Source organism: Actinomadura oligospora ATCC 43269 (assembly GCF_000518265.1).
Lineage (GTDB): Bacteria > Actinomycetota > Actinomycetes > Streptosporangiales > Streptosporangiaceae > Spirillospora > Spirillospora oligospora.
In genome coordinates, this window is sequence record NZ_JADG01000018.1 from 110615 (window position 1) to 168285 (window position 57671).

46 protein-coding genes (2 of these 46 running past the window's edge) are annotated in these 57671 nt (G+C 72.0%); 17 read left to right on the forward strand and 29 right to left on the reverse strand.

What is annotated here, in order from left to right; all coding sequences use genetic code 11:
• Positions 1-210, forward strand: partial view of a hypothetical protein gene (locus tag P696_RS0126675; protein WP_026414721.1) — the final stretch only. The gene continues 585 nt to the left of window position 1, outside the view; only the last 210 of its 795 coding nucleotides appear in the window; the start codon falls outside the window, past its left edge; it ends in the stop codon at positions 208-210.
• A 60-nt stretch (positions 211-270) separates the two neighbouring features.
• Here P696_RS0126675 and ilvC read toward each other — a convergent pair whose 3' ends face one another.
• The 4 genes from ilvC to P696_RS0126695 form a co-directional block, all read right to left on the reverse strand.
• Positions 271-1254, reverse strand: coding sequence for a ketol-acid reductoisomerase (gene ilvC, locus P696_RS0126680; protein ID WP_026414722.1), 984 nt, complete (start codon positions 1252-1254; stop codon positions 271-273).
• Between the two features lie 94 nt (positions 1255-1348).
• Entirely contained in the window at positions 1349-1873 is a 525-nt protein-coding gene (gene ilvN / locus P696_RS0126685; protein WP_026414723.1) for an acetolactate synthase small subunit, read from the reverse strand.
• A 4-nt stretch (positions 1874-1877) separates the two neighbouring features.
• Positions 1878-3632 carry an acetolactate synthase large subunit gene (locus P696_RS0126690; RefSeq protein ID WP_281174991.1) on the reverse strand — a complete coding sequence of 585 codons (1755 nt, stop codon included), beginning with the start codon at positions 3630-3632 and terminating at the stop codon, positions 1878-1880.
• A gap of 329 nt (positions 3633-3961) precedes the next feature.
• Entirely contained in the window at positions 3962-6997 is a 3036-nt protein-coding gene (locus tag P696_RS0126695; RefSeq protein WP_026414725.1) for a putative bifunctional diguanylate cyclase/phosphodiesterase, read from the reverse strand.
• Positions 6998-7430: 433 nt separating this feature from the next.
• On the opposite strand from P696_RS0126695, the gene P696_RS0126700 reads away from it, so the two are divergent.
• Positions 7431-8549, forward strand: a complete 1119-nt coding sequence (locus P696_RS0126700) for a PQQ-dependent sugar dehydrogenase (protein WP_034487031.1) — start codon at positions 7431-7433, stop codon at positions 8547-8549.
• Between the two features lie 16 nt (positions 8550-8565).
• Here P696_RS0126700 and P696_RS0126705 read toward each other — a convergent pair whose 3' ends face one another.
• The 7 genes from P696_RS0126705 to P696_RS0126735 form a co-directional block, all read right to left on the reverse strand.
• Positions 8566-9189 carry a Uma2 family endonuclease gene (locus P696_RS0126705; protein ID WP_026414727.1) on the reverse strand — a complete coding sequence of 208 codons (624 nt, stop codon included), beginning with the start codon at positions 9187-9189 and terminating at the stop codon, positions 8566-8568.
• Between the two features lie 261 nt (positions 9190-9450).
• Positions 9451-10935, reverse strand: a complete 1485-nt coding sequence (gene gatB / locus P696_RS0126710; protein WP_026414728.1) for an Asp-tRNA(Asn)/Glu-tRNA(Gln) amidotransferase subunit GatB — start codon at positions 10933-10935, stop codon at positions 9451-9453.
• Positions 10936-10964: 29 nt separating this feature from the next.
• Complete coding sequence (gatA, locus tag P696_RS0126715) at positions 10965-12476, reverse strand: Asp-tRNA(Asn)/Glu-tRNA(Gln) amidotransferase subunit GatA (protein WP_425394166.1); 1512 nt, start codon at positions 12474-12476, stop codon at positions 10965-10967.
• On the reverse strand, positions 12473-12772 hold the full coding sequence (gatC, locus tag P696_RS0126720) for an Asp-tRNA(Asn)/Glu-tRNA(Gln) amidotransferase subunit GatC (RefSeq protein ID WP_026414730.1): 300 nt from the start codon (positions 12770-12772) through the stop codon (positions 12473-12475). Before gatC ends, gatA begins: the two co-directional genes overlap by 4 nt.
• 123 nt (positions 12773-12895) lie before the next feature.
• Positions 12896-15076 (reverse strand): putative bifunctional diguanylate cyclase/phosphodiesterase, encoded by a 2181-nt coding sequence (locus P696_RS48285; RefSeq protein ID WP_084338177.1) that lies wholly within the window; start codon positions 15074-15076, stop codon positions 12896-12898.
• A gap of 243 nt (positions 15077-15319) precedes the next feature.
• Positions 15320-17554 carry an NAD-dependent DNA ligase LigA gene (ligA, locus tag P696_RS48290; RefSeq protein ID WP_084338179.1) on the reverse strand — a complete coding sequence of 745 codons (2235 nt, stop codon included), beginning with the start codon at positions 17552-17554 and terminating at the stop codon, positions 15320-15322.
• A gap of 72 nt (positions 17555-17626) precedes the next feature.
• The gene (locus tag P696_RS0126735; RefSeq protein ID WP_034487034.1) at positions 17627-18613 is read right to left on the reverse strand and encodes a methionine synthase; all 987 of its coding nucleotides are present in this window, start codon (positions 18611-18613) and stop codon (positions 17627-17629) included.
• 142 nt (positions 18614-18755) lie between these two features.
• Here P696_RS0126735 and P696_RS48295 point away from each other — a divergent pair, with 142 nt between their 5' ends.
• A complete protein-coding gene (locus P696_RS48295; protein WP_170026586.1) occupies positions 18756-20843 on the forward strand; it encodes a right-handed parallel beta-helix repeat-containing protein in 2088 nt (695 codons plus the stop codon).
• A 59-nt stretch (positions 20844-20902) separates the two neighbouring features.
• Here P696_RS48295 and P696_RS0126745 read toward each other — a convergent pair whose 3' ends face one another.
• The 5 genes from P696_RS0126745 to P696_RS48310 all read right to left on the reverse strand — a co-directional run bounded on the left by P696_RS0126745 (position 20903) and on the right by P696_RS48310 (position 25994).
• Positions 20903-21721, reverse strand: a complete 819-nt coding sequence (locus P696_RS0126745) for an LLM class F420-dependent oxidoreductase (protein WP_026414732.1) — start codon at positions 21719-21721, stop codon at positions 20903-20905.
• Between the two features lie 182 nt (positions 21722-21903).
• Complete coding sequence (mnmA, locus tag P696_RS0126750; protein WP_026414733.1) at positions 21904-22980, reverse strand: tRNA 2-thiouridine(34) synthase MnmA; 1077 nt, start codon at positions 22978-22980, stop codon at positions 21904-21906.
• Positions 22981-23042: 62 nt separating this feature from the next.
• Complete coding sequence (locus tag P696_RS48300; protein ID WP_245627817.1) at positions 23043-23822, reverse strand: DUF3152 domain-containing protein; 780 nt, start codon at positions 23820-23822, stop codon at positions 23043-23045.
• 184 nt (positions 23823-24006) lie between these two features.
• Positions 24007-25575, reverse strand: coding sequence for a multicopper oxidase family protein (locus P696_RS0126760; protein ID WP_026414734.1), 1569 nt, complete (start codon positions 25573-25575; stop codon positions 24007-24009).
• On the reverse strand, positions 25575-25994 hold the full coding sequence (locus P696_RS48310; RefSeq protein ID WP_157429930.1) for a hypothetical protein: 420 nt from the start codon (positions 25992-25994) through the stop codon (positions 25575-25577). Before P696_RS48310 ends, P696_RS0126760 begins: the two co-directional genes overlap by 1 nt.
• 85 nt (positions 25995-26079) lie before the next feature.
• On the opposite strand from P696_RS48310, the gene P696_RS48315 reads away from it, so the two are divergent.
• Positions 26080-26508: a MarR family winged helix-turn-helix transcriptional regulator gene (locus P696_RS48315; RefSeq protein WP_157429931.1), complete on the forward strand. Its 429-nt coding sequence runs from the start codon at positions 26080-26082 to the stop codon at positions 26506-26508.
• 45 nt (positions 26509-26553) lie between these two features.
• Here the strand turns inward: P696_RS48315 and P696_RS0126775 are convergent, their stop codons facing one another.
• On the reverse strand, positions 26554-27507 hold the full coding sequence (locus P696_RS0126775; RefSeq protein WP_026414735.1) for a hypothetical protein: 954 nt from the start codon (positions 27505-27507) through the stop codon (positions 26554-26556).
• Between the two features lie 252 nt (positions 27508-27759).
• Between P696_RS0126775 and P696_RS48320 the strand changes: the two genes are divergently transcribed.
• The 3 genes from P696_RS48320 (at position 27760) to P696_RS48325 (ending at position 30319) form a co-directional block, all read left to right on the forward strand.
• Positions 27760-28749, forward strand: coding sequence for a hypothetical protein (locus P696_RS48320; RefSeq protein ID WP_051468212.1), 990 nt, complete (start codon positions 27760-27762; stop codon positions 28747-28749).
• Complete coding sequence (locus tag P696_RS0126785) at positions 28746-28958, forward strand: hypothetical protein (protein ID WP_026414736.1); 213 nt, start codon at positions 28746-28748, stop codon at positions 28956-28958. Before P696_RS48320 ends, P696_RS0126785 begins: the two co-directional genes overlap by 4 nt.
• Positions 28959-29281: 323 nt before the next feature.
• Positions 29282-30319 carry a hypothetical protein gene (locus P696_RS48325; RefSeq protein WP_051468213.1) on the forward strand — a complete coding sequence of 346 codons (1038 nt, stop codon included), beginning with the start codon at positions 29282-29284 and terminating at the stop codon, positions 30317-30319.
• 6 nt (positions 30320-30325) lie between these two features.
• Here the strand turns inward: P696_RS48325 and P696_RS48330 are convergent, their stop codons facing one another.
• The gene (locus P696_RS48330; protein WP_051468214.1) at positions 30326-30847 is read right to left on the reverse strand and encodes a hypothetical protein; all 522 of its coding nucleotides are present in this window, start codon (positions 30845-30847) and stop codon (positions 30326-30328) included.
• 340 nt (positions 30848-31187) lie between these two features.
• Between P696_RS48330 and P696_RS0126800 the strand changes: the two genes are divergently transcribed.
• Both P696_RS0126800 and P696_RS0126805 read left to right on the forward strand, forming a co-directional pair.
• Entirely contained in the window at positions 31188-32297 is a 1110-nt protein-coding gene (locus tag P696_RS0126800; protein WP_026414737.1) for a DUF695 domain-containing protein, read from the forward strand.
• A gap of 285 nt (positions 32298-32582) precedes the next feature.
• Positions 32583-33389, forward strand: coding sequence for an acetoacetate decarboxylase (locus tag P696_RS0126805; protein WP_026414738.1), 807 nt, complete (start codon positions 32583-32585; stop codon positions 33387-33389).
• A gap of 309 nt (positions 33390-33698) precedes the next feature.
• On the opposite strand, the gene P696_RS0126810 is transcribed toward P696_RS0126805, so the two are convergent.
• Positions 33699-34874: a cysteine desulfurase family protein gene (locus tag P696_RS0126810; RefSeq protein ID WP_026414739.1), complete on the reverse strand. Its 1176-nt coding sequence runs from the start codon at positions 34872-34874 to the stop codon at positions 33699-33701.
• Positions 34875-35079: 205 nt separating this feature from the next.
• On the opposite strand from P696_RS0126810, the gene P696_RS0126815 reads away from it, so the two are divergent.
• From P696_RS0126815 to P696_RS48340, 3 genes are all read left to right on the forward strand, one after another.
• On the forward strand, positions 35080-35601 hold the full coding sequence (locus P696_RS0126815; RefSeq protein WP_026414740.1) for a TetR/AcrR family transcriptional regulator: 522 nt from the start codon (positions 35080-35082) through the stop codon (positions 35599-35601).
• Between the two features lie 219 nt (positions 35602-35820).
• A complete protein-coding gene (locus P696_RS48335; RefSeq protein WP_084338183.1) occupies positions 35821-37089 on the forward strand; it encodes an MFS transporter in 1269 nt (422 codons plus the stop codon).
• A gap of 93 nt (positions 37090-37182) precedes the next feature.
• Entirely contained in the window at positions 37183-38943 is a 1761-nt protein-coding gene (locus P696_RS48340) for a serine/threonine-protein kinase (RefSeq protein ID WP_051468215.1), read from the forward strand.
• Between the two features lie 63 nt (positions 38944-39006).
• Here the strand turns inward: P696_RS48340 and P696_RS0126830 are convergent, their stop codons facing one another.
• The 7 genes from P696_RS0126830 to P696_RS0126860 all read right to left on the reverse strand — a co-directional run bounded on the left by P696_RS0126830 (position 39007) and on the right by P696_RS0126860 (position 47717).
• On the reverse strand, positions 39007-39957 hold the full coding sequence (locus P696_RS0126830; RefSeq protein WP_026414741.1) for an electron transfer flavoprotein subunit alpha/FixB family protein: 951 nt from the start codon (positions 39955-39957) through the stop codon (positions 39007-39009).
• Positions 39958-39979: 22 nt separating this feature from the next.
• On the reverse strand, positions 39980-40759 hold the full coding sequence (locus P696_RS0126835; RefSeq protein ID WP_026414742.1) for an electron transfer flavoprotein subunit beta/FixA family protein: 780 nt from the start codon (positions 40757-40759) through the stop codon (positions 39980-39982).
• A gap of 301 nt (positions 40760-41060) precedes the next feature.
• Positions 41061-42524 carry a protein kinase family protein gene (locus P696_RS0126840; RefSeq protein WP_026414743.1) on the reverse strand — a complete coding sequence of 488 codons (1464 nt, stop codon included), beginning with the start codon at positions 42522-42524 and terminating at the stop codon, positions 41061-41063.
• A gap of 162 nt (positions 42525-42686) precedes the next feature.
• Positions 42687-44633 (reverse strand): serine/threonine-protein kinase, encoded by a 1947-nt coding sequence (locus P696_RS52995; protein WP_051468216.1) that lies wholly within the window; start codon positions 44631-44633, stop codon positions 42687-42689.
• Positions 44634-44733: 100 nt separating this feature from the next.
• A complete protein-coding gene (locus tag P696_RS48350) occupies positions 44734-45594 on the reverse strand; it encodes a serine/threonine-protein kinase (RefSeq protein WP_051468217.1) in 861 nt (286 codons plus the stop codon).
• Between the two features lie 147 nt (positions 45595-45741).
• The gene (locus P696_RS0126855; protein WP_026414744.1) at positions 45742-46692 is read right to left on the reverse strand and encodes an acyl-ACP desaturase; all 951 of its coding nucleotides are present in this window, start codon (positions 46690-46692) and stop codon (positions 45742-45744) included.
• A gap of 257 nt (positions 46693-46949) precedes the next feature.
• Positions 46950-47717: an SDR family NAD(P)-dependent oxidoreductase gene (locus tag P696_RS0126860; RefSeq protein ID WP_026414745.1), complete on the reverse strand. Its 768-nt coding sequence runs from the start codon at positions 47715-47717 to the stop codon at positions 46950-46952.
• A gap of 186 nt (positions 47718-47903) precedes the next feature.
• Here P696_RS0126860 and P696_RS53000 point away from each other — a divergent pair, with 186 nt between their 5' ends.
• Entirely contained in the window at positions 47904-49406 is a 1503-nt protein-coding gene (locus P696_RS53000) for a serine/threonine-protein kinase (protein ID WP_157429932.1), read from the forward strand.
• A 57-nt stretch (positions 49407-49463) separates the two neighbouring features.
• Here P696_RS53000 and P696_RS0126870 read toward each other — a convergent pair whose 3' ends face one another.
• Complete coding sequence (locus tag P696_RS0126870) at positions 49464-50246, reverse strand: enoyl-CoA hydratase/isomerase family protein (protein WP_026414746.1); 783 nt, start codon at positions 50244-50246, stop codon at positions 49464-49466.
• 147 nt (positions 50247-50393) lie between these two features.
• Here P696_RS0126870 and P696_RS0126875 point away from each other — a divergent pair, with 147 nt between their 5' ends.
• Both P696_RS0126875 and P696_RS0126880 read left to right on the forward strand, forming a co-directional pair.
• Positions 50394-53501, forward strand: a complete 3108-nt coding sequence (locus tag P696_RS0126875; protein WP_034487046.1) for a DEAD/DEAH box helicase — start codon at positions 50394-50396, stop codon at positions 53499-53501.
• The gene (locus tag P696_RS0126880) at positions 53501-54313 is read left to right on the forward strand and encodes an SWIM zinc finger family protein (RefSeq protein WP_026414748.1); all 813 of its coding nucleotides are present in this window, start codon (positions 53501-53503) and stop codon (positions 54311-54313) included. Before P696_RS0126875 ends, P696_RS0126880 begins: the two co-directional genes overlap by 1 nt.
• Before the next feature lie 84 nt (positions 54314-54397).
• Here P696_RS0126880 and P696_RS0126885 read toward each other — a convergent pair whose 3' ends face one another.
• Positions 54398-55240 carry a M55 family metallopeptidase gene (locus tag P696_RS0126885; RefSeq protein WP_034487050.1) on the reverse strand — a complete coding sequence of 281 codons (843 nt, stop codon included), beginning with the start codon at positions 55238-55240 and terminating at the stop codon, positions 54398-54400.
• Between the two features lie 181 nt (positions 55241-55421).
• On the opposite strand from P696_RS0126885, the gene P696_RS0126890 reads away from it, so the two are divergent.
• Positions 55422-55682: a helix-turn-helix transcriptional regulator gene (locus tag P696_RS0126890; RefSeq protein ID WP_034487054.1), complete on the forward strand. Its 261-nt coding sequence runs from the start codon at positions 55422-55424 to the stop codon at positions 55680-55682.
• A gap of 11 nt (positions 55683-55693) precedes the next feature.
• Entirely contained in the window at positions 55694-56224 is a 531-nt protein-coding gene (locus P696_RS0126895; protein WP_026414751.1) for a hypothetical protein, read from the forward strand.
• 60 nt (positions 56225-56284) lie between these two features.
• On the opposite strand, the gene glgP is transcribed toward P696_RS0126895, so the two are convergent.
• On the reverse strand, positions 56285-57671 hold the 3' portion of the coding sequence (glgP, locus tag P696_RS0126900) for an alpha-glucan family phosphorylase (RefSeq protein WP_026414752.1). 1211 nt of this gene lie beyond the right edge of the window; 1387 of the gene's 2598 nt are visible here — the last part of the coding sequence; its start codon lies off the right edge, out of view — the gene reads right to left on this strand; it ends in the stop codon at positions 56285-56287.

Here is a 57671-nt window from a genome sequence, read left to right on the forward strand (position 1 = left end):
GCGACCGCGCACGGCGTCACCCGGCAGGCCCGGTTCGGCCGCGTCCGCGAGCCGGGCCTCAAGCTGGACGAGACGTTCCGCGGCGTCCCGGGCCGGGACACCGAGGCGGGCCTGTACCTGACCGAGGGCGGTCACCTCGCGCTGCTGGTCAGGACGGCCCGGAAATCCGCACCGCTGCGCGCGAAACTCATCCGCCGCTTCACCCGCTGACCTGGGGAAACGCGAAGAGGCGGGCGCCGAAGCACCCGCCTCCTCACGACAGTGACGACGTCAGTCGTTCAGCCAGCTCATCATCGGACGGAGCTTGGCGCCGGTCTCCTCGATCGGATGCGCGGCGGTCCGCTCGCGGTACTCGGCGAACTTCGCCTGGCCCGACTCGAACTCGTTGATCAGTTCCTTGGCGTACGCGCCGGACTGGATCTCGCCGAGGATCTTCTCCATGGCCTTCTTGGTCTCCGGCGTGATGACGCGCGGGCCGCGGGTGAGGCCGCCGTACTCGGCGTTGTCCGACACCGACCAGTACATCTTGGAGATGCCGCCCTCGTACATGAGGTCGACGATCAGCTTGAGCTCGTGCAGCACCTCGAAGTAGGCGACCTCGGGCTGGTAGCCCGCCTCGGTCAGCACCTCGAAACCGGTCTTGACCAGCTCGGACGCGCCGCCGCACAGGACGGCCTGCTCGCCGAACAGGTCGGTCTCGGTCTCCTCGGTGAAGGTGGTCCGGATGCCGCCCGCGCGCAGGCCGCCGATGCCCTTGGCGTAGGCGAGCGCGAGGTCCCACGCCTTGCCGGACGCGTCCTTCTCGACCGCGACGATCACCGGGACGCCGCGTCCCTCGGTGAACTGGCGGCGGACCAGGTGGCCCGGGCCCTTCGGCGCGACCATGGCGACGTCCACGCCCTCCGGCGGCTCGACCAGGCCGTAGCGGATGGAGAAGCCGTGGCCGAAGAACAGCGCGTCGCCCTCGACCAGCGCGGGCCTGATGTCGTTCTCGAAGATCTCGCTGTGGTGGTGGTCCGGCGCGAGCAGCATGATCAGGTCGGCCTCCTCGGCCGCCTCGCGCGGGGTGAGCACGCGCAGGCCCTCGGCCTCGGCCTTCTCCCGGCTGGCCGAGCCCTCACGCAGGCCGACGCGGACGTCGACGCCGGAGTCGCGCAGCGACAGCGCGTGCGCGTGCCCCTGGCTGCCGTACCCGATGATGGCGACGTGCCGGTTCTGGAGAACGCTCAGGTCGGCGGCGTCGTCGTAGAACATCTCAGCCACTTCTATGTGCCTTTCGTTGCGGATTCAGGGACGCGGATTCAGGACGCGAAGATCAGGGACGCGTTCGTGGAACGCGTTCTCAGGGCTACGCGGAGCGGTCGATGGAGCGCAGCGAGCGGTCGGTGATGGAGCGCGCGCCCCGTCCGATCGCGACCATGCCGGACTGGACGAGCTCCTTGATGCCGAACGGCTCCAGGACGCGGATGAACGCGTCCAGCTTGTCGCGGTTGCCGGTGGCCTCGATGGTGACCGCGTCGGGCGCGACGTCCACCACCTTGGCGCGGAACAGCGACACCGTCTCCAGCACCTGCGAGCGGGTCTCGGCGTCGGCGCGGACCTTCACCAGGACCAGCTCGCGCTGGACGGACTGGGAGGTGTCCAGCTCGACGATCTTGAGCACGTTGATCAGCTTGTTCAGCTGCTTGGTGACCTGCTCGAGCGGCAGGCTCTCGACGTTCACCACGATCGTCATGCGGGAGATGTCGGGGTGCTCGGTCGTGCCGACCGCGAGCGACTCGATGTTGAAGCCGCGCCGCGAGAACAGGGCCGCGACCCGCGCCAGGATGCCCGGCGTGTTCTCCACCAGCACCGAGAGGGTGTGTTGGGTCATCGGGTCACTCTCCGTTTTCCCAGTCGGGAGCCATGTCCCGGGCGATCTTGATGTCGTCGTTGGTGGTCCCGGCGGCGACCATCGGCCAGACCATGGCGTCCTGGTGGACGACGAAGTCGATGATGACCGGGACGTCGTTGATCTCCATGGCCTTGGCGATCACCGCGTCCACGTCCTCGGGACGCTCGCAGCGCAGGCCGATGCAGCCGTAGGCCTCGGCCAGCTTCACGAAGTCGGGGATCCGCTTGGAGTGCAGGTTGGTGTTGGAGTAACGCCCGTCGTAGAAGAGCGTCTGCCACTGCCGGACCATGCCGAGGTTGCCGTTGTTGATGACCGCGACCTTGATCGGGATGCCCTCGATCGCGCAGGTCGCGAGCTCCTGGTTGGTCATCTGGAAGCAGCCGTCGCCGTCGATGGACCAGACGGCCGAGTCGGGCTTGCCGACCTTCGCGCCCATCGCCGCCGGGACGGAGTAGCCCATCGTCCCGGCGCCGCCCGAGTTCAGGAACGCGCCCGGACGCTCGTACTTGATGAACTGCGCGGCCCACATCTGGTGCTGGCCGACGCCCGCGACGTAGTAGGCGTCCGGCCCGGCCATCCGCCCGATCCGCTCGATGACGAACTGCGGCGACAGGCCGCCGTCCTCGGGCAGGTCGTAGCCGAGCGGGTAGGTGCTGCGCCACGCCTCCAGCTGCTTCCACCATTCGGCGTAGTCGCCGCGCCTGCCGGCGTCGTGCTCGGCCTGGACCGCGACGACCAGGTCCGCGATCACCTCGCGGGCGTCGCCGACGATCGGGACGTCCGCGTGCCGGTTCTTGGAGATCTCGGCCGGGTCGATGTCGGCGTGGACGACCTTGGCGTTCGGGGCGAAGCCGTCCAGCTTGCCGGTGACCCGGTCGTCGAACCGGGCGCCCAGCGCGACGAGCAGGTCGGCCCGCTGGAGCGCGCCGACCGCGCCGACGCTGCCGTGCATGCCCGGCATGCCCATGTGCAACCGGTGGCTGTCGGGCAGCGCGCCCTTCGCCATCAGGGTGGTGACGACCGGCGCGCCGGTCAGCTCGGCGAGCACCTTCAGCTCGGCCGCCGCGTTCGCCTTCAGGACGCCGCCGCCGACGTACAGGACGGGCCGCTCGGCCTCGACGATCAGCTTCGCCGCCTCGCGGACCTGCTTGGAGTGCGGCCGGGTGACCGGCCGGTACCCCGGCAGCCGCATCTGGACGGGCCACTCGAAGTCGAAGGTGGACTGGAGCGCGTCCTTGGCGATGTCGACCAGGACCGGGCCGGGCCGTCCGGTGGAGGCGATGTGGAACGCCTCGACGATCGTCCGGCCGATGTCCTCGGGCTGGGTGACCAGGAAGTTGTGCTTGGTGATCGGCATCGTGATGCCGGAGATGTCGGCCTCCTGGAAGCCGTCGGTCCCGATCAGCGAGGTGGCCACCTGACCGGTGATCGCCACCATCGGGGTCGAGTCCATGTAGGCGTCGGAGATCGGGGTCACCAGGTTGGTGGCGCCGGGGCCGCTGGTGGCCATGCACACCCCGACCTTCCCCGTCACCTGCGCGTATCCCTGCGCGGCGTGTCCCGCGCCCTGCTCGTGCCGGACCAGGATGTGGCGGATCCGGCGGGAGTCGAACAGCGGGTCGTAGGCCGGGAGGATCGCCCCGCCCGGGATGCCGAACACGGTGTCGACGCCGACGTTCTCCAGGGCGCGGACCAGCGCCTGGGCTCCCGTCATCTGTTCGGTCGTCATGGTTCTGATTCCTTGGGGAGAGGCCCGCGTCCAGATGGCCGCGGGTGTGCTTCGGGTCACTCGGCCAACAAAAAACCCCCGCCCGCCCGAGGGGCGGTCGAGGGAAGCGCGCAGGTCTCAGTGCTCGATCAGCCTGCGCGCCGACCAAGTACTACGAGAATGGTGTGGAAGCTCTGCACGTTGACCACTTAAGCCGACGTTCCGGCCCGCGGTCAAATCCTTGGACACTTTGTCTCACTATGTGAGATCCGGGTGAGTCGCCAGGTGGTCGGCCGCTTTGACCGGACGACGGCGTGCGCCGACGACCCGCCCGCGCACGGCAGCGCGGGACGACGGCGTCAGGGGGTCAGCGCGGAGCCTTCCAGCGGCAGGTCGATCTGGCCCGGAGTGCCGCGCAGGTTGGTCCGGACGAGCGACTCGACCCGTCCTGCGGCCATCGGACGCGCGACCAGGAAGCCCTGCCCGCGCGGGCAGTCCATCTCGCGGAGCAGCTCCAGCTGCTCGGGCCGCTCGATGCCCTCCGCCACCACGGTGAGACCGAGGTCACGGCCGAGCCGGACGATCGTCCGGGTGAGCAGGGTGAGCGTCTCGTCCCGGCCGAGCCCGGCCACGAAGGACGGGTCGATCTTGATGATGTCCACCGGCAGCTGGCCCAGGTAGGCGAGCGAGGCGTAGCCGGTGCCGAAGTCGTCGATCGCGAGCCGGACGCCCAGGTCGCGCAGCCTCGACAGCCGCTCCACGTTCTGCCCGGCGTCCTCGACGAGCACCTCCTCGCGGACCTCCAGGGTCAGCGCGTGCGGCGGCAGCCCGGTCTGCTCCAGCGCCGCCGCGACCGACTCCACGAACCTCGGCGCGGCGATCTGCCGGGCGGTGAAGTTCACCGAGAGGCCGATGTCCCAGGAGTCCGCGCGCCAGCGCGCCACCTCCCGGCACGCCTCGTGCAGCACCCAGTCGCCCAGCGGGATCATCAGGCCGGACTCCTCGGCCGGGCCGATGAACTCCTCCGGCGGCACCGGCTCGCTCCCCCGCCACCAGCGGACGAGCGCCTCCACCCCGGTCACCCGGGACGTGCCCAGCTCCACGACCGGCTGGAACTCGACGGCGAACTCCTCCTCGGCGAGCGCACGCTGCAGGTCGCTGCCGAGTTCGAGGCGGCGTACGACGTCGACGTGCATGTGCGGCGCGAACACCTCGACGCGTCCGCCGCCGATCTCCTTCGCGCGCGCCATCGCCAGATCGCCGTTGCGGATCAGGTCGGCGGCGCTGCGCCGGAGCGCCGCGCTGCCGCCCGGCTCGGCGTCCCTGCGGGGGGCCGCCGGATCCTCCAGGGGGTCGGAGTCGCCGGTGAAGGCGATGCCGACGCTCGCGGTGAGCGCGATGTTCTTGCTGCCGACCCGGTACGGCTCGGTCGACAGGACGCGCAGCAGCCGCTCGGCCAGCTCGACCGCGGCCTGCGAGTCGCTGCCCGGGAGCTGGAGCATGACGGCGAACTCGTCGCCGCCCCAGCGCGCGACCGTGTCGTCCGCCTGGACGGTGCCGCGCAGCCGCCGCGCCGCCTGCGCGAGGACCTGGTCGCCCGCCGCGTGCCCGGCCGAGTCGTTGATGTCGGTGAAGCCGTCCAGGTCGACGAAGACGACCGCGACCGTGCCCTTGTCACCGGGCTCGCCCTCGTCGCCGTGCCGCCCCGAGCCGTGCCGTCCGGCGGGGTGCTCGAGGCGGGACAGCACCTCGCGGGTGCGCTCCTCGAAGTACGCGCGGTTCGGCAGGCCGGTCAGGCCGTCGTGGAAAGTGAGGTGCGCCACCTGGCGCTGGAGCGCGGCCTGCTCGGACAGGTCGCGGGTGGTGACCAGCAGCCGTCCGGGCGAGCCGCCCGCGCCGCTGTACCGGGACACCGTCGACTCGGTCGGCAACCACGTGCCGTCCGCGGCCCGGACCCGGCACGCGACGCGCAGCGAACGGCCGGGGACGCGGCCGGTGAGGATCGGCGGGGGCCCGTCGGAGAGGTCGTCGTCGAAGCCCGCGCCCAGGTCGGCGGACGCGTCGGGCAGAAGGTCGGACGCGGGGTCGGGCAGAGCCGCCGCCGCGGCGCCGTCGTCCCCGTTGAGGAACGCGGCGAACACCTCGCGGACGCGCGGCAGGTCTTCGGGATGGATGATGTCGCCGAGCCTGCGGCCCAGCAGCTCCCCCGCGTCGTACCGGTAGGTGCGCAGCGCGCCCGCGCTCGCGTACTGGACGACCGCGTCCATGTCGCAGATCAGCACCGCGTCGTTGATGCTCTCCGACAGGGCGCGGAAATGGTCTTCGCCGGTCTCGACCGCGCGGCGGAGCGCGTCGTTCTCGCGCAGCAGCTCGGCGAGGCGCGCGAGGAGGACGAGCGTGGCCGTTCCGGCGACGATCGGCACCACCGGGTCGATTCCGGACCGTCCGGTCAGGGAGTGGCCCGTGACGAACAGGGCGGCGAGCGCTGCCACGGCGGCGGTGGCGAGGCCGGGGCCGATCATCCGGCCGCGCCGGAGCCCGGCGACCGGAGCGGCCCCCGCGTCCCCGGGAAGCCACGGCACGAGGACGAGCAGCAGCAGCCCCGCGAGCCGCAGTATGTCGGCCGGGTCGTCGGCCACCGCGCCACCGCGCAGCCGGACGACCGTGGTCACGACGTCCGCTCCCGCGAACGCGGTCAGCGCGCCGTAGGCCAGCCACGCCGGACGCCGGTCGCCGCGTCCGGCGCCGAGGACGAAGGGCAGCGACCCGCATACCAGGGCCGTGCCGACCAGCGGATACAGCAGTTCGAGGAGGAACTCGGCGGGTGACTCGCCGGACCGGTGGAACAGCGTCCCGAACAGCGCCACCCAGCCGAGGACGAACAGCCCGGCGACGCAGACGTAGGTGTCGGCGGCGTACCGCGCCCACAGACGCGGCGAACGCGGCAGCCTGATCGGCACGACCAGGCCCGTGACCAGCGCGAACATCGCCACCAGGTAGAACGGGTCGGTGACCGAGAGGGCGAGCGTTCCGCCGCCGTGCAGCATCCCCGACAGCGTCCGGCTGAGCGCGCCGATCCCCCACGACGCCGCGGCGACCCCGAACCAGCGCCAGGGCGCCCGGCGGAGGGCCCGGTCGTCGGGGGGCTCGTCGTCGTCGGTCAGGTCGAGCTCGGGATCGAGGTGCGGGGCGGGCGCGGGGCGGCGGGCGCGGCTCAGCGCCGCGGGCAGCAGGCAGAGCGCGGCGGCGGCAGCGGCGGCCGTCTCGGCCCAGCCGAGGTAGGCCGGGCCGCCCCAGCCGAGCAGCGATCCCAGGGCGTAGAGCACGCCGATGATCGCGACCATGCCGACCGGGACCGCCCAGGGCGGCAGCCGTCTGGCCCTCTCGCCGCTCATCGCGCCGTGTCCCCTCCTGCCCGTCGGGACCTCGCGGTCCCCGGCGCGCATGGCGCGCACCCGATGCGTTCGTCGTCACCCCGTCACCCGCCGGTCGTCGCAGGGTCAACGCCCGAAGCCGGTCGGATCGTGCCCCACGCGCGGTCGGCCGTGGGGAGGCGGCGGCGAGCGTTCGGCTACGCCGGCGGTGGGACAGCGACGTTGCTGCTTGGCGGGATCACCGTGATGCTCAATGTACGTTCCGTAGGTCACGGAGCGATTGAGGCTGGGCGTCCTCCCGGCGACAAACCGGGGCCTGACCGCCGGTCCCGCAGTGTGTCCCCAAGATCACTCGGTTTTCGCGCGACACGCCGGACATGACGCTGAGTAGCCGTCGGCAAGGTCATCGGCCGGAGTGGTTGGACCTCCGCCCGGCCGGGGATTGAATGAACCTATGCGCACCAAAGGCACGTCCGGGAGCCAGCGGCTGCTCGCCGCCGCCGTCGGGGCCGTCCTGCTGGGCGGGTGCGGAGCCGCCGTCACGACCCGCACCGCGCAGACCCCTCCCCCCGCCTCCCCCACGCCCGACTCGCCGCCGCCCGGCTCCGCCGTCCCGGGCGCGCCCCACGACCTGGTCACCGGCCTGTCCGTCCCGTGGGCCATCGCGTTCCTGCCGAACCGCGACGGCCTGGTGACCGAACGGGACACCGCCCACCTGCTCCGCGTCACGCCGGACGGCAGGCGGACCGATCTCGGCGAGGTCCCCGGGGTCGACGGGTCCGGTGAGGGCGGCCTGCTCGGGGTCGCGGTCTCGCCGTCCTTCGACCGCGACCACTTCGTCTACCTGTACTTCACGTCCGCCACCGACAATCGCCTGGTGCGTCTCACGCTGAACGGTGACACGCTCGGCGCGCCGCAACCGCTGCTGACCGGTGCCCCGAAGGGCATGAACCACAACGGCGGACGCATCGCCTTCGGCCCCGACGGCATGCTCTACATCGGTACCGGTGAGACGTACCGCACCGAGCTCGCGCAGGACCGGAACTCGCTCGGTGGCAAGATCCTCCGCGTCACGCCCGAGGGCAGGCCCGCGCCCGGCAACCCGTTCGGCTCGCCCGTCTGGACGTGGGGCCACCGCAACGTCCAGGGCCTGGCCTGGGACGACGCGAACCGGCTCTACGCCACCGAGTTCGGCCAGGACCGCTTCGACGAGATCAACCTCGTCCAGAAGGGCCAGAACTACGGATGGCCGAAGGTCGAGGGCTTCGGCAAGGACCCGCGCTACACCAACCCCCTGCTCACCTGGCCGACCTCCGAGGCGTCCCCGTCCGGCCTGGCGTTCGCCAAGGGCTCCCTCTGGGCCGCCGCCCTCCGGGGCACCCGCCTGTGGCAGATCCCCCTGAAGAACGGCAAGGTCAGCACCCCGATCTCCTACTTCAACGGCGCCTACGGCCGCCTGCGCGCCGTCGTCCGCGCACCCGACGGGAACCTCTGGGTCAGCACCAGCAACCACGACGGCCGGGGCGACCCGAAGGACGGCGACGACCGCATCATCGTCGTCCCCCTGCGCTGATCAGGCGGGCAGAGCCTCAGTACTCCAGCTCGGACCACGTGAGCGTGACCGGAAGCGGCTCGCTCACCTTCGGCTCGCCACCCGCCTCCTTCATGAAGGTGCCCACGTGCTTGTAGAGCCCGGCGGCCCGGTCGAGCTGGTAGCGCTCGATCACGGAAACGCCCGTGCCTCCCGTGCGCACGATCCAGTAGTGCGGGATTCCCGCCTTCGCGTACTCCCCGAGCTTGTCGACGGTGTCCTGGGTCTCCGACCCCGGCGAGACGACCTCACAGACGAGCAGGACATGGCCGGGACGCAGCCCCTCACGGCTTCCCCGGTCGAGGCACTCGTAGAGGACGACATCCGGCCGCCGGTTCAGGAACGGCACGTCGCGGAGCCTGAGGTCGATGTCGAAGTCCACTTCCACGCACGGGTGGCCCCGGTCCATCGCCTCACGCGCATACCGCTCGACGAGCGTGGTCAGACGCCGCACGACCCGCTGGTGCTCGGGCGTGGGCGCCGCGCAGAAGACCACATAGCCGTCCACGACCTCGATCGTCCGCGCGATCTCCTCCGGGAGCGTCTCGTACTCCTCGGCGCTCACCCGCTTCGGCTGCGGCCGCAGGCTTCGTAGCCAATGGTCGTCCGGCATCGCCGTCATGCGGCCCCCCGTCGTCGCAGTGGTCGCTACCACGGCACAGCATAAGCGCCTCGCACCCTCGAGGTGATCGGTCCCACCGGAACCGCCGGACTCGACGTCCCCGCAGGTAGTGGCGGTCGTCGAGGTCGAGACCGCCCTGGTCGGGGCCGTCCGGGCGCAACGCGCGGTACTCACCGGCGATGGCGCGGAGCTGGGCGGGGCCGACAGAACGGCGACGGCCGCCGTCCCCGGAGGGGCGGCGGCCGTCGGTGGGCCGGGGTGTCAGGCCTGGTCGAGCTTCTTGAGGAGCAGCTCGCGGGCGCTCGCGGCGTCGGCCTGGCCGCGGCTGGCCTTCATGACCGCCCCGACGAGCGCGCCGACGGCGGCGACCTTGCCGGAGCGGACCTTGTCGGCCGCGTCGGCGTTGTCGGCGATCACCTGGTCGATGATCGCCTCCAGGGCGCCGGTGTCGGACACGACCTTCAGGCCGCGCGCGGCGACGACCTCGTCCGGGCCGCCCTCACCGGCGAGGACGCCCTCGAAGACCTTGCGGGCGAGCTTGTCGTTGAGCTCCTTGGCGTCCACCATCGCCTGGACGCGGGCGACCTGCCCGGGCGTGATCGGCAGGTCGGCGAGCTCGACGGACTGCTCGGTCGCGCGGCGGGACAGCTCGTTCATCCACCACTTGCGGGCGGCGCCGGCGTCCGCGCCGGCCTTGATCGTGTCCTCGATCAGGTCGAGCGCGCCCGCGTTGACGACGTCGCGGAGCTCCAGGTCGGTGAGGCCCCACTCGCCCTGGACGCGGCGGCGGCGCGCGGCGGGCAGCTCGGGCAGCGTCGCGCGCAGCTCCTCCACCCACTCGCGGGGCGGCGCCATCGGGATGAGGTCGGGCTCCGGGAAGTACCGGTAGTCCTGCGCCTCCTCCTTGGACCGGCCGCTGGTGGTGGTGCCGGTCGCCTCCTGGAAGTGCCGGGTCTCCTGGGTGATCCGGCCGCCGGCGGCGAGCACGCCCGCCTGCCGCTCGATCTCGGACCGGACGGACCGCTCGACCGAGCGCAGCGAGTTGACGTTCTTGGTCTCGGTGCGGGTGCCCCACTGGTCCGCGCCGCGCGGCATGAGGGACACGTTGACGTCGCAGCGCATCGAGCCCTGCTCCATCCGGACGTCCGAGACGCCGAGCGAGCGGACCAGGTCGCGCAGCTCGGCGGCGTAGGCGCGGGCCACCAGGGGCGCCTTCTCGCCGGTCGCGGTGATCGGCTTGGTGACGATCTCGACCAGCGGGATGCCCGCCCGGTTGTAGTCGACCAGGGAGTAGTCGGCGCCGTGGATGCGCCCGGTCTCGCCGCCGACGTGCAGCGACTTGCCGGTGTCCTCCTCCATGTGGACGCGCTCGATCTCGATCCGGTACGTCTCGCCGTCGACCTCGACGTCCAGGTGGCCGTCGACGCACAGCGGCTCGTCGTACTGGGAGATCTGATAGTTCTTCGGCATGTCCGGATAGAAGTAGTTCTTCCGGGCGAACCGGCACCACTCGACGATGTCGCAGTTCAGCGCCAGGCCGATCTTGATGATGCCCTCGATCGCGGCCCGGTTGGTCACCGGAAGCGACCCCGGCAGGCCGAGGCAGACCGGGCAGACCTGGGTGTTCGGCTCCGCGCCGAACACGGTCCTGCAGCCGCAGAACATCTTGGACACGGTGCCCAGCTCGATGTGGGTCTCGATGCCCAGCACCGGCTCGAAGCGCGCGAGCGCCTCTGCGTACCTCATGGGCTCGTACTTCATCGGCGTCTCCACGCTCACTCGCCCGCCTCCAGCTTCGGGGCCTTCGCCAGCAGCGGCCCGCCCCAGCGGTCCTCGAGGGCCTTCTCCAGGGCCGCGCCCACCCGGTAGACGCGGTCGTCGGCCAGCACCGGCGCCATGATCTGGACGCCGACCGGCAGGCCGTCCTCGTCGGCGAGGCCGCACGGGACGGAGATCGCCGGGTTGCCCGACAGGTTGGCCGGGATGGTGCACAGGTCGGCCAGGTACATCGCCATCGGGTCGTCGGCGCGCTCGCCGATCGGGAAGGCGGTGGTCGGGGTGGTCGGCGAGATCAGCACGTCCACCTGCTCGAACGCGGCCTCGAAGTCGCGCATGATCAGGGTCCGGACCTGCTGGGACTTGCCGTAGTAGGCGTCGTAGTAGCCCGACGACAGGGCGTAGGTGCCGAGCATGATGCGCCGCTTGACCTCGGGGCCGAAGCCCTCGGCGCGGGTGAGCGCCATGATCTCCTCGGCGCTGCGGGTGCCGTCGTCGCCGACGCGCAGGCCGAACCGCATGGCGTCGAAGCGGGCCAGGTTGGACGAGCACTCCGACGGCGCGATCAGGTAGTACGCGGGCATCGCGTAGGTGAAGTGCGGGCACGACACCTCGACGACCTTCGCGCCCAGCGACTCCAGCAGCTCGACGGTCTCGTTGAACCGGTTGAGCACGCCCGGCTGGTAGCCCTCGCCGGCGAACTCCTTGACGACGCCGACGCGCAGGCCGTTGACGTCGGCGCGGCGGGCGGCCTCCACGACCGGCGGGACGGGCGCGTCGATCGAGGTGGAGTCCATCGGGTCGTGGCCGGAGAACGCGGCCTGCATGAGCGCGGCGTCCAGCACGTTGCGGGCGAACGGGCCCGGCGTGTCCAGCGACGACGCGAACGCGATCATGCCGTACCGGGACGCGCCGCCGTAGGTCGGCTTCATGCCGACCAGGCCGGTGACGGCGGCGGGCTGGCGGATCGAGCCGCCGGTGTCGGTGCCGGTGCCCAGCGGGGCCTCGTAGGCGGCGACCGCCGCCGACGACCCGCCGGACGACCCGCCGGGGATGCGGGTGAGGTCCCACGGGTTGCGGGACGGCCCGAACGCGCTGTTCTCGGTGGACGACCCCATGGCGAACTCGTCCATGTTGGTCTTGCCGAGGATGACCATCCCGGCGGCGCGCAGTCGCGCGGTCACGGTCGCGTCGTAGGGCGGACGCCAGCCTTCGAGGATCTTGGACCCGGCCGTGGTCGGCATGTCCTTGGTGGTGAAGACGTCCTTGTGGGCGACGGGCACGCCCGCCAGCGGGCCGAGCTCCTCGCCCGCGGCGCGGCGCTCGTCGATGCCCCGCGCCTGCGCGAGGACGCCCTCGCGGTCGACGTGCAGGAACGCGTGCACCTCGGCGTCCACCGCGTGGATGCGGTCGAGGTGCGCGGCGGCGACCTCCTCGGCGGAGGTCTCGCCCGAGGCGATCAGCTCCCCGAGCTCGGCGGCGCCCTTCCCGATCAGCTCGCTCACGGTCAGGCCTCCTCGTCCAGGATCCGCGGTACCCGGAAGCGCTGCTGCTCGGCCGCCGGGGCGGCGGCGAGGGCCTGCTCCGGCGTCAGGCTGGGCCGGTTCTCGTCGGCCCGGTAGACGTTGGTCAGCGGCAGGGCGTGCGAGGTCGGCGGGATGTCCTCCGCCGCGACCTCCTGGACCCGCGCGACCGCGGAGATGATCTGGTCGAGCTGGGCGGCGAGATGGTCGAGCTCGTCCTCGCCGAGCGCCAGCCGGGACAGCCGGGCGAGGTGCGCGACCTCGGCACGGGTGATCGCGGACATGTGCGGACTCGTTCCTACGGGTTGACTGGATTCCCCCTCATCCTAGAGGTCACCACTTCCTGCCCCGACTCGTTTACGCAGCATGATCGCCCACACTCGCGCGGTGGGCGGCCGGAGGGGTGGTCACTGGCGGCCGACGGAGGCGGGACGGTCGTCCAGGGGCGTGTCGCCGTCGCCGGGGAGGCGGCCGGCCGTGCCGCCGGCGCGCATGCCCTGGCGAAGGTAGGCGGTGGCGCGGGCGGCGTCCATCGGGCGGGCGAAGTGCCAGCCCTGGGCGGCGTCGCAGCCCATCTCGCGGAGCAGCGCGGCGGTCTGGCCGTCCTCGACGCCCTCGGCGACCGAGCGCAGGCCGAGGGTGGCGACCAGCTCGACCACCGAGCGGACGATGACCGCGTCGTCCGGGGAGGCGGTGAGCCGCCGGACGAACGAGGAGTCGATCTTGACCTCCTCGATCGGCAGCCGCTTCAGCCGGACCAGCGAGGAGTACCCGGTGCCGAAGTCGTCCAGGCTGAGCGCGACCCCGAGGTCGGTGAGCGCGGCGACGGTGCCGGACCCGGACGCGGGCTCGCCGGTCAGCACCCGCTCGGTGATCTCCAGCTGGAGCGCGGCGGCGGGCAGGTCGCGGGCGACCAGGCCCTCGGCGATGGTCTCGGCGAGGTTGGCGTCCAGCAGGTCGCGGCCGGACACGTTCACCGAGACCTGGACGGTCAGGCCCTCCCTCCACCACGCCTCGGCCTGCGCGAGCACCATGTCGACGACCTCGTGCGTGATCGCGCGCATGAGGTAGGTCTGCGCGGCGACCGGCAGGAACTCCTCGGGGCCGAGGACGCCGCGCTCGGGGTGGCGCCAGCGCAGCAGCGCCTCCATGCCGACGAGGCGTCCGTCCCGCAGCGCGATCTTGGGCTGGTAGCGCAGCTCCAGCTCGCCCCGGTCGAGCGCGCGGCGCAGGTCGCCGAGCAGGCCGAGCCGGGCGGGCGAGTTGCGGTCGCGGTCGGGCGAGTAGACCTCGACGCCGGTGCGGCTGCCCTTGGCGTGGTACATCGCGACGTCCGCGCGCTGGAGCAGCAGCTCGAAGTCGGGCGCGTGGTCGGGGTACAGCGCGATGCCGACGCTGCCCTCCAGGTCGAACGACACGCCGTCCAGCCGGACCGGCTCGCTCAGCGCGGCGCGCAGCCGGGCGGCGACCTCGCGCGCGGCGGCCTCGTCCCGGACGGTCGGCAGCAGCACCGCGAACTCGTCCCCGCCGAGCCGGGCGACCAGGTCGCCGGGGCGGACGCTGTGCGTCAGGCGGTGCGCGACCAGCTGCAGGAGCCGGTCGCCGGTCGGGTGCCCGAGGGTGTCGTTGACCTCCTTGAACCGGTCGAGGTCGAGCAGGAACAGGCCGACCCGCTGGGCGGTTTCGTCGCCGCCGCCGCGGCGCAGCAGGCTTCCGCCGGACGGCGGCGGCGCGGGACGTCCGAGAGGTCGCGCGGCGGGGCGTCCGAGGTGGGCGATCGCCTCCTCGGTGCGGGTGATCAGCAGCTTGCGGTTCGGCAGGCCGGTGAGGCCGTCGTGCAGGGCCTGGTGCTCGCGCCGCACCGAGACCGACGCGTTCAGGTAGACCGCGATGAACGGCAGCACGATCAGCGGGACGAACGCCGCGGACCGGTCCATGGCGATGACCATCAGCGGGGCGAGGCCGAGCAGCGCGAGGTGGACGAGGATCTGGTACGGCAGGTCCCAGCGCAGGGCCCGGACGAGGGTGATCCGCTCGTGCAGCGCGATGGCCGACCCGACGAGCGTGACGTTGGTGACGAAGTAGGCGACCCCGACGAGCGCGATGAGCGGCAGGTCGCGGCCACCCGGCACCCAGGGGGCGGCGGGCGAGGGATGGATCCCGAACACCTTCAGGACCAGCGCGGACGCGCCGAGGCTGAGGATGTACTGCGCGGCGTTGAACGCGATCCGGTGCGGGCTGCGACCGCGGAAGACGCCGCACGTGACGGCGGCGGCGGCCTGCAGCGTGGCGGCGACCGGCAGGCCCGCGTAGAGCAGGGCCGCGATGGAGAACGTGGTGGAGGTCGTCGCGCCGCTGGTCTCGGTGAGGCCGGGCGCGATGATGGGACGCATCTCGCCGACCACGATGAAGGCGCCGAGGATCCAGAAGACCGGGTTGCCGAACAGGGCGTCCAGGTCGGCGCGGGCCACCCCGGTGAGCGCCATGGCGCCCGCGGCGGCGCCGAGCCCGATGCTGGCGGCGAAGAAGATCCACAGCGGAGAGCCCCGGCGCGGTGACGTGTTCCGCGTGTTGTTCGGGTCCTTCATCACTTCCTCGGGGGGTCCGGGAGGTCATCCCCTGGCGGCAAGCGGCGGAAGGGACCCGGGAGCCGGAGGACCGGCCCCGGAGTCCGCCGTGATAGGTGGGAGGGTACGGCTTTCGGTCAACTTCGCGGAACCGGTTGGGTACGTACCGTTATGCCCTTCCCGCAGGCACATGCTACCAGTAGGTAGTCGAAAAGTACCCTTAAGTAACTACCCGCTGGTCACCACTTCCACTGTCACCGCAGGTCAGTCCTCCGCGCTTTCGGTTACGGCCTTGGCCGCATCCGGCCCGTCGGCGAGCAGGACGCCGAATCCGTCCTCGTCCAGCACCGGAACGCCCAGTTTGACGGCCTTGTCGTACTTGGACCCCGGGCTGTCCCCGACCACGACGAACCCGGTCTTCTTCGACACCGACCCGGAGACCTTGCCGCCGAGCCGTTCGACCGCCTCCTTCGCCGAGTCGCGGCTGTACCTCTCCAGCGACCCGGTGATGACGACGGTCACGCCGTCCAGCGGACGCGGGCCCTCGTCGGCGCCCTCGTCGGCCATCCGCACCCCGGCCCGGCGCCACTTGTCGACGATCTCCAGGTGCCAGTCGACGGCGAACCAGTCCTTGATGGAGGTGGCGATCGTCGGGCCGATGCCGTCCACCTCGGCGAGCTCCTCCTCGGTGGCGCTGGCGATGGCGTCCATCGAGCGGAGGGCGCGGGCGAGATCCTGCGCGGCGCGGGGGCCGACGTGCCGGATCGACAGCGCGACCAGCACCCGCCACAGCGGCTGCGACTTCGCCTTCTCCAGCGACTCGAAGAGCAGCTCGACCGTCTTCTTCGGCTCGCCCTCGAGGTTGGCGAAGAACGTGACGATCTTGTCCTCGCCGGTCTTGGGGTCGACCTTCGGGGTGCCGGTCTCCTGGTCGAGCACCATGCTGCGGATCGGCAGGAGCTGCTCGACGGTCAGGTGGAACAGGTCGCCCTCGTTGGTGACCGGCGGATCCTTCGGCTCCAGGGGCTGGGTGAGCGCGGTCGCCGCGACGTAGCCGAGCGCGTCGATGTCGAGCGCCTTGCGGCTGGCCAGGTAGTAGACGCGCTCGCGCAGCTGCGCCGGGCAGTACCGCGCGTTCGGGCAGCGGATGTCGGCGTCGCCCTCCTTCTCGTACGCCAGCTCGGTGCCGCAGTCGGGGCAGTGCGTCGGCATCTCGAACTCGCGCTCCGAGCCGTCCCGCAGGCCGGTGACCGGCGCGACGATCTCGGGGATCACGTCGCCCGCCTTGCGCAGCACGACGGTGTCGCCGATCAGCACGCCCTTGCGCTTGACCTCGCTCGCGTTGTGCAGCGTGGCGCGCTCGACCGTGGACCCGGCGACCTTCACCGGCTCCATCACGCCGTAGGGGGTGACGCGCCCGGTGCGGCCGACGCCGACCTTGATGTCGAGCAGCTTGGTGTTGACCTCCTGCGGCGGGTACTTCCACGCGATCGCCCAGCGCGGGGCCCGCGAGGTCGAGCCGAGCCGCCGTTGCAGGACGAACTGGTCGACCTTCACCACCACGCCGTCGATCTCGTACTCGGGGTCGTGCCGGTGCTCGCCGTAGTGGTCGATGTACGCGCGGACCTCGTCGAGCGTCTCGACGACCCGGAAGCGGTCGCTGGTCGGCAGGCCCCACGACTTCATCGTCGCGTACGTCCCGGCCTGGGACGTCGGGCGCTCGCCGCCCTCCCACGCGCCGAACCCGTGCACGAGCATGCTCAGCGGGCGGGACGCGGTGACGCGCGGGTCCTTCTGGCGGAGCGATCCGGCGGCGGCGTTGCGCGGGTTGGCGAACGGCTCCTTGCCCTGCTCGACCTGGACCTCGTTGACCTTCTCGAAGCCCTCCACGGGCAGGAAGACCTCGCCGCGGACCTCCAGCACCTCGGGCCAGCCCTCGCCCGACAGCCGGTCGGGGATGGCCTCGATGGTGCGGACGTTGAGCGTGATGTCCTCACCGGTGCGGCCGTCGCCGCGGGTGGCGGCCCGCTCCAGGACGCCGTTCCGGTAGGTCAGCGCGACGGCCAGGCCGTCGATCTTGAGCTCGCACAGGTAGGACGCCCGGCCCTCGCCGACCTCCTTGACGACCCGGTCGTTCCACTCGAGCAGCTCGTCCGCGTTCATCGCGTTGTCGAGGCTCTGCATGGGCTCCAGGTGCGCCACCGTCGCGAACTCGGTGACGAACGGGCTGCCGACCCGCTGGGTCGGCGAGTCGGGCGTGACGAGCTCGGGATGGTCGGCCTCCAGGGCCTGGAGCTCACGCATGGCCGCGTCGTACCGCGCGTCGGTCAGCGTCGGCTGGTCGAGCACGTAGTACCGGTAGTTGGCGTCGTCGATCTCCTGGCTCAGCGCGGCGTGCCGGTGCCGCGCGTCCGCAGGAACCCCGCTCGCCGAAGCGCCGTTCCCGGGGCCCCCGCCCGTCGAAGCACCGCCTGCCGAAACACCGTCGCTCAAGGTCATGCCCCCATTCTCGCGCCCCACCGACATTTCCGGGCCCTCCGGCGGGGTGTCGCGCCCGGGGGCGCGACCCGTCTACTCGTCGGTTTCGTGGAGCATACGCGCCGTTTCGTGGCAGCGTTCCAGGGCCGCGCGCACGTATCGGGGCGAGGCTCCCGCGAGGCCGCACGCGGGCGTCACGACGACCTGGTCGCCGAGCGTCGCGGCCGGGAACCCGAGCCTGCGCCACAGCTCCCGGACGGGTTCGGCGGTCTTGGCGAGGGGCGGGAGCGGCGCGTCCGTGCCGGGGACGACGCCGAGGAACATCGCCATGCCCGCGTCGATGGCCTCGCCGACGGCGTCGTCGTCCTTCACCGGGACGCGCTTCATGTCGACCGAGACGCCCTTGGCCCCGGCTCCGCGGATGAGGCCGTAGGGGACGTCCGAGGCACAGCAGTGGACGAGCGGGAAGACGTCGCCCGCCGCCTCGATGACCTCGCGGAGGCCCTCTTCGGCCACCGGAGCCTCGACCTCGCGCAGGCGCGTGAGGCCGCTCGCGGTCGGGACGCGTCCGGCGAGGACGGCGGGCAGGCCCGGCTCGTCCAGCTGGAGCAGGATCGTGGCGTCCGGGACGGCGCGGCGGACGTCGGCGACGTGCCGGGCGACGCCCTCGGCCAGGGAGGCGGTCAGGTCGCGGACGGCGCCCGCGTCGCGCAGGACGCGCTGGCCGTTCGGCATCTCGATCGCGGCGGCCAGCGTCCACGGCCCGCAGACCTGGATCTTCAGCGGCCCGTCGTGCCCGTGGACCAGCTCCTCCAGGACGTCCAGGTCGTGCCGGAGGTGGTCGGCGGCGCGCCGGTTGTCACGGCCGGGCCGGTCGCCGAGCCGCCAGCCGGACGGCTCGACCCGGACCGGCATGTCGATCAGCATCCCGGCGGTCCGGCCGATCATGTCGGCGCCGGGACCGCGGGCGGGCAGCTCGGGCAGGTGCGGCAGCTGCGGCACCTCGCCGTAGATGATCCGCAGGGCCTCGGACGGGTCGTCGCCCGGGTGGGAGCCGATGCCGGTCGCAGTTCCGGACATCCATGGAAACGCCATGTCACGGCAGCTTAACGGGCTTTCCGATCGCTTGACCGCACCCCACGGACGTGAAACCGTCTCACCAATTTCGATCACCCCTTTCGCCGCATTCGGGCCCCCCGCCGCAGCACGAAGGGAACCCTCGGTGAGCAGACCCACCCCCCGGCGTCTCCTGACGGCCTCATTGGTCACCGGCCTGGTGCTCCTGGGGCTGACCGCCCCGGCCCAGGCCCACATCGAACGCCCCTCCTACTGGCCCGATCCCAAGCCGGACTGCTCGGTCAGCCCCTGCGCGGGCGGGAAGGTGCCGACGGCCCGGACGCTGGCGTCCGCCCTGCAGACGGGCGGCCACACGAAAGTGGTGTGCCAGGCCGACTCGCTGACCCGCCTACGCGCGTCCATCGACAAGGCCCTGCGTAAGGGCTACGACATCCGGCCGCACGACCACAGGACGTTCAGCAAGGCCGAAGCGGACGCCTTGTGGAAAACCAACAAGGCGTTGTTCGCACGATGCTCGTTCCATGAGATCCAGCCTGCGGTGACGGCGTCCGGGAACAACGACCGAGTGGTCGTCCTACCGGGGATCTACACGGAACCGACGTCCCGCAAGGCGCTCTCGCACGACCCGGCCTGCAAGCAGTACGAGCTGCTGTCCGGGGCGTACTCCTACCTGGGCGAGTACAAGTGCCAGAACGACACCAACCTCATCGCCGTCATGGGCCGGACACCAGGATCCGCCAAGGATCCGGATCCGCCGCTCCTGGATAGGCACGGCATTCCCAACCTCGGCTCGTGCGTGCGCTGCAACCTGCAGATGGAGGGCTCTGGCGTCAGCGCCGACGACGTCGTCGTGGAAGCCGGGAGCGCCGCCTCCGGCAACGGCGGCCCGCGTGTCTCCGCCAAGGACGTCGGCATACGCGTCGACCGCGCGGACGGGTTCGTCCTGCGGAACATGAACGTCCGCCATGCGAACGAGCACGGGATCTACGTCCTGGAGACGGACGGCTATCTGCTCGACCGTTTCAAGGCGTTCTACTCGGGCGAGTACGGCGTCCTGACGTTCGTCGAGGACCACGGGCTCGTCCAGAACTGCGAAGCCGCCGGAAGCGGCGACTCCGGCCTCTACCCGGGCGCGGGCGCGAAGACCTCCGCCGGACGTGACACCAAGTGGTATCCGACGTTCCGCTACAGCCAGCAGATCCGCTACTGCGACTCCCACCACAACACGAGCGGCTACTCGGGGACGAACGGCTCGGCCACCCACGTCGACCACAACAACTTCTACGACAACGCGCTCGGCTTCACGACGGACGTCTTCACCGCCGCGGGTCACCCCGGCTTCCCGCAGCAGGGCGACCTGATCGAGGCCAACAACTTCTACTCCAACAACTTCAACCCGTACCTGCCCGGCTCGGACGTCTCCCCGAGCGTCCCCGTGCCGGTGGGAACGGGCCTGTGGATCGCGGGCGGCAACGACAACGTCGTCCGGCAGAACCACTTCTACGACAACTGGCGACGCGGGCCGATGCTGTTCTCGTCCCCGGACGCGGCGGTGTGCGGCGACCGGAACGACATCCCGGGCTGCAACCCGCTGACGGTCTCCACGTCCTACCGCAACAGGTTCCACGGCAACGTCATGGGCGTCTCACCCACGGGGAAGGTCGCCCCGAACGGTGTGGACTTCTGGTGGGACGCATTCCCCGGCAACACGGAGAACTGCTGGTGGAACAACATCGCGGCACCGGGCAAGAAGGTCACGTCGTCCCCGGCGGGGCTTCCCGACTGCCTCAGCGGACGCGCGCCCTGGCTCAGTTTCGGGTTCGGCAACGTGGGCAACGAACTCGAACTCCTCACCTGCATCACCCAGGACACGCGCGCGCCAGGTGGCCCCTGCCCCTGGTACACGACTCCGGCCAAGCCCGGGACCAGCACGACGTCCGCTCCCGGGAAGACCGCCGCGGCCAACGAGAACGAGGAGGACGGCAGCCTCTCGCACGTGGACTGCCTGTGGTGGAAGACCGTCTCCCCCGCGCAGCGCCAGCACATGCTGGACGTCATGCGCCAGGTGTTCGGCGCGCGCATCGGGTCGAGTGACCACGCCGCCGCCGGAGCGACGTTGACCGACGCGCAGGCCACGACCGTCTTCGGCAACGCGTGCACGCCCGCGTACGCGACGGCCTTCAAGTTGTACAAGCTCTACAACCACGCAGCCGCCTTCATGGCCAAGCGATAGCCGAGACGCCGGGGAGCCCAAGCCGAGCGGGCTCCCCGGCGCTCTTCGGCCGGTGCGTGTCAGAACAGCTTGGCCAGGCCGTCCAGGGTGCGCAGGGTCTCGTCCTCGGACGCGGTGGGGAGGTCGAACAGGATCTCGTCCACCCCCGCCGCCGTGAGCTCGGCGATGACCTCGGCCTTCGGCGGGGCGGCGAACACCGTCACCGGCAGCCGGCGTCCGGCGCGTTCCCGCAGGTCGGCGATCTGGTTCGGCAGGTCGTCGGTGCCGCGGCCGTAGATCGGCATCCAGCCGTCGCCGAACTCCACGACCCGGTCGAACGTGGTCGGGCCGGACCCGCCCAGCAGGACGGGCGGGTGCGGGTCCTGGACGGGCTTCGGGTAGGAGAACACCGGGTCGAAGTCCACGAACTCGCCGTGGAACTCCGCCTCGTCCTTCGTCCACAGCTCCTTCACCGCGAGGACGCGTTCGCGGAGCAGCCTCATGCGCGTGCGCGGGTCGGTGCCGTGGTTGCGCATCTCCTCGCGGTTCCAGCCCGCGCCGACGCCCAGGACGGCCCGTCCGTTGGAGACGTGGTCGAGCGACGCGACCTCCTTCGCCAGGATGATCGGGTCGCGCTGGACGATCAGGGCGATGCCGGTCGCGACCGTCAGGCGCTCGGTGACGGCCGCCGCCGCGGTCAGCGCCACGAACGGGTCGTACGTCCGGTAGTAGCGGCGCGGCAGCTCCGGCCCGCCCGGCCACGGCGACTCGCGGCTGACCGGGATGTGCGTGTGCTCGGCCAGGAACAGCGAGCCGAAGCCGCGCTCCTCCAGGGCCCGTCCGAGCGGGGCGGGGCCGATGCCGTCGTCGGTCACGAAGGTCGAGACGCCGAACTTCACAGGCAGGTCCTCTCACGTGGGGCGATGCCCACGGGAGCATACGGACTCGGCCCGCCCCTGCCCAGGTCCCAGACAATCCTGAATCGCGTGCGGTCCCGAACCCGGAAAGTTCCGAATCGGGGCGGTCCCGAAATCGCGGGCGGTCCGGAATCGCGGATGGTCCGGGATCGCGGCGGCATCGCTCAGGCGGGGGCGCGGACCGCCTCGGAGATCGTCGCCGAGCCCAGCACCCGGTCGCCCACGTAGAGGACGGCGGCCTGACCGGCGGCGACGCCGCGCGCCGGACGGTCCAGGCGGATGCGGACGCCGTCATCGAACGGCTCGGCCGTGCAGTCGTGGACCTCGCCGTGCGCGCGCAACTGCACCTGGCAGCCGACCGGCCCGGCCGGGGCCTCGCCCAGCCACACCGGACGCTCCGCCGTGATCTCGTGGACGTCCAGGGCCTCGCGCGGCCCGACCGTCACGGTGTTGGTCACCGGGGAGATGTCCAGGACGTAGCGGGGCTTGCCGTCCGGGGCCGGACGGCCCAGCCGCAGCCCCTTGCGCTGCCCGATCGTGTACGCGTAGGCGCCCTCGTGCTCGCCGAGCTCCTCGCCGTCGACGTCCACGATGGGGCCGGGCGCGGCGCCGAGCCGGTCGGCCAGGAACGCCTTGGTGTCGCCGTCGGCGATGAAGCAGATGTCGTGGCTGTCGGGCTTCTTGGCGATCTGGATGCCCCGCCGCTCGGCCTCGGCCCGGATGTCGGCCTTGGTGGTGTCGCCCAGCGGGAAGATCGCGCGCGACAGCTGCTCGGGCGTGCAGACGGCCAGGACGTAGGACTGGTCCTTGCCCGTGTCGACCGCGCGGCGCAGGACCGCGCCGTCCCAGCGGGCGTAGTGGCCGGTGCAGACCGCGTCGAAGCCGAGGGCGACGGCCCGGTCCAGCAGCGCCTGGAACTTGATCTTCTCGTTGCAGCGCAGGCACGGGTTGGGCGTGCGGCCCGCCGCGTACTCGCTGACGAAGTCGTCGATCACGTCGTTCTGGAAGCGTTCGGCCAGGTCCCAGACGTAGAAGGGGATGCCGATCGCGTCGGCGGCGCGGCGCGCGTCCCGCGAGTCCTCCAGGGTGCAGCAGCCGCGCGCGCCCGTCCGGTAGGACTGGGGATTGCTGGACAGGGCCATGTGGACGCCGGTGACGTCGTGTCCCATCTCGGCGGCCCGGGCGGCGGCCACGGCGGAGTCGACGCCGCCGGACATGGCGGCCAGTACGCGCAGAGTCATAACCACTCCAGCGTAAAGGCCGTCCGCCACTCCTTTATTCGGACGGAACGGTCATGCGGCGGTCATTCGGACGGGAACGGCCACGGGTTCGGGCGGCACCCGTACAGCGACTTGGTCTGCTGCACCATCGCGGGCGCGCGGCGTCCGGGGCCGGGGCACTGCTCGTGGCCGTGGCCGAGCGCGTGCCCGACCTCGTGGTTGATCACGTACTCCCGGTAGGCGGCCAGGTCGCCCTGGTACCAAGGGACACCGGTCCCCCAGCGGCGCGCGTTGATCACCGAGCGGACCCCCTGCCGGCAGGACAGTTCCCCGCCGGTGACCAGGGGCGCGCACAGCCGGTCGGTCAGGGTGGGGCTGGACAGCGCGACCCGGAACGAGACCGGGCCGTGGTCGACGCGGACGAACCGCATCCGGCCGCCGTGGCCCCAGCTCCGCGGGTCGTTCAGCACCCGGTGCACGCTCTTGGCGAAGTCGGTGAGCTCGAACGGCAGGCCGCGCTCCATCTCCACGACGTACCGGACGGTCGTGCCCCGCGCGCCCGCCGGGGCCTGGGCCGTCCCCTTGGCGACGGCGTACCGGCCGCTTCCGGACTCCGGGACGCGGACGGTCGGCGGCTGGGCCCGTCCGTTCACCATGCGGAGCCGTTTGTTGCCCGGACTCCTCGACGGTGCCGGAGCGCCGTCCGGGGCCGCCGACTTCGACGGCCCGGACAGGCCGGACGGCCCTGACGGGCGGGCCGAGGACCCGGGCGAGCCCCGGTGCGTCTCCACGGTCCACCCGGCCGCCACCACGGCCGTCAGCGTGGCGACGGCCCCCGCCGTCGCCAGTACGCGCTTCCGCACGCGTTCCCCCGAACGTGATCTCGTTTGATGATCACCGGACCTGATCTCTCCCCGATGATCGCCGCTCAGGGTAACGCCAAAGAAAATTGGCCGGACACTTACTCCTTCGTGAAGCCGGTGACCCGCTCGTGAGCAGGGTCACTCCCTGATGGAAGGGGCGCTCCCCACGGAGTCGGCTACCCGGCTACTCGGTCGTGAAGTCGGCCATCATGGCCATGTCCTCGTGCTCGAGGTTGTGGCAGTGGAAGACGAACCCGCCCGGGTAGTCGGTGAACCGCACCGCGACCTCGGCGAGCTCGGCCGGACGCAGGTCCATCGTGTCCTTCCAGCCGTGGTCGTACGGGCCGAGACCGCGCGTGCCGCGCCCGACGACCTGGAAGGCGTCCAGGTGCAGGTGGATCGGGTGGTGGAGGTCGGTCACGAACCGCCACCGCTCCAGCTGCCCGAGCCTCGGCCGCGCCAGCGGCCTGCCGGGCTCGTAGTCGCGGCCGTTGATCTGCCAGCTGTTCCCCTTCTTCTGCAGCGTGAACGTCCTGGTCACCACCGCCTTCGCCGGGTCGAGCCGGGGGATCTTCGACAGGTGGGCCGGGACGGTGGAATCCTCGCGCGGAGCCTTGGCCGAGGACGACACGTCGAACGCCATGACCTCGCGCGTCCGGCCGTCCTCCAGCAGGTTCACCAGCCGCACGCGCGTGCCCGGACGGTAGCGGGCGAAGTCCACGACCACGTCGAACCGCTCCGCCGGGGCGGCGTCGATGCCGTCGTGCGCGATCGGCCTGGACAGCAGCCCGCCGTCCGAGCCGATCTGCACCATGCCCTTGCCGCCGGGCGGCGGCGGGTCGAGCGCGAGCCGGTAGTTGCGGGCGTTCGAGGCGTTCAGCAGCCGCAGCCGGTAGCGCAGCCGCTGGACGGGGTGCACCGGCCACGGCACGCCGTTGACCAGGATGACGTCCCCGAGGACGCCGTTCATGTGGGCCGCGTGGACGCCGGGCACGTGCTCCAGCGTCCGGTCGATGGACGGGTAGCTGAACGAGCCGTCCGCGGCGAACGACCGGTCGGTGATCATCAGCGGGAGGTCGCGGTCGCCGCGCGGCAGCGGAAGGCGGTCCTCCTCCTCGTCGTGGACGAGGTGGAAACCGGCCAGCCCGCGCCACACGCTCGCGCCGGTGAAGCCCATGCGGTGGTCGTGGTACCAGAGCGTCGCGGCCCGCTGGTCCATCGGATAGGTGTAGTCGCGGCTGCCCATGACGGGCTTGCCGGGCATGGGGTGGCCGCCCATCGCCATGGTCGGCTTCCCGCCCGCGGGCAGGATCTCGTCGCCCGGGTAGCCGTCGCTGTCGTGCGGCGTGTGCCCGCCGTGCAGGTGGACGACCACGGGCCGCGGCAGCCGGTTCGTGTGCCTGACCACCGCGCGGCGTCCGGAGCGGGACACGATCGTCGGCCCCGGGAACGTTCCGCCGTAGGTCCAGGCCGTCGTCTTCACGTCCGGCAGGATGTCCAGGTCGGCGGCGCGCTGCACGATCTCGTAGTAGTCGGTCGTCGCGTCCGTGCGCGTGGGCTTGAGGACGGGCGGCAGCCGCAACGGACGCTCGAACGGCTTGGGCAGCGCGCGCTTGCTCGCCAGCAGGCGGCCGGGCTGCGCGGTGCCGAGGTACTTCGCCCCGCCGAGCGCCACCGCTCCCGCGCCGGCGCCCACGGCGAGCCCGGCCCCGATGAAGCCGCGCCGCGACAGCGATCGCCGGTCGCCCGCCATCACACGACCTCCGAGACGCGCTCGTCCCTGGACGGGGCGCTGCCCGCGGAACCGGCCTGGAAGGCGAGGCGGATCAGCGTGGTCGCGCCGACCATCAGGGCCACGCCCAGCGGGATGTGCACGGCGAGCACCCGCCCGAACCCGAGCATCATCTGGACGATCTCGAGGACGACCATCACCGCGGCCGGGCCGATCGGCCGTGCCGGCCCGCCGCCCGGACGCCAGAGCAGCACGGCGGCGGCCACCGCCAGCATCCCGATGAGGATGGTGAACATGGCGTTGGCGCTGTGCATGCTCAGCGCGCCGTAGCCACCGGACAGGAAGCGGCCCGCGAAGACCGCTTGGAGGAACACCAGCAGGGCCTGCAGGATGGCCGCCACCCGGAAGAGCAGCACGGTCCATCGCTTGGGTCGTCGCATCGACACAACACCAATTTCATGTGAGATGGTCTCAGATGAATCTATCTCATCTGAAACTATCCCATCTGGTCTAGACTAGGAATTCGTGACGAACAATCCGGAAGGCCCGCCCGTAGGGATGCTCCTGCGCATGGCCCACGTCCGCGCGCGGGAGGTCTTCACCGAGGCGCTCCGGCCGCTGGGCCTGAAGAGCTTCCACTACGGCGCGCTGGCGGTGCTGATCCAGAAGGGTCCGTGCAGCCAGCGGCGGCTCTCCGAGAGCATGTCCACGGACAAGTCCACGATGGTCCGCCTGGTGGACGACCTGGAGCGCATGGGGCTGATCACCCGGACGCCCGTCCCGACCGACCGCCGCACGCAGTCGATCACCCTCACCGACAAGGGCCGCGAGGTCTTCGCCAAGGCGGACGAGGTCGCCGCGGCGACCCACGACTACCTTCTCGAGGACTTCAGCGACGACGAGCGCCGCGTCCTGTGGGAACTCCTCGTCCGCTTCACGAAGTACGACATGTGACGACAGCGACCCGCCGGGGTTCGGACCTCGGCGGCCCGGTGAACGTCAGGTCAGGAAGCCGCCGAGGCTGCGGTTCTGCGAGACGGCGGTGTCGAAGGCGAGCGGGCAGGCCAGGGTGAGGGTCTTGAACGGCTCGGGCAGCTGGACGTGCTGGCGCAGGACGTACCGGTCGGAGCCGGTGAACGCCTGGGCGAGCAGGTCGCCGAACCCCTCGCTCGCGCGCCGGAACAGGGCCAGCTCGTTCTCGCCGTTGTCCTTGACGCGACCGCCGAGGAGTTCGTAGTAGCCGATCTGCCGGTCGTAGGCGTCCAGGAGCTCCCAGCCGCGCAGCGCACGTTTCCGCAGGTAGCCGATGGGCTGGTTGTGCGGGGACAGGATGTGCATCTTGGGCGTGTGCGCGAACCCGTACGGCTTGTAGAACGAGAACAGCGGCATGCCGTCCGGGCGCATGATGCTCAGGCGGCGCTCGGCGTTGTTCTGCGTCCCCTGGTTGAGCGCGCGGAACACCTTGCGCGCGCCGTTGACGCCCTCCTCACGGACGTACGCGGCGGGCCGTCCGTCCGCCGACCAGATCGTGTAGTTCGCCTCGACCGAGAAGAACCCCTGTGGCTGGTCGTAGACGAGCAGCGACTCGGCGTAGAGGTCGGCTGGCGGGCCGGGCTGCGGCGGCCCCTGCTGGTACGCCTGCTGCGGATACCCCGGCTGCGGATAGGGCTGCTGCTGATACTGCTGCGGAGGCGCGGGCGGAGGCGCGGCGAGCTGCGGAGGCGCAGGGTACGGCGGCGCAGGCTGCGCGTATCCCGGATGCGGATGCGAAGGGGCCGGATGCGGAGGGGCCGGATGCGGAGGGGCCGGCTGGACGAATCCCGGGTGCGGCTGAGGCTGCGGCGCGTACGGCTGAGCCGGATTCCCGGGACGCGGCGCGTAGGGCTGCGCCGGGTGGCCCTGCTGAAGCGGCGCGAACCGGGGATCCCTGGGGGGCGTGGGGGGATGGCTCATGAGGGCTCCTCGTCACAGAACAAACGCACTCTAGTGACCCAGACCCCGCACGAGAACGCCTTTCCCGCCGCCTTCAGGCCGGTCCCGGCCGCCGGAGACACCCTCCAGTGCCAGGAGCCCCTGCCCGGTGTCGCTTCACTGACGAAGCGTGACGTACCAAAAAAAAATCTGTCCCAGATGACCGGAAAGCCCCTGTTCAAGGGCCGTTCCGTCCTGCCACGATCACCTTGACCGTGATCACAGGGGAGACGCTTGGACGACGAGAAGACGCTGCGGCTGGTGATCGACCCCGCCCTGCCGCAGGAGATCCGGAAGATCCTGCTCAGCGATCCCACGATGCTGGCCCCGGCGTCCGGCTCGCCCCCGTCTCCGCCGCGACGCGGTGGACGGTCGGCGAAGCTGATGGGGACGGCCTTCGGGATGGCGACCGCCAGTGGATTCCTGCCGATCGTGGGCGCGCCCATCCTTCTGGGGATGATGGTCGGACTGCCCATGGGGATCGTCGCGCAGGCCGGGCTCGGTCTTGTCTGGTGGCACCAGGGGTTCTGGACGTTCATGCAGGTGGAGGTCGCCCTGCAGTTCCTCCTGTTCGTCCTGCTCATCGTGTTCGGCGTCTGGGAGGACGAGCGGGCCGAGGCCGCCCGCGTCTACCACGGCCGCTACTTCCTGCAGGCCGACTTCGCCGAGGACGACCGGCGGTGGCTGGGGGCGTCCATGGCCGGGACGATGCTTCGCGCGCAGAAGGCCATCGACACCGTCCAGGAGTCAAAGGTCAAGGCCGCCGGGCTGCTCGATGACGCCCCGGACGAGATCACCCTTCCCTGGCAGGAGTGGGAGATCGCGCAGTCGCTGGCCGAGCTGTCCCGGGTCGGACGGCAGTTGGCCTCCGCCGCCCAGGGCGTGGAGGACAGCGAGCGTGTGAAGGCCGCGACCGCGTCGCAGCGGAAGGCGCTCCAAGCGTCGGTCGCCGCGGTGACCGAGCGGGTGGAGGCGCTGGAGCGGTACGCCGAACGCACCCACGCCGCCGACATCGCCTACCGCGAATGGCAGGCCCTGCAAGAGCTCGCGGAGTTCGACGACGACGCCATCGAGGTGCTCGCCCGATCCGTCCGGGACGAGCTGGCGGTCGACGAGATCGACGACCTCGCCGACCAGACCGGCCTCGCGACCCTGCGCACCAGCCTTCGCGAAGCGCACCTGGCAAGGAACGTACTGGCCGAACACACCGGAGGAACGGCATGAAGACCGAAGACCCTCGCTCCGGAAGCAGCACGCCGGGCAAGATGTCCGTCCCCCCGTCCTCCCGCCGGCGCATGCTGCCGGCGGATCCCATCGCCCGATCGACCCTCGACGCCCTGGCCGCGCTGGGCGGCCTGCTGCTGTTCCCCGAATTGGCGCTCGGCGCGATCCTCCTCCTCGTCCTGGTCCCCGTCGGAGGCAGCGCGCGCTGATCGCGAAGGGTGCGGGCGTCGACGCCGGCACCGGCTCGCCTTCGGCCGCCATGGAGCACGTCCGGAGAGTGGTACCCATGCCCCGTATGTGTTCCTTGACCGAGGGTGACATACCGGAAAATCTGCCATAGATGGCTGGAAAAGCACTGTTCAAGGCCTGTTTGTCCCTGCCACGATCCCCCTGATCGTGAACACCCGGGGGGACGGTTGGACAACGCAGCGAAGACACTGTGGCCAGTGTTCGATCCCGACCCGCCGCAGGACGCCCGGACGTCAACACCGTCTGGACCGTTGTTCACCGAGCAGGTGTGAGGAGTACTGACATGAGCATGCGGAACGCGAGGCGTGGGACACCGCTGGGGCGGTTCCCTGCGGGCCTGGGCGCGTTCGGCGTCCTCCTGCCGCTGGCGCTCGCCGGGTGCGGCTCGTCCGACGAGGAGCCGAAGCGGGGCACGGAGGAGGTCGACGTGACCTTCGTGGTCACCGGGGACCGCCGCACCGCGGACGTGAGCTTCGCGTTGAAGGGCGCCGTGACGAACCTGGACTCCGTTGCCCTTCCGCTGCGCAAAACGATCCGGATGCCCGAGAACGGCGACCTGTCGATCAGGGCGGAGAACGTCTCCGACAACGGCCCCGGGACCGTCACCTGCACCGTCGTGGTCGGTGAACGCGTGATCAGCCAGAACTCGGGATTCGGCTCGAGCGGCACGGCGAACTGCTCGGATGTCACCCCGACCGACCCCACCGTCCCGGGGGCCAAGATCCCGGCGCAGGGCAACGGAACGCTGCCGGGCGAGAGCCGCCTGACCCGGACGGTCCGCGTCAAGCGCTATCCCGGGCAAGGCTCGCCGACCGCGGGGCGGGTCAGCGACGCCGATTCGCGCCTGTCCTACATGTCGTTCGGCGGAACCTGGGGCAACAGCCGCACGGTCGATCCGATGTTGCAGGGGTTCACGCGCAAGCAGTCGTTCGAGAGCGAGGCCAAGTGGGAGGCCCTCATCGCCTCGGGCCTGCTCAAGAGCGAACTCATGGCGGACGCGGGCGCCAAGGGCCAGAATCGGCTGCGGAACCTCGCCGGGGCCATGCAGGACTACCGCCAGAGAATCGGCATCGGCAGCTCGGCGCGGGGCCGCGACGTCGCGTCCCAGCCGATCGTCGTGAGCGGCCGCAAGGGCTGGGTGATCGTCCGCGAGGTCCGGTTCAACGAGGAGAAGGTCCAGGCGAAGCTGGACCTGATGGCGGTCGCCGTGGTCGACACCGGCCTTCCCCGCCCCGCGTTCCTCTTCGTCGACATCCCCGAGACCCACAAGCGCCTCTGGCCGGACGTCAACACCGTGATCGGCTCGCTCCGCGTCAAGTGAGAGTGGTCAGGCGGACGGACCGGCGTGACCGGACGGACCGGACGGACCGGACGCGGGCGGGAAGTAGAGGTTCACCTTGCCGCGCATGTAGGACTGGAACGCGGCTCCCCACAGGCGGAAGCCGCGGAACGCGAGGGCTTCGCCGCTCTGCAGGTCGACGACCACGGGACGGGCGAGGGCGGCGAAGCCTCCGAGCTTGAGGCGGTACGGCTTGGACACGAGGAGCCGGGTCTCGTCGTCCACAGTGTCGGCGACGAGCGCCGGGACGGTCAGGACGCCGGACTGCAGGCCGCGCATCTGGCCGTACCGCTGCTTGGCCAGGCCGACGCTCGCCTGGACGTACCGGTCGACGACCGCCGGGCTCGCGTTCTCCACCCGCGCGACCGTGGTGACCAGGTGCAGCTTGTTCGCCATCCGCCAGTTCGACCGGTAGCCGACGAGGGCCGGGTACTGCCCCACGTACTCGTCGCTCAGCGCGCAGCCGTCGGCTTCCATGCGACGCCGGACCTCGGCGATGTAATCGTCCATGAACCCCTCCTGTGAAAGGCCACGCGGAACGGCTGGAATGGCCGGAGCGGTCGGACGGTCACAGCTGTTCGCGATGGTGGCGGAAGCGTAGACGTGGGCCGGCGCGCGCCGGAAGCATCAGGCCGCAGAAGTTCACCTACGGAACGTCACAGCGGCCGGGCCCTTTCCCGCGTTCAGGAGTTCAGGAATCCAGGAGCGCGAACGTGGAGTTGAGGGCGCGCGCGGACGTCGGCAGGGGTGGGCGGGTCGTGGATGACGAGACGGACGGGGGCTCGCGTAGGGTTGCGGAGCGGGCTCTTCCGGGCCCGGCCATGCGATCTGAGACAGGAAGAGACGACTGGTGGGAATCTTCCGCCGCCCGCGTGAGACGCCGTCCGCCGTGAGCCCGGCGATCAGCGAGTTCTGGGAGTGGTGGGCGCAGGCGCGCCCGGACCTGGAGGGGTCGCTGTCGGCCGTGCCCGACACGCCCGAGGCGCTGCTGGCGGAGGCCCCCGCGAACGGGGACGCCGAGCCGGAGATCCCCGCCGGGCTGTCGGCGGAGATCATGGAGGAACTGTCCCGGAGGGTCGCGCGGATCCACTCCGAGCTGCAGTGGGAGATCGGCGGCATGGAGGGCCGGGCGCCGTCGCTGACGGTGTCCGGAGCCGGTGACCCGGAGCTGCGCGGGCTCGCCGAGCGCTGGTACCGCGCCGCGCCCCAGGGGGAGGCGGCGGGCGGCTGGGAGTTCCATCCGGCGCGTCCGGCCGATCCGGAGATGCTCGGCCAGGAGCTGCAGCTCGGCGACCACGACTTCGACCTGGAGTACGTCCGGTTCGGGATGCGGGCCGACCAGTTCCGCGGCCGGGTCGACATCACCGCCTACCACCCCGACTTCCTGTTCGTCTCCGAGGAGCACCAGGTCGCGGTCGCGTTCCACGTGCTGCACTGGGCGCTCGGCGAGGACGACGTGGCGCGCTGGATCGGCGAGGTGACGATCTCCGCCGAGGAGCCGGTCGACTCGCTGCCCCCGGCCGTGCTGCCCGCCGTCGTCGAGCAGATCGTCGAGGACTTCCGCGAGCCGACCTGGCTGTCCGGCGAGGGCCGCACCCCGCGCGGGCACCCCGCGCAGTTCGGCATCCGCTTCCCGGTGCACCGGCAGGACCACCCGCTCGCCGACCTGCACGTCGAGGTGTCGGTCCCCTACCAGCACGCCAACCCGGACCGGCTGCCCGTCGAGCCGTCCGCGTCCGCGCTGCGCAAGTTCGAGAAGAAGCTCGACGCCCTCCCGGACGCGGTGCTGGTCGTCCGGCAGACCGGGGACGGCCTGCGCGTCTTCCACCTGTACGCCGACCCCGACTCGGGCGTCCTCGCCGAGCTCGACCAGCTCACCGCCGGGTGGGCGGAGGGCAAGGCCAAGGTCGCCTCCACGAACGACCCCGGCTGGCGCGCCCTCGCCCCCTTCCAGCCCTGACCTTCGTCGCGCCCGAAGCGGCCCACGCCGCCCCTCACGCCGAGTCGTCCTTCACGGACGTACTTCGCTGAGGGGCTGGCGGGGGCCGTTTCACATTTCCGGCCGACGATGCCCGCTCGCCCGCCGCCCAAGCCGTGCCCCAGCACCTTCGCCGCGCGATGTTTCACGTGCGGTGTTTCACGGGCCGTCCGGGCGGAGAACCTACCTTTAGCAGCTGGTGACGCTATGTGACGGTTCGTGTTCATCGGGCGGGACGCAAACGCGGCCGCGTTTCAAGGAGTGCTCATGAAACCGGAAGATCCGCTGCGCGCCCCGGACCCGCCGCTCGCCGCACCGCCGTACCCGCCGCGAGCCACCCGGTTCGTCGGCCGCGAGTACCTCAACATCGTCTACCGCAGCGATCCGGACGCGCTCCGCGCCGCCGTCCCGGAACCCCTGGAGGTCGCCGAGCCCCTCGTCCGGTTCGAGGTCATGCGCATGGACGACGTGGACGGCCTCGGCCCCCGCACCGAGGCGGGCCAGGTGATCGCCGTCCGGTTCGGCGGCGAGGACGGCGAGTACCTGCACGCCGTGTACCTGGACGCCAGGCACCCAGACGGCGGACACCTGGACGGCGGGCATCTGGACGGCGGCGGCAGCGCCGTCCTCGCCGGACGCGAGCCGCCGCCACACCCCGAGAACCTCGGCACGCCCCGGCTGCTGGTCGAGGAGGACACGCTCGTCGGGACCCTCGACCACGGCGCCCAGCGGGTCGCGACCGCGACGATGCCCTACAGGTACGCGCCGATGAACGCCGACGAGGCGCGCGACCAGATCACCGTCCCGACGTTCATGGTCAGGACCGTGCTCGGCGCGGACGGGCCGAGCACCTGCGCGCTCGTCCGGACGCGGATCACCGACGTCACGGTCAAGCAGGCGTGGCGGGGTCCGGCCCGGCTCCAGCTGTTCGAGCACGTGATGGCGCCGCTCGCCGACCTGCCCGTCCTGGAGATCGTCTCGGCGTCACACGTCCTGACCGGCCTGACGCTCACCCGCGCCGTGCCCGTCCACGACTACCTCGCGACCCGCGCGGCCTCCCCCAACCCAGGCTGAAGAGCCCCGCCGAAGCCGACTAGGGCGTGTCTCGAAGTCGGCGCCCGTGGCGAGCGGCGTCCGGGTGCGTGCATCGTGGGGGCGGAGGAGGGAGTCGGCCCGGGTTTGGCCGTCGACCGACGACAACCCCGCGAGGTGCGTGCCTGGGCGTCGCGCAGTAGGGCAGGTGACTTCGAGACACGCCCTAGGCGCGAAGAAACGCCGATGGCCAAGGCCAACGCAGGACGAGGGAAACGTCGTCAGCTGAGCCAACGCGGCTCGGCGCGAAGAATCGCCGCCAGCGAGAGCAGCGCGGCGCGGGGAGCGCCGTCAGCTGAGGCCGGCGCGGCGGGCGCGTTCGACGACGGGCGGGAGGGCCTCGGCGAGGGCGTCCACGTCGGCGTCGGTGGACGTGTGGCCGAGGGTGAAGCGCAGCGACCCGCGCGCGCGTTCGGGGGTCGCGCCCATCGCGAGCAGGACGTGGCTCGGCTGCGCGACTCCGGCCGAGCAGGCCGATCCGGTCGAGCAGGCGATGCCGCGCGCGTCCAGCAGCATGAGGAGGGCGTCGCCCTCGCAGCCGGGGAACGAGAAGTGCGCGTTGCCGGGCAGCCGGTCGGACGGGTCGCCGTTCAGGACGGCGTCCGGGACGGCGTCGAGGACGGCCGCGATCAGCCGGTCGCGGAGGACGGTGAGCCGGGCCGCCTCGTCCGCGCGGCGCTCGGCGGCGATCCGGGCCGCGGCGGCGAACCCGGCGATGGCGGGCGTGTCGAGGGTGCCGGAGCGGACGTCCCGCTCCTGCCCGCCGCCGTGCAGCACCGGGACGGGGTCGACCCCGCCGGACTTCCCGGGCTTGCCGAGCAGCAGCGCGCCGACGCCGATCGGCCCGCCCAGCTTGTGCCCGGACAGGGTCAGCGCGTGCGCGCCGGACGCGGCGAAGTCGACCGGCAGGTGCCCGGCGGCCTGGACGGCGTCGGTGTGGAAGGGGACGCCGTGCTCGCGCGCGACCGCGGCCAGCTCCGCCACCGGCTGGACGGTCCCGACCTCGTTGTTCGCCCACATCACGGTGACCAGGGCGACGTCGTCGCCGGCGCCGATCATCTCGCGCAGCGTCTCCGGCCGGATCCGGCCGGACTCGTCGCACGGGATCCACTCGACCTTCGCGCCCTCGTGGCCCGCGAGCCACTGGACGGTGTCGAGGACGGCATGGTGCTCGACCGCCCCGGCGAGCACCCGGGTGCGGGCCGGGTCGGCGGCCCGGCGGGCCCAGTACAGACCCTTCACCGCGAGGTTGTCGGCCTCGGTGCCGCCGGAGGTGAACACCACCTCGCTCGGCCGCGCGCCGAACGCCTCGGCGAGGATCTCGCGGGACTCCTCCACCACCCGGCGGGCCCGGCGGCCCGCGGCGTGCAGGGACGAGGGGTTGCCCAGCTCGGCCAGCTCGGCCGTCATCGCCGCGATCGCCTCGGGGAGCATGGGGGTCGTCGCCGCATGGTCCAGATAGGTCACCACGCGCCCCAGGTTATCCGCGCGCGGGCCCGGCGTTATCCGCGCGCGGCCCCGGCCCCGTCCCGGCCCGGACACTCCGTGGACCACTCTGCGAAACCTGCGGAGTGACCGTGGTCACAGCGGAATATTTACGCTCCAGATGTGATTTTTACGGAAGATCTTCGAGTTGTCCCCTGAACCGTCCGGTCGGTACAGTAAAGAGGCCATGATGAAGGAAGCCCTCCTCGACGCCGCCGAGGCCGTGCTGTTCGAGCACGGCGGACGCGCGTTGACGCTGAACGCGGTCGCCGAGCGCGCCGGCGTCAGCAAGGGCGGGCTCCTCTATCACTTCCCGAACAAGGAAGCCCTGGTCCAGGCGCTGGTCGCCCGGGTCATCGCGGAGTTCGACGAGCTGATCGGCTCGTTCGACGACGGAGGCCCCGGGTCCTACACCCGCGCCTACGTCCTGGCGACCTTCGAGATCCTCACCGGGGAGGCCCGGGCGCACCGGCGATGGTCGGCCATCACGGCCGCCGCCACCGATCCGGAGCTCGCCGAGCCGCTGAACGAGGCCATGGGCCGCTGGCACAAGCGTCCCTGTGGCGAGGATCCGGATCCGGCCACCGCCATGGTCGTCCGGCTCGCCGCCGAGGGCCTCTGGGAAGTTCTGAGCCACTCGCCCGGGTTGTACGACCAGGCGGAGCTCACGGCGCTGAGGGAACGGCTGCTGGCCCTGGCCTCCGGCTGACACCAGGCCGAGTCGCCGCCCGGCACGACCTCCCCGGCAGAACCCCCGCACGACCCCACTTCGCACGACCCCCGCACGACCCCACTTCGCACGACCACCACGACCCCGGCGCGCGCCGCCGAACCTCCGGGTGCCCCCATGGGCTTTGGAGCGTTCCTGCACGCCCGGACACCTGAATCCCGGGCCCTCCGCCCCGACCAGACGAGAAAGAGGTGAACCATGCTGCTGCGCGCTCGCACAGGCACGTTCCTGACCTTCGCCTTGGCAGGACTGCTCTGTGGTGTGTGGACGTCACGCATGCCCGCACTCGCGAGCAAGTTCGGAACGAGCGAGGGCGAGATCGGCATCGTGGTCCTCGTCTGGGGCCTCGGCGCGCTCGTCGCGATGCAGGGTCTGCGCTCCGTGATGGGACGGTTCGGCAGCCGCTCGGTCCTGCGGGTCGCGCTGCCGCTGACCGCGGTGTCCTACATCGGCGTCGGGTTCGCCCCGACCTACGGGGTTCTGATCGCGGCCGTCGCGCTGTTCGGGATGACCTTCGGGATCACCGACATCGCCATGAACGCGCAGGCCAGCGTGGTCGAGCACGAGTACAAGCGGTCGATCCTGTCGTCCATGCACGCGGGCTGGTCCGTCGGCGCCATGACCGGCGGGCTGATCGGGTTCGGCACCGCGCACGCCGGGCTCGGCTTCAGCGCCACCGTGCTCGCCGTCGCGCTCGCCGCGCTGCCGCTCGCGCTGCTGCTCGGCCCGACCTACCTGGCCGACCGTCCGGTCCGCGCCGCCGCCGCCGTCGCCGGGGGCGGACGCCGCCGGGCCCGGCTGCCGATGGCGGTCTACCTCGTGGGCCTGCTGGCGTTCGTCGCGTTCATGACCGAGGGCTCGATCGCCGACTGGAGCGGCCTGCTGCTGCACGGCGAGCTCGGCGCGACGCAGGCCGTCGCGGCGCTCGGCTACCCGATGTTCCAGGTGGCCATGCTGATCGGCCGGATCGGCGGCGACCACCTGCGGATGTGGATCGGCACCCGGAACCTGCTGGTCGTCTCGGGCGTCGGCACCGCGGTCGCGATGGCCGTCGTGGTCACCGCGCCGAACACCACGGTCGCGATCATCGGGTTCTTCCTGTCCGGGCTGGTGGTCGCCACGGTCGTGCCGATCTCGATGTCCCTCGCCGGGACGTCCGCGCCCGGCCAGCCCGCCGCCGCGGTCGCCCAGGCCGGGGCCATGGGCTACGGCGGCCTGCTGCTCGGCCCGGTCGTCGTCGGGTTCCTCGCGGACGCGACGTCCCTGCGGATCGGCGTCGGCGCGATCGTCGTGCTGGCCCTGATCATCGCGGCCGGGGCCCGGTTCGTCCCGCTCGGGTCGGGCGAGATCGGCTCGGTCCGGGTCGACGAGGAGCCCGCCGAGGGCGTCGCCGTGACCTCCGAGCCGGTCGAGGGCGGGATCCCCGCGCCGCGTCCGGACGGCGAGCCGCAGCCCGTGCCCGCCTGAGCCCGACCGCCGAAGAGGGGGATCGTCCGAGCGGACGGTCCCCCTCTTTCGCTATAAACGCTCGGGTTCGGATCATCTCCGGAAGGAACGGGCATGGACGGCTGGCGGGTACCCGGGTACACCGAGCTGAAGGTCCTCGGCGAGGGCGGGCAGGGCCGGGTCGTGCTGGCCCGCCACGACGCCACCGGACGGCCCGCCGCGATCAAGTACCTGTCCGCCCATAACACCGCCGACGAGCGCCATCTGGAGACCTTCCGGCGGGAGGCCGAGCTGCTCCGGCGGCTGCGCAGCCCCTATGTGGCGCAGCTGTTCGGCCTGGTCGAGGCCGAGGGCGGCCTGGCCATCGTGATGGAGGCGGTGGACGGCGCGTCGCTGCGCGCGCTGCTCACCGAGCGCGGCGCGCTGCCGCCGGAGGGCGCGCTCGCCCTGCTCAAGGGGTCGCTGCTCGGCCTCGCGGCGGCGCACGACCTCGGGATCGTGCATCGCGACTACAAGCCCGCGAACGTGGTCGTCCGCGCGGACGGGCTGAGCAAGCTGATCGACTTCGGCGTCGCCGTGGACGCGGGCGCCGCGGACCTCTCCGGCACCCCGCTCTACATGGCGCCCGAGCAGTGGCGCGCCGAACCCGCCTCCCCCGCGACCGACGTGTACGCCGCGACCTGCGTGTTCGTCGAGTGCGTGACGGGTGAGCGGCCGTTCCGCGCGCCGTCCGCCGAGGCGCTGCGGGAGCTGCACGTGTCGGCGCCCGTGCCGTCCGAGAAGGTTCCGGAGCCGCTGCGCGGGCTGGTCGAGCGCGGCATGGCCAAGGACCCGTGGGACCGTCCGCCGGGCGCGATGGCGTTCGTCCGCGAACTGGAGTCGGTCGCGTCCGAGGCGTACGGGACGGACTGGGAGCGGCGTGGCGTCGCCGCCCTCGCCGGAGCCGCCGCCGCGCTCGCCGCCCTCTTCCCCCTCACCAGCCTGGGCGCGGGAAGCGCCGGAGCAGGCGCGGGCGCGGGGAGCGCGACCGCGGGCGGAGCCTCAACGGCGGGAAAGGCAGCGGGAGCCACAGGGAAGATCCTCTCGGGGGTGAGCGCCAAGACCACTCTCGCGGTCACCGGGGCGGCCGTGATCGCGGCCGGTGGCGGCGCGGCCGTGTACGTCGCCACGCAGCCGGCCAAGAAGAGGCCGACGCCGCCGCCCCCGATCGCGATCCGCCTGACCGCGCTGAACGAGCCCCGGGCCGCACTGCCCGGCGGCGGGACGTGGCAGGTGAACGGCCAGGTCGTGACCGTCTCAGGGCACAGGGACCCGGCGCTCGACACGAAGCTGAACGCCGCCCTGCGCGCCCCGCTCGTCCAGCGCTGGACGGAGACGAGGTCCATCCTCGGCGGGCAGCCGGGCGCCTACACCGGGACGGTCCGCCCGGCGATCCTGCTGCGTGGGCCGAGGCTCCTGAGCGTCCGGTACGACACGGATGTCGAGGGCCAGGTCGGGCCGGGCTGGGACCAGGCGCGGACGGTCACCGTCGACCTCGACACCGGGACGGCGTACGCGCGTCCGATCGACCTGTTCCGGACGGCGTCGCCCGCGCTGTCGCCGAAGGTCCTCGCGCACCTGCCGGGGAACCGCTGGTGCCCGCGCGAGCCGGTCGGCCCCGGCATCACCGCCAGGCAGCTGACCAGCGGCGAGGTCTCGGTCGCGCTCACCGCGTCCGGGATCCGGGTGGCCTACCAGGGTGCGGCGCTCGGCTACTCGGGCGCGTGCGGGAACCGCAGCGCGGACGTCCCGTACGGCGAGGTCGCGGACCTGCTGAAGCCGGAGGTCACCGCCGCCGTCCCGTACCCCGCGACGTCCGTGCGTCCGACCCCGTAGGCCCCTGGAACACCGAACGCCCCGGCCGGGCGGACCCGGCCGGGGCGTCAGGAGCACGCGCGCCTACTTGCGCTTGTTGATCTCCTCGGTCAGCTGCGGGGCGACCTGGAACAGGTCGCCGACCACGCCGTAGTCGACCAGCTCGAAGATCGGGGCCTCAGGGTCCTTGTTGATCGCGATGATCGTCTTGGACGTCTGCATGCCGGCCCGGTGCTGGATCGCGCCGGAGATGCCGACCGCGATGTACAGCTGCGGCGACACCGTCTTGCCGGTCTGGCCGACCTGGAACTGGTGCGGGTACCACCCGGCGTCGGTCGCCGCGCGGGACGCGCCGACCGCTCCGCCGAGGGTGTCGGCCAGCGCCTCGATGATCGTGAAGTTCTCGCCGGAGCCGACGCCGCGGCCACCGGAGACCACGATCGCGGCCTCGGTGAGGTCCGGGCGCTCGCCCTTCTCCTCGACGACCTTCTCGACGACCTTGGCGGCCTTGTCGGCGCCGGACAGCTCGACCGACACCTGCTCCTCGGCCGGGGTCGCCGGGGCGGCCTCGGGCGCGACGGAGTTCGGGCGGACGGCGATGATCGGCGTGCCGGTCCTCACCTTGGCGTGCGCGATGATGCCGCCGCCGAAGATGGAGTGCTCGCCGACGAAGCCCTCGGCGACGTCCACGACGTCGGTGAGGGCGCCGGAGCCGGTCTTGATCGCCAGGCGACCGGCGACCTCCTTGCCCTCGGCGGTCGCGGCGACCAGCACGGCGGCCGGGGCCTTGTCCTGGACGAGCTTGGCGAGCAGCGTGGCCTTCGGCGCGACGACGTAGGAGGTCAGCTCCCCGTCGGCGGCCAGGTAGACCTTCTTCGCGCCGAACTCGGCCAGCTTGTCCTTGGCGCCCTCGTAGCCCGGGCCCACCCATACCGCCGCGGCGTCGCCGAGGCGGTTGGCGAGCGTGAGCAGTTCGAGGGTGACCTTCTTGACGTCACCGTCGACGTGGTCGACGAGGACCAGGATCTCACTCATTGCTTAGGGTCCCCTTCCCCGCTCAGACGAACTTCTTCGACGCGAGGAACTCGGCGATCTTCACGCCGCCGTCGCCCTCGTCGGTGACGATCTGGCCCTGCGCGCGCGCCGGGGCCTCGGCGAAGTCCACGACCTCGGTCGCGGCGTTGGCGAGGCCGACCCGGCCCGCGTCGATGCCCGCGCCCGCGACGTCCAGCGTCTCGACCGGCTTCTTCTTGGCCGCCATGATGCCCTTGAAGGACGGGTAGCGCGGCTCGTTGATCTTCTCGACGACGCTCACCACGGCCGGCAGGGTCGCCTCGACCTTGTCGTGGCCGTAGTCGGTCTGCCGCTGGATCCTGATCGCGGAACCGTCGATCTCGACCTTGTTGGCGAGCGACAGCTGCGGGACGCCCAGGCGCTCGGCGAGCATCGCGGCGAGCATGCCGGTGCGCGCGTCGGTGGACTCCGAGCCGAGGATCACCAGGTCGAAGCCGGTGCGGCCGAGGACCTGCTGCATGGCGTAGGAGGTCTGGAAGGCGTCCGAGCCGGCGAGGGCGTCGTCCAGGAGGTGGACGGCCTTGTCCGCGCCCATGGCGAGGGCCTTGCGGATCGAGTCGGTCGCCTTGTCGGGACCCATGGTCAGGACGGTCACCTCGCCGCCCTGGGCCTCCTTGATGCGCAGCGCCTCTTCGATCGCGTACTCATCGAGCTCGTTGATGACACCGTCCGCCGCACCGCGGTCGAGGGTGCTGTCATCGGACTTCAGCTTGCGCGGGCTCTCCGTGTCGGGAACCTGCTTGACGCAGACGACGATGTTCATGGCCGGTGGCCGACCTCCCTGCACTCAGTTTGGCCGCTGGGGTAAGCGGACATAAGGACGCCGCCCGTGGGCCGGGTCGGCGCGTGCTCGCACGCAGCCTCGCGGCGGCGCACCTGACAGCCTGCCAAAGACCCGAACGTGTTTCGGCCCCGGGTCCCCGGTTGGACCGTACACAGCAGATGTTACCGGTCAGTAGGGGCTGTGCGAAACCCGGCCCGTGAGACCTACCCCACGTAGGAGAACGCCACGCGGGCGGTTCGTTCTCCATCGCGGCCTGTGGGACCGGTCACTGCCCCGGACGTCAGTGCAGGGAGTTCTGGAAGCGGGAGAGCGTGGCCTCCAGCGAGCTCTGCAGGCCGTAGAGCGGGGCGAAGCTGGGCGTGAACGACATCGCGGCCACCAGGCCCGCCAGCGTCAGCACGCCGAGCACCAGGCCCGCCGCCGCGACCGTCCCAGGACGCCACGCCAGCGGCTCGAACGCGCTCTCCAGGGCCCGCCGCGCGCCGCCCGCGCCCGGAGCCGTCCAGAGGGCGATCGTGCCCGTCCCGGCGCCGAGCGCCCCGGCGCCCAGCGTGGACAGCTCGACGCCCACCGCCGCGACCCCCACGACCATCAGCGGGACGCCGACCGCGAACACGGCCGCGTAGGGCAGCGACAGGATCGTCCGGCCGACGGCCTCGATGCGTCCGAGCGTTCCTCGTGCGCGCGTGATCCGCAGCAGCGTCACCGCCAGCGCCGACACCGTCACGCCGACCACCGGCATCATGACCGCGACGCACCCGGCGATCACGATCACCAGCACCGCGAGCAGGCGTGCCCATCCGCGCACGACGGCGAGTTCGTGGTCGGCGACGGATCCGGCATGCCGTCCGCCGACCACCATGTCGTCCATGTCGTCCTCGTGCGCGTGCGATGCGACGGCGGTCGCCACGCCGGACGTCGGCTCGGGGTATCCGCCCGTGCCGACCGGGCCGGGCATCGCGAACCCGCCCGTGTCGTGGACGGGAGGCATGGCGAACCCGCCCGTCCCGGACATCACGGCTGGGAAGCCCCCGGTGGCCGGGGCGTCGGGATACGGCGCCGGAGCCTCGGCGGCCGGTGCGGGGACCTCAGGGGCCGGGCCCAGGTCGAGCTTGGACGCGGCGGCGATCAGCTCCTCGGCGTTCGGACGCGCCGACAGGTCGAGCGCCGCGGCGGCGCGGAGCAGGCCGCGCAGCGCGCCCGGCAGGCCGGGGGCGTCCAGGGAGGCGTCCTCGCTGCCGGTGGCCGCGAACAGGACGATCTCAGACCACGCCCGGATGTCGCCCGCCTGGCCCTCGGGGTCGGCGACGAGGCCGAAGTCGACCACGACCGGCGCGCCGTCCACGACCAGGACGCTGCGCGGGTCGAGCGAACCGTGCCCGAGACCGGCCCTATGGATCGCCGCGACGGCCTTGGCGAGCGCGACGGCCATGTAGCGGAGCGCTGGACCACGGAGCGGGCCGTCCACCGCGACGGTCTCGGCCAGCGGTCGGCCCGGCACGAACCGCGACACGACATACGGCGGACGGGCCTCGGGATCACCGTCCAGGACGTCCACGACGTAGGGGCTCAGCACCGCGCGCATGCGCGGGACATCGGGGACCGCGCCCGGCGGCAGCATCCGGATCGCCACGTCACGCCCGGTCGCGTCCGCCGCCCGGTGGACGGCACCGGACGGCCCGTCCAGCCGCGACAGCAGCCGGTACGGACCGATGTGCTCCTGGTGGCTCGTCTCCCCGCTCATGGACCCGGCACCCTATCGGGCACGGAGCCCGCCCGACGCCTCATGCGCACACCGTTTCCCACCTCTACGCGACGCGACCACTCCCCGACCGCTCCCCGCACCCGGCCGACCACACGACGTGGCCGTTCTCGGCGGCCGTCGCGGGCCTGCAGGGGGCGCGGGTCAGCCGATGAACGGGATGCCGCCGTGGAGGATGTCCTCCACGCGCGCGCGGACCCCGTCCAGGCTCTTGCTCATGCCGTCCACCGGGGTGGTGTCGGGCGGCTGCTTCTGGGACAGGACGGCGAGCACGACCGTGAAGATCCCGAGGACCAGGACGCCCGCGAGGGCCGCCTCCGCGCGCGGGAGCAGCGCCCCCCACACGCGCGCGAGCTGGCGGCGCGGGGCGCCGCTGCCCGGGGCGAGGGCCAGCAGGCCGATCACGAGCATGGCGGAGTACGCCACGGCCTTGGACGCGGTCATGTCCGGGTAGGTGAACATGAGCACGCCGAGCAGGATCGCCCCGGCGAACAGCGAGAGCGCCGAGAGCAGCGCCGTCGCCATCACCGCGCCGGGCAGGTGCAGGGGCGTGCGGAAGGCCGCGCCGACCGCGTCGCCCGAGCGCGGGCCGCGCCGGGTGCGGCGGCCCTCCATGCCCTTGGCGGCCTTGTCGCCCGCGCGCAGCACCAGGACTCCGGCGATCGTCACCGCGACCGCGAGCAGCGGCGCGATGTTCGCGAACGCGATCAGCGCGCCGAGCACGAGCAGGCTGAGCACCCGGTACCAGCCGAACGGCTTCGGGTGCTCGCGCTTCTCCTGCGGCTCGGGCCGCTGTTTCGCGGGCTGCTGCTGGTCAGGGCGGTGCTGTGCCTGCTGCTGGTAGGGGTCGTACGGCTGGGGCGGCTGCGGCTCGGCCCTGCGGAGCCCGCCCTGCGGGGGCCAGCCCTGCTGGTTCGGATGCGCCGGCGGACGCGCCTGACCGGCCTGTGGATAACCGGCGCGGGCCGGACGGTGGTCGTACGGCCCGGGCGCGGGCGGCGGGACGGGCGGGGGCGCGGCCGGCGGCAGCATCCCGACGAAGTCCTTGGGCTGCTGCACGTGGACGGGCGCGGGCATCGGCGGAGGCGTGTCACGGAGGGTCTCGTCGCCCGCCGAGGGCGGCCCCAGGGGGCTCGCCGCGTCCTGGACGGTCTCGGGCTCGGCCGGCGCGTCCTTCGCGGTCTCCGGGCCCGGGAGCGGCGGCGTGAGGAGCGCGCCGTGATCGGGACGGGTCGTGAGCTGGTCGTCGATCCGGGTGTGGTCGGCGACCGTCGCGTCGATGTTGATCCGCTGGACCAGCCCGGTCAGCTTCGCCGCCTCCGGCCGCTCGGCCGGGTTCCGGGCCATCGCGGCGCGCAGCACCGGCAGCAGCGCCTCCGGCACGCCGTCCAGGTCGGGACGGCCCTGCATGATCTTGTAGAAGATCGACTCGAAGGTGCCGGAGCCGAACGGCGGACGGCCGGTCGCGGCGTAGCCGACGGTGCCCGCCCAGGCGTGCACGTCCGACGGCGGGCCCGCGTCCTCGCCCTCGATGATCTCCGGGGCCAGGTAGCCGGGCGTGCCGATCACCATGCCGGTCGCGGTCAGCCGGGTCGCGTCCGCGCCCTGGGCGATGCCGAAGTCGATCACGATCGGCTCGCCGTCCAGCAGCATGACGTTCGCGGGCTTGAGGTCGCGGTGGATGATCCCCGCGTCGTGGATCGCCGACAGGGCCTCGGCGAGGCCCGCCGCCAGGCGCTGCAGGGCGCGCCCGTAGAGCGGCCCGGCGTCCTCGACGACCTCCTCGAGCGTCCGGCCCGGGACGTACTGGGTGACGATGTAGGGCCGCTCGGCCGTGACGTCCGCGTCGAGGATCTCGGCGACGTTGGCGCTGCGCACCCGCCGCATCGAGTCGGTCTCGCGGGCCAGCCTGCGGCGCGCCGTCGCGTCACCCGCGACCGCGGGGCGCAGCACCTTGATCGCCACCTCGCGGCCGTCGGGGGCCAGGCCGAGGTAGACGACCCCCATGCCACCCTCCCCGAGGGTCTCAAGGACGCGGTAGTGGCCGATCGACTGGTCGACGCTGTCCCCGGACGTGGCAACCCCCTTCATCGTTTCCGAAACCCTACCTTCGTCCGCCGAGCCGGTCCGCGCCCGCCACCGGGGCGTCCGATTCCCGCCATTTCGCCGTCCCCCTCCCGAGCCTTCACGATCATGCGACGGCCGCGCGGGCCGCGGAGTTCGCGGACCACGCGGATTCGTGCGCCCATTCGGCCAGCGCCCCGGCCAGCCACCGCGCCGACGGGCGTTCCGCCGGGTCGCGGGAGAGGGCCTTGGCCACCGGCCCGGCCAGCGGCCCGGTGACCCCGTCGAGGTCGGCCATCCCGCGCAGGATCCGGAAGCACACCGCGTGCAGCGACCCCTTGCCGAACGGCGACCGCCCCGTCGCCGCGTACGCGACGGTGGCCCCCCAGGCGAAGACGTCCGAGGCGGCTGAGGCGTTCCCGCCTTCGATCAGTTCGGGGGCGAGATAGGCCGGAGTGCCCGCGACCATGCGCCGCCTCCGCTGCGGGCGCTCCGCCGTGTACAGGACGTGATCGGAGCCCGGCTCGTGCGCGATACCGAAGTCGATCAGCGTCGGACGGTCGCCGAGCACCATGACGTTGCCCGGCGCCACGTCCCGGTGCAGCACCCCCGCGTCGTGGACGGCCGCCAGCGCGAGCGCCAGCGTGCGGGCGAACCTCGGCACGCGCGCGCGGCGCAGCGGCCCGTACGCGTCCACGAGGTCGCCGAGCGGCGTGCCGGGCACGTAGCCCATGGCGAGGTGCGGCCGGTCGCTCTCGATCCGGCCGCCGAGCAGTGGCGCGACGTACGGGCTGTCCACCCGCCGCTGGGCCGCCATCTCCCTGGCCAGCCGCCGCCGGGCCTCCGCGTCGGGCGCGAACTCCGGCCGGAGCTCCTTGACCGCGACCTCGCGTCCTGCGGCGTCCAAGGCGAGATGGACGACCGCGGTCCCCCCGCGTCCGATCTCGTTCAGCAACCGATAGTCGCCCAGCCGCCGATGCGTCCCCATATCCCCTTTGACGCCGGTTCCGCCAGGGTCGTTCCTGGGGAAACCGGGGTCTTCGGCGGTTCCGTGCGCGGGCGCGCGAGCGGGCCTCGCGGGCAGACTGCCAGGCCTGGGGGCGGACCTGGGGGCCTTGGGGGGAGGCCTGAGGGGTCAGGACTTGCGGGCGGCCTGGCGGGCGCGGCGCTCTTCGCGGCGGGTCTCGAACTTGGTGGCGGCGCCGTTCAGGCCCGCCATGAACTCCGCCAGTTCCTCGCGCGCCTTCTCGCCGTCGCCGCTCAGGTCGGTGCGGTCGAACACGCCCCACTTGCGCAGCACCGGGACGACGACGTCGTCGTGGTGCAGGCGCAGGTCGTAGATGCCCGCGTTCGCGATGATCACGGACTTGCGCAGGAATCCGTCGATGCTGTGGCCCGGCATCTGGAACCCCTTCACGACGTCGGTGACGGCGCGCATGGTCTCGTTGGGCGCGAGGTCGAACGCCGCGCCGAGGAGGTTCCGGTAGAAGACCATGTGGAGGTTCTCGTCCGCGGCCACGCGAGAGAGCATCTGGTCGCAGATCGGGTCGCCGGACGCCTTGCCGGTGTTGCGGTGCGAGACGCGGGTGGCGAGCTCCTGGAACGAGACGTACGCCACACCGTGCAGGAACGAGTCGCCGTGGTCGGCCTCGTAGCCGACCTCCATGTGCTTCATGCGCGCGCGTTCCAGCGCGACCGGGTCGACGGCGCGCGTCACCGAGAGGTAGTCACGCAGGACGATCCCATGCCGGTTCTCCTCGGCCGTCCATCGGTTGACCCACGTGCCCCAGGCGCCGTCCCGGCCGAACACGTCGGCGATGGCGCGGTGGTAGCCCGGCAGGTTGTCCTCGGTGAGCAGGTTGACGATCAGCGACTCGCGCGCCTCTTCGGTGATCTTGGAGTCGCCGGGCTCCCAGCCCTCGCCGCCGAGCGGACCGTCGAAGTCGCGGCCCTGGCTCCACGGGACGTACTGGTGCGGGAACCACTCCTTGGCCACCCCGAGGTGCCGGTTGAGCTCGTTCTCGACGACCGGCTCGAGCTCGATGAGGAGCTGGATCTGGTCCTTGGACTCGGGCGTCACGGTCATGCGTTTCCTTCGCTGGACAGGGCGGTCGAGTGGCCGCGCACCGGCCCTGGGTTCGGGCGGCACGGCGCGGCGGGGGCTCGGCCGGGGTCGCCGGTCGCGGGTGGCGATCAGCGAACCTACGGAAGCGTAGGTTTCGATCGTCGCGATCGTGTCAGGCTCCCGTCAAGGCACTCTCGTCACAAGGTACGCGGCGGAATTCTTGTCGGAAGTGATGAAACCCGGACCGGATTCGCCCTCCCCTCGCGTCCGGCCGGTGGTCACTGCGAGCCAGCGGCCTGTTTCCACAGGCGGTTCGCCGCGGCGCGCAGGAGCGGCCGGGGCAGCATCTTGAGGGCGGGCATCGCCGCCTTGTACTGGAGGCCCGGGACGCACAGGGCACGGCCTAGTTCCACCGCGTCCAGGCCCGCGCGCGCGACGTCCTGCCGCCGCAGCCACAGGGGATGCGGGTCGTGCGCCTCGTCCGTGCGCGTGAAGCCCGGGCAGAGCGCGGTGACGTGGACGCCGCGTCCGACGACCTCCGCGTGCAGGCTCTCCGAGAAGGACGCGACGTACGCCTTGGTCGCGCCATAGGTCGCGCTACCGGGGGACGGCGCGAACCCGGACACGGACGAGACGTTCAGCACCCCGCCTCGTCCGCGCGCGAGCATCCCGGGCAGGACGGCGTGGGTCAGCCGGACGAGCGCGTTCACGTTCAGGTCGATCTCGCGGAGCTGGTCGTCCAGCGGGAGCTCGGCGAAGGCCCCGAACGCCCCGTACCCGGCGTTGTTGACGAGCAGTTCCACCGGTTCGTGGCGGAGCCTGCGCTCGACCTCGTCGCGGTCGGCAGGTTCGGTGAGGTCGGCGGCGATGACCTCGACCGCGACCCGGAACCGTTCGACCAGCTCGCGCGCGAGCACGTCCAGCCGGTCGGCGCGGCGGGCGACGATGACGAGGTCCGCTCCGCGCCCGGCCAGTTCGCGCGCGAAACTCTCGCCGATCCCACTGGAAGCGCCCGTGACGAGGGCGGTTCGGAACGCCTGCCGCATGGCGGGTGATGCTAGCCGCTCACCCGCGCGCGCGGAGTGCTTCACCTCGGGCAAGGCCTCCGGTAACGGCCCTCCCGCGACCCGGGTCGTGATGAGATCGAGACCCATTGGTCGTGCCTCGCGGACATCTCGGGGCAAACCCCATACGATCATCCACCGCAGTCCACGAGCGCGACGGGTGTCCCAGTGCGAACGGAAGATCGGATCGGCCCCTACCGGGTGCTCGAAGAGCTCGGCGTCGGGGGGATGGGCGAAGTCAGCCTCGCCCTGGACGAGCACGGCCGGGCCGTGGCCGTGAAGGTCCTGCATCCGGCCGTCGCGCGCGACGAGGTCGCCCGCAAGCGCCTCGAACGCGAGGTCGCCACCATGCGCCGCGTCCGTGGCCCGTTCGTCGCCGAGCTCCTCGACGCCGACTTCACCGCACACCGCCCGTACATCGTCACCCGCTACGTCCAGGGCCGGACGCTGGACGAGGTGTTGCGTGAGCGGGGACCACTGCGCGGAGCCGCCCTGCGAAGGTGCGCGCGCGGACTGGCGCGCTCGCTCGTGGCGATCCACGAGGGCGGCGTCGTCCACCGCGATCTCAAGCCGGGCAACGTCATGCTCGTGGACGGCGACCCCGTCGTCATCGACTTCGGCCTCGCGCACGTGCTGGACGCGACCCGTCTCACGCTCACGGGCACCGCCATCGGCACCCCCGGCTACCTCGCCCCCGAGGTGCTGGACGGCGAACGCGCCACCCCGGCGTCCGACATCTTCTCCTGGGGCGCGTCCGTCGTGCACGCGGCCTCGGGACGCCCGCCCTTCGGCTCCGGCCCGGCGGCGGCCATCTGCTCCCGGATCCTGCGCGGGCGCGCGGACCTGACGGGCGTTCCGCGCGACCTGCTCCCCGCCGTCCGGGCCGCGCTCTCGGTGGACCCCGCCGACCGTCCTACGGCGATCGAACTACTGCCCCTGCTACGGCCCGTTCCGCCGGACGCGCCCACCGAGGCGATCCCCATTCCGCCGCGTCCGCCTGCCGTGCCTGAGACGGAGGCACCCGATGCCGTGCCCTCGTCGGCCGCTGAGGAGGAGCAGGAGACGCGTGCGCAGGAGCCTGAGGCATCGCACGTGCATGAGCCGGACAGTTCAGGTCAGGCGGCGAAGGGTGATGGAGGCCGCCGCCAGGCCGGTGCACGGCCGCGGAAGCTGCGCGGGGCGCTGGGTGCGCTCGTGTTGGCCGTCCTACCGGGGACTGCGCTCGCCATACCGATACTGACGTCGGCCGCCTGCCTGCTCTGGTTCTTCCTGGTCTACGCGCGCCGGGCCCTTCGGCGTATGCGGCTCCGCATCACGAGCGCACGAGGCGGACGCGCCGCACGGTTCCGCGCGGGCATCGCCGCCCTCATTGCCGTCCCTCTGGAAGTGCTCATCCGCCTGGGGTTGCTGACCGTCGCGGGAGCGGGCGTCTACGCCGCCATCTTCGCCCTGGCCCGGCTCACCCCCGCGTCCGGGCGGGCCGCGGAGATCGCACTGGGCGTCCTCGCCGCGATCGTCATCGCACTGCGATGCCGCTACAACACGTCGGCAGCCCTATGGCTGAGGCTGCTTCTGCCTGTCGTCGCCATAGGGCTGCTCGCCGCCGCCGCTTACGCGGTCCATCCCGCCATCTGGTGGCCGCTGCCACCGTTCGAGACCACCGACCAGTGAGGACCAGCGGAAAACTCAAGGGCAGGGGTTTGGTCCGGGTCAGCGCTTGGGTCCGGGTCAGCGGCCGGTGAACTTGGCCTTGCCCGGGCCCTCCTCCATGAAGCTCTTCATGCCGTTCTGCTGGTCCTCCGTGGCGAACAGCGCGGAGAACCGGGTGCGCTCGATCTCCAGGCCCGTCTCCAGGTCGACCTCAAGGCCCGAGTCGATGGCCTGCTTGGCGGCGCGCAGCGCCAGCGCGGGCCCGCCCACGAAGGTCTTGGCCCACGTCACGGCCTCCTCGTAGACCTTGTCGTCCGGGACGACGCGGTCGAGGAGTCCCATGGCCAGTGCCTCGTCCGCGCGCACGTGGCGCCCGGAGAAGATCAGGTCCTTCGCCTTGGCGGGACCGACCAGCCGCGCGAGCCGCTGCGTGCCTCCCGCGCCCGGGATGATCCCCAGCTGGATCTCCGGCTGCCCCACCTTCGCTCCCGCGCCCGCGATCCGGAAGTCGGCGGTCAGCGCGACCTCCAGGCCGCCCCCGAGCGCGTACCCGGTGATCGCCGCGATGACCGGCTTCGGGATCGCCGCGAGCGCCTTGGTGAAGTCCTGGAGCAGCCGGGACGGGACGCCCGACATCTGCGCGTACGAGAGCGGCGCCATCTCCTTGATGTCGGCCCCGGCCGCGAACACCCGCTCCCCGCCGTACAGCACGACCGCGGCCGTCTCGTCGTCCTCGCCCACCTGCCGCGCGGCCTCGACCAGCTCACGCTGCATCTGGGCGTTGAGGGCGTTCATCTTCGGCCGGTCCAGCCGGATCGTCGCCACGCCGCCCTCGGACTCGACACGTACGAACTCGCCCACAAACGCCTCCATCGCTGCCGGAACACCAACGGACAGAGCCTAATCTCTCGGGGTTATCCACAGGTCGGCGGAGGCGGGCCGGGTGTCGCCGGCCGCTGGTAGCTTCGGTGGTCTTCGTAGGTTCGGGTGAGCTGGGGGAACATCGGCATGCTGGTCGCGCACGGCACGTGGCACGGCGGGGCGCTGTGCCTGTGGGCCGAGCGGAGCGGTCCGCACACGCCCGCCGGTGACGTGCGCCCTTCCGGCGGCGCGCGTCCGCCCGGCGGCGCACGTCCGCCCGGCGGGAAGGCGGGCCGCTCCGGCGGCGAGGCGCACCCGTTCGCGACCCGCGACTTCTCCGGCACGTCCTACGAGCCGCTGGTCGCGGGCGCGATGCGGGTCGATCTGGCGATGGCGCTGCCCACCCACGGCGACCATCCGCAGCCGTCCGCCGAGCTCGGCCCCGAGCCGTTCGACGGGCCGCCCGAGCTGCGCGCCTGGCGGGTCCCCGCGCTCGTCCTGGAGCCGTTCCCGGCGATGGCGCTGCTCCAGTCCGCCGAGCACAGCGGCGACGTCGTCCCCGGCACCGACCTGCGGTTCCTGTGCCTGCTGGCGGACGAGGCCGTCCGGCTCGCCGAACGCGGCCACGTCCTGCCCGCCCTCCTCCGGGAGGACGGCGACCTCGTCGCGCGCTGGCGTCCGGTGATCGACGACCCCGGCCGGTTCCGCGATCTCGCGCGCGCGATGCCCGCCGCCTGTCGCGCCGCCGAGGGCGGCCGTCCGGCCGCCGAGGTCCTGCGCGAGGCCCTGTCCGGCATGGTCGACACCGCCGTCCGCGGCGTCGTGCCCCACCCGCTGCTCCCCCTGCGCAAGGGCAAGGCCCCCGACCGCCTGCCCCTGGCCGAGCGCTGGGCCGAGGCCCTCACCGGCCCGTCCCCGCTCGTCGCGCGCGAGCCCCGCGACGACCCCGACGAGCTCATCGCCGAGCTGGACGCGTGGTACACCGCCGCCCACCGCCCGTCCGGCCCCCTCCGCGTCTGCTTCCGCCTCTACGAGCCGACCACCGCCGAAGACTCCGGCGAGACCTCCGAAGATGCCTTCGATGAGACCTCCGAAGGGCCGTCCACGCCGCCGTGGCGCGTCGAGTTCGCCCTCCAGGGCACCGAAGACCTGAGCCTCTACGTCCCCGCCGCGCTCGTCTGGACGGGCGAGGCCAACTTCCTCCCCGACGCCGAGGAGACCCTCCTCGCCGGGCTGGGCAGGGCCCTGCGCCTCTTCCCCGACATGGCCCCGGCGCTGAACGGCCCCGTCCCCTGCGAGGCCGAGCTCGACACCGCCGGAGCGTTCCGATTCCTCAAGCAGGCGGCGCCGATGCTCGCCGCCGCGGGCTTCGGCGTCCTCCTGCCTCAGTGGGCGGGCAAGGCCAAGCTCGGCATGAAGCTCACCACGCGCACGCAGGAGGGCGAGGGCTCGGGCGCGGCCACGAGCTCCGGTTTCGACCTTCAGGGCATGGTCGACTTCCGCTGGGATCTCGCCATCGGCGACGAGGCCGTCGACGAGGACGAACTCGAAGAGCTCGCCCGCCTCAAGGCACCGCTCGTCCGCCTGCGCGGCCAGTGGGTCGAACTCGACGAGGAGCAGCTCCAGGCCGCCCTCGACTTCCTCCGCCACCCCCGCGCGGGCACGATGTCCGCCGCCGAGGCCATGCGCGCCGTCATCCACGCCGGTGACGACGCCCTCCCCCTGGTCGACGTCGACGCGGACGGCGATTTCGGCGACCTCCTCTCCGGCTCCGCCGACCGCCGCCTCGCCCCGGTCACGACCCCCGAGGGTTTCAACGGCACCCTCCGCCCCTTCCAGGAACGCGGCCTGGCCTGGCTCACCTTCATGGAGAGCGTCGGCCTCGGCGGCATCCTCGCCGACTCGATGGGCCTCGGGAAGACGGCCCAGACGCTCGCGCTCCTCGCGTGGGAGCGCGCGTCCGGGCGGGAGGCGGGCGGTCCGACGCTGCTGGTCGGGCCCATGTCCCTGGTGGGGAACTGGCAGCGGGAGGCGGCGAGGTTCACGCCGAAGATACGCGTCTACGTGCATCACGGAACGGGACGTCATCGCGACGACGATCTGGTGCGGGCGGCGTCGCAGGCCGACCTGGTGCTGACCACCTACGGGACGGCCGCGCGGGACGCGGAGATGCTGGCCGAGGTCCCGTGGCGGCGCGTGGTGTGCGACGAGGCGCAGGCGCTGAAGAACAGCGGCACGCGGCAGGCGCGCGCGGTGCGCGGCATCCCCGCGCGCACGAGGCTCGCCCTGACCGGAACGCCCGTGGAGAACCATCTGACCGAGCTGTGGTCGATCATGGAGTTCGCCAACCCGGGGCTGCTCGGGCCTCGCGCGGCGTTCCGCGAGCGGTTCGCCGTGCCGATCGAGCGGGATGGCGACGAGCGGGCGGCCCTGGCGCTCAAGCGGGCGACGCAGCCGTTCATCCTGCGCCGCCTGAAGACCGACAAGTCGATCATCTCCGACCTTCCGGAGAAGCAGGAGATCAAGGTCTACTGCAACCTCACGCCCGAGCAGGCGTCCCTCTACCAGGCGACGCTCGACGACATGCTCGAGCAGATCGCGGAGGCCGACGAGAAGCAGCGGCGCGGGCTGGTCCTGGCGACGATGGCCAAGCTCAAACAGGTCTGCAACCATCCGGCGCACCTGCTCAAGGACGGCTCGCGGCTGCCCGGCCGGTCCGGGAAGCTGGAGCGGCTGGAGGAGATCTGCGCGGAGGTGGTCGAGCAGGGCGAGAAGGCGCTGGTGTTCACCCAGTACGCCGAGTTCGGGTCGATGCTCCAGCCGTATCTGGCGGCGCGGCTCGAACGGCCCGTCCTGTGGCTGCACGGCGGCACGTCCAAGCAGCAGCGCGACGACCTCGTCCAGCACTTCCAGAGCGACACCGAGCCGTCGGTGTTCCTGCTGTCGCTGAAGGCCGCGGGCACGGGTCTCACGCTGACCGCGGCGAACCACGTCGTCCACGTCGACCGCTGGTGGAACCCCGCGGTCGAAGACCAGGCCACCGACCGGGCGTTCCGCATCGGCCAGACCAAGAACGTGCAGATCCGCAAGTTCGTCTGCGTCGGCACGATGGAGGAGCGGGTGGACGAGATGATCGAACGCAAGAAGGCGCTGGCCGAGTCCATCGTCGGCACCGGCGAGGACTGGCTCACCGAGCTGTCGGTCGCCGAGCTGCGCGACGTCCTGCGCCTGTCGCCCGAGGCGGTGAGCGACTGATGCCGCAGTACGGCGACCCCATCGAGGTCGAGGACGGCCTGCGCGCGCACACCCGGCGCGGGTCGATCGGGTCGGAGTGGTGGTCGCGCCGGTTCATCGACCTGGTCGAGTCGTTCGCCGACACCGGGCGGCTCCAGCGTGGACGCTCGTACGCGCGCAAGGGCCAGGTCATCGATCTGCGCGTCGGTCCGTACGAGGTCACGGCGCGCGTCCAGGGGTCGGTGGAAGAGCCCTACGAGGTGGCGCTCGGCATCGACGCGATCGACGACGCCGACTGGCGGCGGGTGGAGGCCGAGCTCGCGTCCCGCGCGGTGTTCCGGGCCCGGCTGCTCGCCGGGGAGATGCCGCCCGAGATCGAGGACGTCTTCGCCGGGCTCGGCCTGTCGCTGTTCCCCGAGTCCGCCGCCGACCTGCACCTGATGTGCGACTGCCCGGACTGGGGCGACCCGTGCAAGCACGCCGCAGCCGTCCTCTACCTGCTCGCCGAGTCCTTCGACGACGACCCGTTCCTCATCCTCGCCTGGAACGGCCGCACCCGCGACCAGCTCCTCACCGCCCTGCGCCGCGCCCCCGCGCGCGACGCGCCCGACCCGTTCGCGGTCGAGGACGAGCCGCTGAGCGCCGAGGGCTTCTGGACGCCGCCGTCGGGCCTGGCCCGGCTGCGCGACCGTGCCGGGGCTCCGCCCGTCCCTCCGGGGTTCCTGTTGCAGGTCGTAGAACCGCCGCCGGTGAAGGTCCGCCGCCGCGCCCTCACCGACGTCCTCCAGCCCGCCTACGAGGCCCTGGCGTCCACCCCGTTCAACACCGACTGACGCGGGGCGGGGGCCGGTGGGCGCGGTCAGCCGTGGTGACGGCCGGTGCAGCCGTGGTGGGCGCGGTCAGCCGGTGGGCGAGGGTCAGCCGTAGTGGCGGCCGGTGCAGCCGACGTCGCCCGCGATGGTGGACCAGACGCCGAGGAGGCCGACGATCTCGTGGAAGTCGTCGGTGCTGAACTCGGTGGTGCGCGGGCCGGTGAGGCGCACGCCGGGGACGACCTCGCAGGACTGGGCGATCGCGGTGGAGCTCCATTCGACGCCGAGCGTGTAGGGCGGTTCGACGTCGTGCCTGCGCCAGCGGTCGGGTGAGGCGAGCACGGCGCGCGCGGCCTCGTTGATCATGCGGTGGGCGCGGGCGGGCGGGACGAGCTCGGCGGCGTAGCGGTCGCTGCCCTTCTTGACCGCGACGGTGGCCACCTCGCCGAGCACCTCGCGCGCCTCGGCGCAGGCCGCGACGTCCCCTGTGACCAGTCCGACCGGGACGCCGAGGCTGGAGGCGTAGGCGGCCATCAGCCGGATCTCCCCCGCGACCTCGCCGTTGAAGGTGACGTTCTGGATCTCGCGTCCCATCCAGGTGTGGTTCAGGACGCCGCGGGGCGTCCCCGCGCGGGCGTGGTAGCCGACGTACATGGCGACGTCGCACCAGTTGCCGAGCCCCTCGGCCATGCGCATGGGCTTGTACGGGCCGCGAACGAGGGTGCAGCGCTCGTCGATGAGGTCGACGCGCAGGTTCTTGCCGTTGCCGTGGGCGTCGGCCACGACGACCTTGTCCGCCCCGGCGTCGAACGCGGCGGTGATGACGGCGTTGGCGTCGGCGGTCATCAGCTCGCAGCCGCGCTCGTAGCCGCGTCCGCCCGCGCGCATCTCCTCGGGGTCGGTGAGCCCGGTGATGCCCTCCATGTCCACCGAGACGAACACCTTCATCCGCCCGCACCTCCACTCGCGTCCCAGGGTTCCTGGCAGAACGAGCCAAGCCGATCTTGGTCGTCCTGACAAGGCCGCGCACCGGGAGTCGGCGGCAGCAGGCATCTGGCGGTTTCTTGCGCCTCTGCAATCAGATGTAGTAGACCTACTATCAACAGTCAGAGTTCTACGGTGGCAGGAGATGGCGAGGCCGGTGCCGACGGACAAGGACAAGGAGCTCGTGCACAACCGCATCGCGGTGTTGCGGGCGGAGCGGGGCGTGTCGCGGCGCGAGCTGGCGACGGCGCTCGGCGTGCACTACCAGACGGTCGGCTATCTGGAGCGGGGCGAGTACAGCCCCAGCCTGCATCTGGCTCTCCAGATCGCCGAGTACTTCGAGGTGCCGGTGGAGGTGGTCTTCTCACTGAGGCCGTTCCCGCTCATCGGCAGCACCAATTTGTAGGGAGACGACAAATGACGACCCCCCGCACCAAGCGCGAGGAAAGACTGTTGGCCGTCCTCCAGACCGAGGTGCCAGGCCGGTACGCGACACAGAACGGACGGCGCAACCTCGTGCGCGCGGGCATCGCGTGCCTGGCGCTGTTCTACGTCAGCACGGTCGTCTGCTGGGCGTTGGCTCCCAGCGACACCGCCATGTACGTGACGTTGGCGTGCGATGGGATCGGCCTCGTCGCCGGGGCCTTGGTCCTCGGGCAGATGGTCGTGGTCACGCGCGGCACCACCCGCCTCCCCGACCACCTGCTGGACGAGCGGCAGGCCTTGGAGAAGCTGCGCGCGCACTCGACGTCGCACCGCATGACCGTGATGCTGCTGTTCGCCGCGCTGTTCGGGATCGAGTTGGGGATGACCTCAGACGGCGACCACTCGCCGTCCGCGGCCGTGGTCGTCACCTTCGTGGCGCTCCTGGTCACGGTCGCGGCGTTGCCGCTGCTGGTGACCACCTGGCGTATGCCCGATCCCATCCCGGACGAGGACGACGCTTGACCTTCTGAACGGTGGGGCGGGCGCGACCGTAAAGGCAGCGCCCGCCTTTACCGATCCCTCTTAGCGGAGGTCGCCGTTCGTCATTCCGTGCGGTGCGGGTGGGAGTGCCACCAGGCCCATCTCCGCACGGCTGGAGAGCATCGCATGCCGTGGGACGACGCGGACGCTGTAGCCGAACGCCCCGCTGCGCACGAGCGGCACCTCGCCCGCATAGCGGAGCCGTCCGTCATCGGTGGGCTCTGGGACGGTCAGTTCCAGATAGGACGGTTCGACGATGGCGTCGGTCTCGTCCACCCGTCCGTAGGCGACCTCCACGGCGACATCGGACGGTTCCAGCCCGCCGAGGTCCACGACCACACGGACCGTCAGGCGCGTCCCCACGTGCGGGCTCTCCTCGCCCTGTGTTTCGACGTGTTCGACGGCCACGCCCTGCCAGGCCTTACGGATCCGCTGTTTCCACGCTGCGAGGGCTCGCGCGCCCGCGTATCCGTCGGCGCCCATCGCGCGCGCGGACACGGCGGCGGGCGTGTAGTACTCCATGACGTAGTCGCGAAGCATCCGTGTGGCGAGCACCTTGGGCCCGAGCGTCGCGATGGTGTGCTTCACCATTTCGAGCCATCGCCTGGGCAGTCCGGAAGCGTCGCGGTCGTAGAAGATCACCGAGACGTGGTCCTCGAGCAGTTCGTACAGGGCGGCGGCCTCCAGGGCGTCGCGGCGGTCCGGCCCGGCCAGTCCGTCGGCGGACGGGACGGCCCAGCCGTTCTGGCCGTCGTACCACTCGTCCCACCAGCCGTCCCTCACGGACAGGTTGAGCGCCCCGTTGAGGGCGGCCTTCATCCCGGACGTCCCGCACGCCTCCAGGGGCCTCAGCGGGTTGTTCAGCCACACGTCGCAGCCCTGGACGAGCAGCCGCCCGAGGGCGATGTCGTAGTCCGGGAGGAAGACGACGCGGTGCCGGACGTCCTCGGCGTCGGCGAACCGCACGATGTCCTGGATGAGCCGCTTGCCGCCCTCGTCCGCCGGGTGAGCCTTGCCTGCGATGACGATCTGCACGGGACGGTCGGGGTCGAGCAGGATCGCTCGCAGCCGCTCCGGATCCCGCATCATCAACGTGAGCCGTTTGTAGGACGGAACGCGGCGCGCGAACCCGATGGTCAGGACATCGGGATCGAGGGCCTCGTCGATCCATGCCGTTTCGGCCTCGCTCGCGCCGCGTGTGCGCCACGACTCGCGCAACCTCGTCCGCGCGCTCCGCACAAGCCGTTCGCGCAGGACTCGCCGAACCTGCCAGATCTCACGTTCTGAGACGTCACGTACTTTCTCCCAGCCCTGTGCCGCTTCCACTACGGACGGCACCTCGCGGGCGGCGAGTTCGAGGATTTCGCGTCCGACCCAGGTCCCGGCATGGACGCCGTTCGTGATGGACCCGATCGGCACTTCGGCCTTG

Bases quoted from the DNA above. Each gene is read 5' to 3' on its own strand.
- ilvC (WP_026414722.1), bottom strand. From the start codon at position 1,254: ATGTTCTACGACGACGCCGCCGACCTGAGCGTTCTCCAGAACCGGCAC.
- ilvN (WP_026414723.1), bottom strand. From the start codon at position 1,873: ATGACCCAACACACCCTCTCGGTGCTGGTGGAGAACACGCCGGGCATC.
- P696_RS0126695 (WP_026414725.1), bottom strand. From the start codon at position 6,997: ATGAGCGGCGAGAGGGCCAGACGGCTGCCGCCCTGGGCGGTCCCGGTC.
- P696_RS0126700 (WP_034487031.1), top strand. From the start codon at position 7,431: ATGCGCACCAAAGGCACGTCCGGGAGCCAGCGGCTGCTCGCCGCCGCC.
- P696_RS0126705 (WP_026414727.1), bottom strand. From the start codon at position 9,189: ATGACGGCGATGCCGGACGACCATTGGCTACGAAGCCTGCGGCCGCAG.
- gatB (WP_026414728.1), bottom strand. From the start codon at position 10,935: ATGAGGTACGCAGAGGCGCTCGCGCGCTTCGAGCCGGTGCTGGGCATC.
- gatC (WP_026414730.1), bottom strand. From the start codon at position 12,772: ATGTCCGCGATCACCCGTGCCGAGGTCGCGCACCTCGCCCGGCTGTCC.
- P696_RS48285 (WP_084338177.1), bottom strand. From the start codon at position 15,076: ATGAAGGACCCGAACAACACGCGGAACACGTCACCGCGCCGGGGCTCT.
- ligA (WP_084338179.1), bottom strand. From the start codon at position 17,554: ATGACCTTGAGCGACGGTGTTTCGGCAGGCGGTGCTTCGACGGGCGGG.
- P696_RS0126735 (WP_034487034.1), bottom strand. From the start codon at position 18,613: ATGTCCGGAACTGCGACCGGCATCGGCTCCCACCCGGGCGACGACCCG.
- mnmA (WP_026414733.1), bottom strand. From the start codon at position 22,980: ATGACTCTGCGCGTACTGGCCGCCATGTCCGGCGGCGTCGACTCCGCC.
- P696_RS0126760 (WP_026414734.1), bottom strand. From the start codon at position 25,575: ATGGCGGGCGACCGGCGATCGCTGTCGCGGCGCGGCTTCATCGGGGCC.
- P696_RS48310 (WP_157429930.1), bottom strand. From the start codon at position 25,994: ATGCGACGACCCAAGCGATGGACCGTGCTGCTCTTCCGGGTGGCGGCC.
- P696_RS0126775 (WP_026414735.1), bottom strand. From the start codon at position 27,507: ATGAGCCATCCCCCCACGCCCCCCAGGGATCCCCGGTTCGCGCCGCTT.
- P696_RS0126785 (WP_026414736.1), top strand. From the start codon at position 28,746: ATGAAGACCGAAGACCCTCGCTCCGGAAGCAGCACGCCGGGCAAGATG.
- P696_RS48325 (WP_051468213.1), top strand. From the start codon at position 29,282: ATGAGCATGCGGAACGCGAGGCGTGGGACACCGCTGGGGCGGTTCCCT.
- P696_RS48330 (WP_051468214.1), bottom strand. From the start codon at position 30,847: ATGGACGATTACATCGCCGAGGTCCGGCGTCGCATGGAAGCCGACGGC.
- P696_RS0126805 (WP_026414738.1), top strand. From the start codon at position 32,583: ATGAAACCGGAAGATCCGCTGCGCGCCCCGGACCCGCCGCTCGCCGCA.
- P696_RS0126815 (WP_026414740.1), top strand. From the start codon at position 35,080: ATGATGAAGGAAGCCCTCCTCGACGCCGCCGAGGCCGTGCTGTTCGAG.
- P696_RS48335 (WP_084338183.1), top strand. From the start codon at position 35,821: ATGCTGCTGCGCGCTCGCACAGGCACGTTCCTGACCTTCGCCTTGGCA.
- P696_RS48340 (WP_051468215.1), top strand. From the start codon at position 37,183: ATGGACGGCTGGCGGGTACCCGGGTACACCGAGCTGAAGGTCCTCGGC.
- P696_RS0126830 (WP_026414741.1), bottom strand. From the start codon at position 39,957: ATGAGTGAGATCCTGGTCCTCGTCGACCACGTCGACGGTGACGTCAAG.
- P696_RS0126835 (WP_026414742.1), bottom strand. From the start codon at position 40,759: ATGAACATCGTCGTCTGCGTCAAGCAGGTTCCCGACACGGAGAGCCCG.
- P696_RS0126840 (WP_026414743.1), bottom strand. From the start codon at position 42,524: ATGAGCGGGGAGACGAGCCACCAGGAGCACATCGGTCCGTACCGGCTG.
- P696_RS52995 (WP_051468216.1), bottom strand. From the start codon at position 44,633: ATGAAGGGGGTTGCCACGTCCGGGGACAGCGTCGACCAGTCGATCGGC.
- P696_RS48350 (WP_051468217.1), bottom strand. From the start codon at position 45,594: ATGGGGACGCATCGGCGGCTGGGCGACTATCGGTTGCTGAACGAGATC.
- P696_RS0126855 (WP_026414744.1), bottom strand. From the start codon at position 46,692: ATGACCGTGACGCCCGAGTCCAAGGACCAGATCCAGCTCCTCATCGAG.
- P696_RS0126860 (WP_026414745.1), bottom strand. From the start codon at position 47,717: ATGCGGCAGGCGTTCCGAACCGCCCTCGTCACGGGCGCTTCCAGTGGG.
- P696_RS0126875 (WP_034487046.1), top strand. From the start codon at position 50,394: ATGCTGGTCGCGCACGGCACGTGGCACGGCGGGGCGCTGTGCCTGTGG.
- P696_RS0126880 (WP_026414748.1), top strand. From the start codon at position 53,501: ATGCCGCAGTACGGCGACCCCATCGAGGTCGAGGACGGCCTGCGCGCG.
- P696_RS0126885 (WP_034487050.1), bottom strand. From the start codon at position 55,240: ATGAAGGTGTTCGTCTCGGTGGACATGGAGGGCATCACCGGGCTCACC.
- P696_RS0126890 (WP_034487054.1), top strand. From the start codon at position 55,422: ATGGCGAGGCCGGTGCCGACGGACAAGGACAAGGAGCTCGTGCACAAC.
- P696_RS0126895 (WP_026414751.1), top strand. From the start codon at position 55,694: ATGACGACCCCCCGCACCAAGCGCGAGGAAAGACTGTTGGCCGTCCTC.